Here is a 57,140-nt window from a genome sequence, read left to right on the forward strand (position 1 = left end):
GCGGCTCGGGGCCGCGAGGGCCGCCCACCTCGGCCGGGCGGCCCGTGGCCGAACCGGAGCACGCCGCGAGCGTCGTGGCCAGTACGCCGGCGGAGGCCGCGACCACGATGCGACGAATCCGCGAATGCATGCCGCCCCCTGAGTCCGGATCGGGATCGCCACGACCAGACGAGCTGTCGGCGTGCTCCGATTATTGACCCGGGCGGGCGGAAATTTCGGCGGGTTCGGCAAACTATGGGGGGTTCCCTCAACCGTGCCACGACGACTGGAGCACGCGTGACGAGCTATGGCATCACGGGGCATATCAACATCTCGGCCGAGACCGTACCGCTGATCGACAAGGCGCTCCGTGGTCTGCTGGCGGATATCGCCCCGCACGAACTCACCGGCTACAGCTGCCTCGCGGCCGGCGCCGACGCGATCTTCGCGCGCGCCGTACTCGACCTCGGGGGCCGACTCGTGGTGCTGCTGCCGTCGGCCGACTACGGCGTGGCGAAGGTCGGGCCCGAGTACCGCGAGAGCTTCGACCACCTGATCGCGCACGCGGCGGAGGTCCGGGTGATGCCGTTTCGGGTGGCCTCGGAGGACGCGTACGCGGCGGCCAACGACGCCTTGATCGCGGCGGCCGACGTCGTGTTCGCGGTCTGGGACGGGATTGCGACCCCCTCCCGCGGCGGCACGGCCCAGGTGGTCGCCAAGGCCCGTGCGGTGGGCACACCTGTGCGCGTGATTTGGCCGCAGGGGGCGGAGCGGGGCTGACGCGGCCGGGCTGCGGTTGCGGCTTGATCGGGAGGTGTGCCCAACCGCTCCGCCCGTTGCGTGGGTGCTGATGGCTGCGGTTTTACGGGCGACCGGTGGGCTCGGTCGGGCCCGGCTGCCTGGTGCGGGGCGCGCCCGGCACTCGCCGTGTCGGTGGCGGGTGCCGGGCGGGCGTATGGCTACCGCGCCGAGTCCGCCGAGGTTGGGAGCTGCTCGGGGGCGCGGCCCGCGTCGAACGGGCTCGGCGGAGGCGCGTTGTCGGTGCTGCCGCGCGCGGCGAGTACGGCGAGCGCGAGCGCGGCCAGGCCGGCCAGGCCGAACACCACCGAGATGCCCGGCAGTACGACGCCCATGACGGTGTTTTGCGCGTCGCGCCAAGCCGAGTCGGTGAGCCGGAACAGGCCGAGCCCGGCGGCGGTCAGCCCGAGCAGCGCTATCACGGCGTACCAGACGACCGGGTTGGCCTCCCGCGGCTCGTGCGTCGTCGGTAGCGAGCCGGCGGCGGCGGGCGGGGCACCCAGCGGGAAGGCCGCGGCCGGGGCGGCCTCGGGGCGCAGGAACTCGGTCGGGGCACCACCCGGGCCGGCCGCCGGCGCACCGGCTTCGAACGGCGCGGGCCGGGGCGGCACGACCTCGGTCGGCGTGTCGGCGTCACGGGCCACCTTCACCGTCTCGGCGTCGGTGCCACGCCGGATGGCGGGTACGACGACGGGGGCGCCGCCGTCGTAGGGATCCTTGGCGGCCGGCTTGTCGGCCTTGGGGGTGGCGGGGGCGGGAGCGGGGGAGGCGGGAACAGGGGAGGCCACGGCGGTGGCGTCCTCGTCCGCGTCCTCCTCCTCGTCCTTCTCCTTGGGCTTGGCCTTGCCCTTGGTCACGCGCGCGGCAGGGGTGGCCACGGGCGTCGAGTCGTCGTCGGGTGCGGCCTCGGCCGACTCGTCGGACTCGGCCTCGTCGGGCTCCGCCTTGGCGGCCTTTGTCTTGGCCTTTGCCTTGGCCTTCGGCTTCGCCTTTGCCTTGGTCGTGTCGACGGCAGGTGCCGGGACCGGGGTCGTGGCGTCGGCGTCCGGCTCGGCCTCGTCGGGCGCCTCGTCCGCTTCGGCGTCGTCCTTGGCCTTGGCTTTGGTCTTGCCCTTGCCCTTGCCCTTGGTCACCTGCACGGCCGGCGTGGCCACGGGCGTCGCGTTGTCGTCGGCCTCGTCGGCCTCGTCGGCCTCGTCGGCCTTGGCATCGGCGTCGCCATCGCCCTTGTCATCCGCGCCCTGCTTGGCCACGAGCCCGGCCAACGCCGGCACCTCGGTGGTCTCCGGCTCCTCGTCGTCATCCGACTCCGACTCCGCCGCCGCGACCTCCGGGGCCGCCGCCGTTCCGTCCGCGTCCTCGTCTGCGTCCGCGTCGGCCTCGGCCGCGGGCTCGTCATGCTCCGCGACCAGCACCGCGAGTTCGGCCGGCAGCCAGTCGTCGGCCGCGTCCGCCGCCGCGAAGCGCGCCACCAGTTCGGCCGCCGTGGGCCGGGCGGTCGGGCGCTTCTTCAGGCAGTCGGTGACGATCTCGCGAAGCCAGTCCGGGAGTTCGGCCAGGTCCGGCATCTCGCGCACGACCTTCTGCGCGATCTCGGCGACCGAGCCCTCGCCGAACGGCGCGACGCCGGCCGCGTGGCACAGCACCCCGCCGAGCGCGAACACGTCGATCGCCGAGCCTATCGACCCACCCGTCACCTGCTCCGGCGCGGGCAACCCCGGTACGTCCACGACGCCGGTACGGGTCATCCCCGCCGAGCCGAGCGCGCGGGCGAGCGCGTAGTCCGCGATCCGCGGGCCGTCCGCCGCGAGCAGTACGTTCGCCGGCTTCAGGTCACGGTGCGTCAGACCGGCTTCGTGTACGGCCGCCAAGCCCTCGGCCAGCCCCGCGCCGAGTGCCCGCAGCGTGTGCTCGGGGAGTGGTCCGTGGGTCGCGACCGCCGCTTCCAGGGACGGGCCCGCGATGTGCTCGACGACCATCCACGGTGGGGTGCCGTCGGCGTCGGCGTCCAGGACGTGCGCCACGTGCGTACCGCCGACCTCGCGCGCTGTCGCGACATCCTTGCGGAAGCGTTCCAGGAACGTCTTGTCGGACGCGAGGTCGGGCCGAACGAGCTTGACCGTGACGCGGTCACCCCCGGGCGCGCGGCCGAGGAACACTGTTCCCATGCCGCCCTGACCCAGTCGCGCCGACAGCCGGTACCGGCCGACAACTCCGGGATCGCCCGGCTTCAGCGGATCCATGACTGCCGCCCCCTCTACCTATGTGCTGCGCCAAGGCAGGGAGTGGCGCCAGGGCATCCGACCACCCCTGTCTGCCTCGCCTCCCCGCGGACATTGCCGCAGCCTACCGTCCGGGTCGAGACCCCACCGAGGGCCCGGACACCCTCGTCAACCTCTCGTTACGGACCCCGCACGGACGGTGGATCGCCGGGACATGTCCGGATTCGAGTCTTTGACCACACTCCGTGTGCGCCGCTAGCTTCGCGGCAACATCACCCCGCACGGCGAGGGAGCTGAACCGATGGCGATCGTTCTGGGGCCGAATCGATACGGCAAGGCCGAGGTCCGGCTCGTCCGGGTCACGCGGACCACGGCGTCCGAGCACGAACTGTGCGATCTGAACGTGTCCGTGTCACTGTCCGGCGACCTCGCGCGGACCCACCTGGTCGGGGACAACGCGAACGTCGTTCCCACGGACACGATGCGCTCCGTGGTGTTCGCGTTCGCGCAGGACGAACCACTGCCCGCGATCGAGGAGTTCGGCCTGCGGCTGGCCCGGCACTTCGTCGGCGCCTACCGGTCGATCGACACCGCACGGGTGCGGATCCTCGAGTATCCGTGGGTCCGGATCCCCGCGACGAACGGTCCCCATCCGCACGCGTGGACCCGTGCGTCGGGCGCGCGTTACGCGGGCGTGGTGCACGGTCCGACGGGCACCGAGGTCTGTGCGGGCCTCGAGGACGTCACCGTGCTCAAGTCCACGGGGTCGGAATTCCACGGCTTCATGACGGACCGTTATACGACGCTGCGGCCGACCGACGATCGGATCCTGGCGACGAGCGTGTGGGCGCGGTGGCGGCACAGGGGCGTCGCGGCGGACTGGGACGAGTCGTTCGCGGCGGCGCGGGACACGATGCTGCGAACCTTCGCCGAGACGCACAGCCTCGCCCTCCAACAAACCCTGTACGCGATGGGGGAGGCGGTGTTGGCCGAGCAGGAGGGGCTCGTGGAGGTACGGATGGTGCTGCCCAACAAGCACCACTTCCTCGTCGACCTGAGCCCGTTCGGCCAGGAGAACGAGGGGGAGGTCTACCACGCCGCGGATCGGCCGTACGGGGTGATCGAGGGAACCGTGCTCCGGGATTCCGCGCCCGCGGCCTCGGCGGAGTTGCCCTGGGGCTAGTGCCGCACCAGGTCCGCGACGAACGCCGTAGAGGCGGCGCGCCCCCCGGCGCACCGCCCCCACCCTTCTGTCCCCCCGGGATGGAAGTTCGTCAGCCGAGGTTCTCGATGCCGGCCATGCCCTTCTCGACGTCGAGGACCTCGACGGAGGACACCTTCACCTTGGTGTTGGACTCGGCCCACTGCTTGGCCTCGGCGGCGAGCTTGCCCCCCTTGTCCATGCGGGCGTTCGCGGCGGTGACGTTCTCGCTGTCGGCGGGCAGCGTCGTGTTGATCGCGACTTCGTAGCCGGAGTACGTCTTCGCCAGCCGGACCTTGGTGACCAGGTTGCCGTAGGTGGTCGTCTTGAGCTTCGCGAGCATGTCGGCGGCGTACTTGTCGGATCCGGCCTTGTCGCCGTCCTTCTCCGGGCCGTTCTCGATGCCCGCCGTGCCCTTCTCCTTGTCGAGCACCGAGATCGAGCTGATCGCGAGGCTCGACTTGTCCTGCGTCCACTGCATGGCCTCGGTGGCGAGCTTGCTGCCCTGGTCCATCCGGGCGGTCTCGGCCTTGAGGTTCTCGGTGAGCGAGCCCTCGGCGGGCAGCGAGGAGTTGATCGTGACCTCGTACTTGTCGTACTGCTTCGCGATCCGGACCTCGGTCACCACGCCGCCGTGCTTGGTGGTCTTGAGGTAGGCCAGCAGGTCCTGGGCGACCTTGTCGGTGCTGCCGCCCTTGGCGTCGCCCTTCTCGTCGGCCTTGGGGGCGTCGCCCTTGGGCGCCGCGCTCTTGTCGGCCGCGTCGGTCGACACCGACTCGGCCTTGGCGCTGGACGCCTTGCCCTCGTCCTTGGAGGAGTCACAGGCGGCGAGCGAGCCCATCAGGGCGATCGTGGCGGCGACACCCACGGTGGTGATCAGGCCCCTGCGGCGTCCCCGCGGGGCGGCGGTCGGAGCGGACTGCTGCTGAACGGTCGGCCGGGGAGCGAGCGGGGACATGAGGTTTCCCTTCGGAGGCACTTCGGTTGGCGCGATGACGGGGTGTGCGCGGTGTGCTGGGTCTGCTGGGTGTGCGGGTGTTTCCGGGGTTCGTGCCAAGCTTTCTGTGCTGCTGGGGTCAATAGAAGCAGTAGCTGTGAACGCTGTCAACACGGGTTTTGCGTGCTCGTTAAGCCTTTCCTGTGTGGTTAACTCCGAGAGGTTCACAACCCCTGCACGAGGAGGAGACGGTGTCCACCAGCCCCCAGGTCACCGCTGCCGAGATCGCCCGCATCGCGGGCGTCGGGCGCGCCGCCGTCAGCAACTGGCGTCGACGCTTCGGCGACTTCCCGCAGCCCGTGGGCGGGAGCGACGCGAGCCCCACGTTCGCCCTGTCCGACGTGGAGAGGTGGCTGCGGGCGCAGGGCAAGATCGCCGAGGTCGCGCCCGAGGAACACCTGTGGCGCCTGGTGGTCTCCGCCGCCGACACCGCCGAGCGGCTGGCCGACATCGGGGAGCACCTGCTCGCCGGCTCGCCCGCGCCGACCGGCCCGCACACCGAGCTCTTGCGTGCCGCGAGCGAACTCGCCGCGACGCGCGGGTCCGGCGCCGTCTTCGCCGACCTGTACACGCGCTTCGCCGAATCGGCGGCCAGTCCGGGCGGCGTGACACCTGCGGCCACCATCGCGCTGATTGCCGAACTCGCGGGCGTGGGACGGGAATCCGGGGGTACCGTGCTCAATCCCGCGACCACGCACGGCGACCTGCTCATGGGCTTCGTGGGCACTGCGGCCACGTTGCGGGGGCAGATCGAGGCGCCCGCGCTCGCGCGCCTGGTCCGGGTCCGACTCGCGTTGCAGGTGGGTGCGGGGGCAGACACCGACATCGCGATCGCCGAGGGGGACGCGCTGCGCGCCGACGCGTGGCCGGGCGAGCTGTTCGACACGGTGGTGGGCAACCCGCCGTTCAACGACCGCAATTGGGGTCATGACGAGCTGGCCTACGACCAGCGCTGGGAGTACGGGCTGCCGCCGCGCACCGAGTCCGAACTCGCGTGGGTCCAGCACGCGCTCGCGCACACCGCGCCGGGCGGGCGGGTGGTCCTGCTGATGCCGCCGGCCGTCGCCGCGCGCGGGTCGGGGCGGCGGATCCGGGCCGAACTGCTGCGACGCGGGGCGCTGCGCGCGGTGATCGGGCTGCCGGCGGGGCGGCGCCGCCGTACGGGGTGGCGCTGCACGCGTGGGTGCTCGAACGGCCCGGCGGCGCCGTGATGCCCTCGCACGTGCTGTTCGCCGCGATCGACGACCTCGGGGCACCCGGGACGGCCGGTGCGGCGTGGCGCGACTTCCGGGCGGATCCGGCGGGGCTGGCCGAGGCGCCGGGGCGGCACCGGGCCGTACCGCTGATCGAACTCCTCGACGACAGCGTGGACTTGACGCCGTCGCACAACCTGCCGGCGCAGACCGATCTGAACGTGGCCGAACGCGTGGACGAGACGCGCGAGCGGCTCCTGGGGCTGCTGGCTCGGCTCCCGCACCTGATGCCGGCGGTTCGGGCCGCGGACGAGGCGACCGGGACGTGGCGGTCGGTCGCGCTGGCCGATCTGGCGCGGACCGGGGCGGTCGCGCTGTACCGCAGTGCCTCGCGGTCGACGCGCGGGGGCGCCGAGACGCCGGTGGGGCCGACGGTGGCCATGCTCACCACCGCCGACCTGGCCGCGGTGGCTGCGCCGAGTGGGCGGTTGGCGGCGGCGGAGGTGGACGAGGCGCAGCATCCGCGGATCCGGGTGGGGGACGTGATCGTGCCCACGCTGTTGGGCGGCGGCGGCGGGGAGGGAGGGGGGTGGGCCGGGGCGGTGCGGGTGGCCGGGCACGCGGAGCGGGATGCGGTGTTGGGGCCGAATCTGCATTTGTTGCGGCCGGATGTGGGGACGCTTGATCCGTGGTTTCTGGCCGGGTTCCTGACGGATCCCGCGCATGTGAAGCAGGCGAGTTATGGGTCGAGCATCGTGCGGGTGGATGTGCGGCGGATCGAGATTCCGTTGTTGCCGTTGGAGCGGCAGCGGGCGTATGGGGAGACGTTTCGGGCGTTGCGCATGTTCGTCACCGATCTTCGGGGGGCTGCGGCGTTGGGGGAGTCGCTTGGGCGTGGCATCGTCGCGGGGCTGACGGCCGGGCTCCTGGCGCCATCCTCAGGCGCCGGGGGGGCTTGACGGGTCCTCAAGCGCCGGACGGGCTTCGTTGGGCCATTGGGCGGGCCGGCGCCGGGCTGCGCCGGCCTGCGGCCTGCCTGGCCTCAAGCGCCGGCGGGCTGGTTTTGGTTGCCTTGTGCGTCCGTCGGGCGTGTTGGGTCTCGCGTACCCCGTCGGGCTGGGTGTCCCCATGGCGGGCAGCCGGCCTGCGGCCCGCCGGCCTCAAGCGCCGGCCGGGCTGGTTTTGGTTGCCTTGCGCGTCCGTCGGACGTGTTGGGTCTCGCGTACCCGTCGGGCTGGGTGTCCCCATGGCGGGCAGCCGGCCTGCGGCCCGCCGGCCTCAAGCGCCGGCCGGGCTGGTTTTGGTTGCCTGATGCGTTCGTCGGGCCGGGTGTCCCCTTGGCAGCCCGCCGGCCCGCCGGCCTGCGGCCCCCGCTTGCCTCAGTGCCGGCCCGGGCCGGTTTGGCTTGCCTCGAGTGTGTGGCCGACCTTGGGTGTCGGTTGGGCTTGAGAGGCCTCGAGCGCGGTTTGGGTTGGTTATGGGTTTGTCTCGCGCGTGCATCGGGTCGGGGCGCGGGTCGGCCGTCTCGAGATTTGGTCGGGTCGATCGAGTGGGCGGGTCTCGTGTGGTCGTTGGGCTGCCTCGGTTGTTCTCCCGTTTGCGGGGCGGTTGCCCTTGGTGGTGGGGGCGTTAGAGGTGTTTCAAGGTGTGGAGGATTGATTCCGAGCGGGTTGTGGGGGAGGTGGGGTGGGTGGGGGGTGTCAGGTGGGGGGCTGTGGTGGGCCAGGTGGTTGGGGTGTAGTGGTGGATCAGGGCTTGGGCTGCCGTGTGGTGTAGGTCGGTCATGGAGTAGAGCTCTTCGCCGGGGATGATTCGGTGGCGTTTGTCCTGGGTGGTTTCCGGCCATTCGCGGTGGATGACCAGGCGGGGTTCGTGGTCGGGTTCCGGGGCGGTCAGGGTCGAGAAGGACAGCGTGTACGGGAGGAGTGGGCCGATCAGGTCGCACAGGCCCCACAGCACCGCCTCCGGATCCGCGACCCCGTCCGCCGCGGAGAGGGCGAAGGTCTCGTCCGGCCGGGTGAGCATCGCCGTGAGCACGTCGACGAGCACGTCCGGGTACTGCTGCGCGCGCCGCCGCAGGGCCGCTTCGCGGCGGGCCAACTCGGCGTCCAGGACGGCCGTGTCGAGCTGGGGCAGGTGCCGGCCGGTCGGGTGCTCGAGGCCGGGCACGTCCTCGGTCGCCGCGCCCAGCGCGAGCGTGTGCCGAGGCCCGGCGAGGGACACCGGCCCGGAGCCCGGGGTGCGCCGGCCGGGGGCGATCAGCACGAGCGCGTGTGCCGCCGTGCGGCGGATCAACGTCGGCCGGCCGCCCAGCATCCCGAACCGCACGGCGCAGGACCGCGCCCGGTCGTACGCGGGCCCGAGCGCGGGCCCCACCACCGGCTCCAGGATCGCGTGCCAGCGTTGCAGGCCCGGCTCCGCCAGCGAGGACGCCAGCACGGTCGCCGGACCACGCCCGCTCGCCGCGTAGACGATCCGGTCCAGCCCGGACGCCTGCGGCCGCTGCGGCATCCGCGACACCCGCGGCGCCTCCGAATGGCGCTTGGTCGGCCCCGGCACGGCCCGCACCGGCCCCGGCACGGGCCTGGGCACCGACGTGGGCGCCGCGGGCCCCACTGCGGGCCGGATCCGCCGCTCGTGCTCGTACAGCAGTTCCAGGACGGGCCGCGGCAGCCACGCCGCCGCCTCGTGCGGGCGCCGCCGGCCGGTGAGCACGTCGGCGAAGTCCGCGACGACCCGGTCCGGAGCGGGGCGCTGCTCCGCCCTGCGCCGCAGGCACGACTCGACCAGCGGGAGCAGTTCGGCCGGCAGCCCGGTCAGATCCGGATCCCGGCCGCGGATCGCGTTCATGATCCGCATCGCATTGCCCTCGTACGGAGCGTGACCGGTCCCGGCGAACAGCAGCGTCGCGCCCAGCGCGTACATGTCCGACTCGCGCGTGCCGTAGTCGCCCGCGACCTGCTCCGGCGCCATGTAGGCCACCGTGCCCACCAGGTTGACCGTGTGCTGGCCCTCGGCGAGCGCGAGGCCGAAGTCGATCACCTTCGGGCCGTCCAGGGTGACCAGGATGTTGCCCGGCGACAGGTCGCGGTGGACCAGCCCGGCGCCGTGGATGGCGGCCAGCGCCTCGGCGACCCCCGCGCCCAGCCAACGCACCGCGTCGGCGGGCAGCGGACCGCACTCGTCGACCACCTCGCGCAGCGACGGCGCGGGCACGTACGCGGTGGCCAGCCACGGCCGCGCGGCGTGCGGGTCCGCCGCCACCACGGCGGCCGTGAACACGCCGCTGACCAGGCGCGCCGCGTACACCTCGCGAGCGAACCTGCGCCGGAAGTCCTCGTCGTGGTCCAGCTCCGCGAGGATCGTCTTGACCGCGACCAACCGACCCGCGGGGGACAGACCCAGGAACACCCGGGCCATGCCGCCCTGGCCGAGCCGCGAGAGCACGCGGTAGGGCCCGATCCGGCGCGGATCGTACGCTTCCAGGGGCGCCGGGCCCCGTCGCCTGCCACCGGTCACGCAACGTCCCCCCGAGCCACCCGATCGTGTGCCCCATCATGACGCCGCATGGGTGACACTCGGAACGGGAAGCCGAAACACGTGCGCCGTTGCGCCGTAAGGCAGTGATGACTCTGGGCATCTCGACCCGCCACCCTGGGTCAGGTGACGCGGCTCACGGTTTGTCGCTCAGGTGGGAGGTGGCTGCGAGGCCGGCTCGCGCGCCTGCTATTCGTACTGATGCACACATGTCACAAAGACCGGAACCGCACGGACACGATCCGGGTGGCTGCCGGAGCCTGAGCCGAGAAGTAGGGGACCCCCATGAGCGAGGACTCGGTAGTACTGCGCCACCAAGGAAACGAGCACACCTTCCCGCTGGTCGAGGGGACGATCGGCGACACCGCCGTGGACATCTCGACACTGCGCGCCAAGACGGGGCTGGTGACCTACGACGGAGGGTTCGTCAACACCGCCGCGTGTAAATCGGCGATCACCTTCATCGACGGCGAGGAGGGCATCCTCCGCTACCGCGGCTATCCGATCGAGCAGATCGCCGAGCAGGGCACCTTCCTCGAGACCGCCTACCTGCTGATCTACGGCGAGCTGCCGTCCGCGAGCTCGCTGGACAACTTCCGCGACGAGATCACCCAGCACACGCTGCTGCACGAGGACGTCAAGCGGTTCTACGACGGCTTCCCGCGCGACGCGCACCCGATGGCGATGCTCTCGTCCGTGGTGTCCGCGCTGTCGACGTTCTACCAGGACAGCCACAACCCGTTCGATGAGGAGCAGGTCCGGCTCTCGGCCATAAGGCTGCTCGCGAAGCTGCCGACGATCGCGGCCTACGCGTACAAGAAGTCGGTCGGCCAGCCGCTGCTCTACCCGGACAACTCGCTCGGTTACGTCGAGAACTTCCTGCGGATGACCTTCGCGGTCCCGGCGGAGTCGTACAAGGCCGACCCGGTCGTCGTCGACGCGCTCGACAAGCTGCTGATCCTGCACGGCGACCACGAGCAGAACTGCTCGACCTCCACGGTCCGCCTCGTCGGCTCCAGCCAGGCGAACATGTTCGCCTCCATCTCGGCCGGCATCAACGCGCTGTGGGGCCCGCTGCACGGCGGCGCCAACCAGCAGGTGCTCGAGATGCTCGAGGAGATCAAGAAGGACGGCGGCGACATCGACGCCTTCGTCAACAAGGTCAAGAACAAGGAAGACGGCGTCCGCCTGATGGGCTTCGGCCACCGGGTGTACAAGAGCCGCGACCCGCGCGCGACGATCATCAAGAAGGCCGCCGACGACGTCCTGTCGCGGATGGGCAAGAAGGACGAACTGCTCGACCTCGCGATGCAGCTCGAAGAGCGGGCTCTCGCGGACGACTACTTCGTCGAGCGCAAGCTCTACCCCAACGTGGACTTCTACACGGGCCTGATCTACCGCGCGATGGGCTTCCCCACCGAGATGTTCACGGTGCTGTTCGCGATCGGCCGGCTCCCGGGCTGGATCGCGCACTGGCAGGAGATGATCGCCGACCCGAAGGCGAAGATCGGCCGCCCGCGCCAGGTGTACACGGGCATCGCGGAGCGCGACTACACGCCGCTCGGCGCGCGCTGACCACAGGCGAACGCAAACGCGAACGCGACACGAACGCGAACGCGAACGCGAGCACGAACACGCAGAAACGATCTTGGAGTCAGGTGCCCCGAATCGGTTCGGATCGAAGGAATCGCATCGATCCGAACCGAGGTTCGAGGTTCTTGTCTCCGAGATCGTTTCTGTTTTCGTGCGGGTGCTCGTGCGGGTGGTGCTCGCGAGGGTGCTCGCGCGGGTGCCTCGTGCGGATGCCTACTTCTTCGGCTCCAGGCGGGTCGCCACCAGGACCGAGGTCGGGCCGGTCGGCGAGCCGATCGTGTACGGGTTCTCGGCGGACGGCCAGCCGGTCACCCGCTTGGTGCTGTACTCCGCCCAGGCGACGAAGTTGAACAGCGGTATCGCCGGGGCCTGTTCGACCATGATCTGTTGCAGGCCCTCCAGGGCCGCCTTGCGCTGTGCCGGGTCCTTGGTGGAGGCGTACTGCATGAGCAGCCGGTCCGTGGTCCCGTCGTCCTTCCAGCGCTGTGTGTTGCCGAACGCGAGTTGGCCGACCGGCTTGGTCAGGTAGCCGGCGAGCAGGTTCTGGTAGTAGTCGAACGGGCTCGTGTTGGTCCCCGACAGGCGCGCGCACATGCTCATGTCGTACTTGCCGGTGAAGCCGTCGGCGATCCACTGCTGGGTCGTCATGCCCTGCACCTTGGCCGCGATGCCGACCGCCTTGAGCTGCTCGGTGACCACCTGCCACATGGTCATGATGTCGGTGAACCCGGACGGCGCGGTCAGCGTGACCTCGAACCTCTTTCCGTCGGGGCCGACCAGGATGCCGTCGCCACCGGGCTTCCAGCCCGCCTCCGCCAGGAGTTGCCTGGCCTTCGGGATGTCCTGCTTCAGACCCAGGCTCTTGTACCTGTCGGCGATGTGCTGCTCGTGCTGCGGCAGGATCGCGGTCGGCGACTTCGCGGCCGGCTGCTCGTTCTGCTCGGCGATCGCGACCAGCTTGTCGCGGTCGAGCGCGGCGCTGATGCCCAGTCGGGTCTTGGGGTTCTGATACTTGGGGTCGCTCAGCTGCCCGCACATGAAGACCGGTGTGACGGGCGGGAACCAGTACTTGTTGTTCGCCTTGTCGGCGTTGACGTACTCCTTCTCGATGTCGTTGACGAAGTTGCCCGCCCAGTCCAACTCGCCCTTCTTCAGGGCCAGATTGGCGCTCGTGTTGGAGTTGTACGAGATGTAGCGGATGCCGTCGATCTTCGGCTTGTCCGGCTGCCAGTACTTGGGGTTCTTGCGCAGCAGGTAGCCCTGCGGCGTGAAGGTCTTGCCGTCGAGCACGAACGGGCCGGTGCCGACCGGATTGTCGAACGTGAAGGTGGCCGGGTCCTTACCCTCCCAAAGATGCTTGGGGACGATGTAGACGTGACCGATCGTCGCCTCCTGGGCGAAACCGGGTGCGGGAAAATCGATCTGCACCTTGTCCGGCGCGATCGCCTTGGCCTCCTTGAGCTGGAGGCCGGTCGTGTTGATCCCGGGGTTGTCCCGGATCAGGTTGAACGTGAACGCGACGTCGTCCGCCGTGAAGGGGCGACCGTCGGTCCAGCTCACCCCGGTCTGCAGGGTCATCGTCATGGACAGGCCGTCGGGGCCGAACTCCCAGCTCTTGGCGAGCCACGGCGTGACGTCGTTCTCCTTGACCGGGTTGGTGATGAACAGCGGCTCGTTGATCATCGACCAGCCGCCGAGCAGCGCGAGCGGACCCTGCGTGTTGAACGGGTTGAAGTTGCGGGTGATCTGCCCCGCGGGGGATGCCTCGGCCCGCAGGATGATCTCGCCCGACTTCCCCCCGCTGTTGCCGCTGTCGCTGCACGCCGTGGCCACCAGGGCCAGGCTCGTCAGGCCGATCGCGGTCTTCAGCAGGCGGGTGCCGAATCTCTTACTCTGCACGTGCGTTCACCACCGTCTGGTCGGAGGAATCGGGCCGTTCGCCGGCGGCGGGCCGGTCCGCGGAGGGTGTCTCGGGTGTGGTCCGGTGCAGCCAGCAGGCCGCCCACCGGCCGTCCCCCGTGGGGAACGCGGGTGGTACGTCCGTCCTGCAGATGTCCATCACGTGCGGGCAGCGCGGGTTGAACCGGCAACCCGGCGGCGGGTCCGCGAGGTTGGGCGGTTCGCCGAGCCGTTCCCGGTCCCGGGTCAGCGCGCCGCGCCGGTCCGGGTCGGGCGCCGAGTCGATCAACAGCCGTGTGTAGGGGTGCGCGGGTTCCTGGGTGACCTCCTCGGCCGGCCCGCCCTCGACGATCCGGCCCGCGTACATCACCTGGATCGTGTCGGCGAAGTAGCGCGCGGAAGCGATGTCGTGGGTGATGTACAGCAGGGCCAAGTCGTCGTCGTGGCCCAGCTTCCGCAGCAGGTTCAGCACGCCGAGTCGGATCGACACGTCCAGCATCGACACCGGTTCGTCCGCGAGCAGCACCTCCGGCTCGACCGCGAGCGCCCGGGCGATCGACACGCGTTGGCGCTGTCCGCCGGAGAGTTCGTGCGGGCGCTTGCGGGCGAACTGCTCGGCGGGGGTCAGACTGACCCGCTCCAGCAGGCGCAGCACCTCGGCCCGGGTCTGCGCCCGGGTCCGGCTCGGCCCGTGCAGCTTGAGCGGTCGGACGAGGTGGTGCTCGACCGTGTGGATCGGATTGAGCGAGGCGAACGGATCCTGGAAGATCATCTGCACCCGGGTCAGGTACGACCGCGCCACCTGGTGCCTGCGCAGCGGTACGTCCTCGCCGGCCAGGGTCAGCGTGCCCGCGGTCGCCGGCTCCAGGCGGGCGAGCAGGCGCGCGATGGTCGACTTGCCCGAGCCGGACTCGCCCACGACGGCGGTGATCCGGCCGCGGAACAGCTCCACGGTGACATCGTCGACCGCGTGTACGACCCGGCGCGGCCCGCCGAGGTCGCGCGCGCCGCGGCGGCGGACCGGGAAGTGCTTGGTCAGGCCGCGGGCCGCGAGGATCGGCTCCGGGGCCGCCTCGTCCGGCACCGGCTCGGCGACCTTCGTGGGCTCGGTGTCACCCGCCATCACGCCTCCCCGTTCATGGAAGTCCCGCTCGGATAGCGGAAGTCGTGCAGATGGCACGCCGTCTGCCGGCTGCCGTCGGTGTCGCCGCGCGGGGTGCGCAGCCGCGGGTCCACGCTCGGGCACGGCGCGAACGCCTCGGCGCAGCGCGGTGCGAACGAACACCCCGGCGGCAGCGCCCGCAGGTCCGGCGGCGAACCCGGGATGCCCACCAACTCCCGGCGCGGCCCGCGCAGCGGCGGGAAGGAGCCGACCAGGCCCCGTGTGTAGGGGTGGGTCGGATCGTGGTAGATCCGGTCGGCGGGCGCCGACTCGACCACGCGACCCGCGTACATGATCGCGACCCGGTCGGCGATCTCCAGGAGCAGCGACAGGTCGTGCGTGATGAACACCACCGAGAAGCCGAACTCCTCCCGCAGACGCACCAGTTCGGCCAGCACCTCGCGCTGCACGACCACGTCGAGCGCGGTCGTGGGCTCGTCCAGGACGAGGATCTCCGGGTCCAGCGCGAGCGCCATCGCGATCATCACGCGCTGACGCATGCCGCCGGACAACTCGTGCGCGAAGCTGCGCATCCGGTCGGCGGGCACGCCGACCGTGGTGAGCAGGTGCGCGGCCCGCTCGCGACACTCCTTGCGGGTGATCCCGGCCCGGTGCGCGCGCAACGTGTCCGCGATCTGCGACTCGACGTCGCGGACCGGGTTGAGCGCGTTCATCGCGCTCTGGAAGACGATCGCGATCTCCTCCCAGCGGAACGCGCGCAGCTCCTCGCGGTTCATCGCGAGCACGTCGACGGGCCCGTCGGTGTCGCGAATCGCCTTGGCCCGCTTGCCGGTCGCCGAGGTGTCGGTGCGCTCGCGCGAGCGCGGGTGGTAGAGCACCTCGCCCTTGGTGATGTGGCCCGGCGCGCGCAACAGGCGGGTGACCGCGTGCGCGAGCGTGGACTTGCCGGAGCCGGACTCGCCGGCCAGGCCCAGGGTCTCCGAGCGGTGCAGCACGAGGTCGACGTCGTCGACCGCGTGCACCGCGCCGGGGCCGTCGCCGTAGTCCACGGTCAGGCCGCGGATCTCCAGCAGCTTCTCGCGCTCGGTCACGACGCCTCCTTGCGGCGCGGGCCGCGCCCGGCCTCGTTCCGTCGCTTCTTCTTGGGCGTGGAGCCCGCCAGTCGCGGGTTCATCAGCTCGTCGGCGCCGAAGTTGATCAGGGACAGGCTCGCTCCCACGAGCGCGACGCACAGCCCCGGCGGGATGTACCACCACCACGAACCGGTGGTGAACGCGGCCGAGTTCTGCGCCCAGTACAAGGTGGTGCCCCAGGTCCAGGTCTCCAGCGAGCCCAGGCCGAGGAAGGAGAGACTGGCTTCGGTGAGGATCGCGAACACGAACGTGAGCAGGAAGCCGGCGGTGATGATCGCGCCGAGGTTGGGCACGATCTCCACCGACACGATCCGCCACGGCTTCTCGCCGATCGCCCGTGCGGCCTTGACGTAGTCGCGGGCCCGGAGCGAGAGCGTCTGCGCGCGCAGGATCCGCGCGCCGAACGCCCAGCCGGTGAAGCTGATCACCGCCGCGATCGGGAACCAGCCGCCGCCCTCCAGGTATCCGGTCAGCACGATCGTCAGCGGCAGCGCCGGGATGACGATGAAGATGTTGGTGAACATCGACAGGAAGTCGTCGACGACCCCGCCGACGAAGCCCGCGGTGACGCCGATCAGCACCGCGAGGCCGGTCGCGAACGTGGCCGCGAACAGGCCCACGAGCATCGAGGACCGGGCTCCGGTGAGCACCTGCGAGAAGACGTCCTGGCCGCTTTGCGTGGTGCCGAACCAGTGCGCGCCGGAGGGGCTTCGCAGGATGGCTTCGGCGTCGGTCGCGGACGGGTCGTGCGGGGCGATCCACGGGCCGATCACGGCGATCAGCGCGAAGAACCCCAGGATGAGCAGGCCGGTGACGGCCTTGCCCGAGCGCAGCAGCGGAAGGCCGCGGCGCGTCCTGACGGGTGTCTCGTCCCCGGTGGCCGCGGCCGCGGCGAGGGTGGTGGTGGCTGCCATCGGTCAGCCCTCCTGCCGGATGCGCGGGTCCAGGAGCACGTAGCACATGTCCACGACGAAGTTGGCGAGCAGCACGATCAGCGTGATGATCAGGAAGATCCCCTGCATCAACGGGTAGTCGTTCGCGAGTACGGCCCGGAACAGGAGTTGGCCGATGCCGGGGTAGGAGAAGACGGTCTCGGTGACGATCGAGCCGCTGATCACGAAGCCGAGCGACATCGCGAAGCCGGAGATGTTCGGCAGGATCGCGTTGCGCGCGGCGTAGGCGAGCATGACCCGGCGCTCGCGCAGGCCCTTGGCCTCGGCCACGAGCACGTAGTCCTCGGAGATCGTGGTCATCATCATGTTGCGCATGCCGAGCAGCCAGCCCGCGAGCGAGCTGACGATGATGGTGACCGCGGGCAGCACCGAGTGGCTGAGCGCGCTGGAGATGAACTCGCCGGACAGGCCGGGCACCAACTCGGTCCGGTAGCCGCCGCTTTCGGGGAACATCCCCAGTTCGGTGCCGAACACGGTGAGCGCGACGAGCGCGATGAAGAAGTAGGGCACGGCCGAGAAGAACGTGGTGACGGGCAGCAGCGCGTCCAGCCGCGACCCGCGCCGCCACGCGATGAGGATGCCGAGCCCGGTGCCGAGCAGGAAGCTGATCAGCGTCGCGACGCCGACCAGGATCACCGTCCACCAGATGCCCTGCCCGATCACCTCGCTCACGGGTGCCGGGAACCGGTCGATGGAGATGCCCAGGTCGCCCTTGAAGAGGTTCTTCCAGTAGGTGCCGTATTGGGAGATCAGACTCGCGTCGCTCAGGCCGAACTGCGCCTTCACGGCCTCGATCTGAGCGGGTGTCACCTGGCCCTGGAACTTCTGCAGGACCGCGTTCTCCGGGCTGCCCGGCATCAGTCTCGGGATCAGGAAGTTCATGGTGATCGCGGCCCACGCGGTCACCAGGTAGAAGGCGATACGCCTGAGGATGAAGCGCACCTGGGTCACCACCGACCTTCGTCGAGGTACGGCTCCGGACCCGGCGGCGCCCGATGGGCGACACGCGGGGCGGAGGGACGGGAAGAACCGGCTCGGCGGTCCACGGGTACGGGCCCGGGCCGTGCGGGATCACCGCGCGGCGGACGGGTTCGCCGTGCCGATGCGAACCGTGCGGTCACGTGTCGAGCTGTGGGATGTGTGCCAGATCGGGGAACTACGGCGATGTGGAGCGCGAGGTACGGGTGTTGCCACGTACGGGCAGAGCGAGGCAGAGCAGGCCGTCGCGAAGGCCCCGAGGAGCGGGTCGCCGGACGGTGTCGTGCGGTCGTGCCGATGTCGCGCCGGGGTCGCGCGGGCCGTGGAACGCGCCCGATCGAGCCCAGTGCCGGGAACTGTACGGCGACTCCCGATTGATCGGTAGTTTTGTGACCTGAACGTGATCTATGGCTCGGACCCGTTCCAGGGGTCAAGAGTTGAACGAAGTCAGGCCACGATCAGCCGGCGGGGGTCGCGACCGAAGGGCCCTTTCCGGTGGCCGCGTCGAGCACGTACAGGCTCCGGTCCGCGCTACCCACGAAAAGCAGTCCGTCGGCCACGATCGGCGAGGTCACCCGGCCTCCGGTGGTGAAGCGCCAGCGGGGTTCGCCCCCCATGCCGACCGCTATCACCGCCCCGTTGCTGCTGCCCGCGTAGACGGTGTCGCCCGCCACCACCGGCGAGGTCACCCAGCCTTCGGCCCCGAAGCGCCAGACGCAGCGGGTGGTGTTCACGTCGACCGCGTACAGGCCGCCGTCGCCGCTGCCGAAGAAGGACAGATTGCCGGACGCGGCCGGCTGCGCGACCGGACCGCCCGCGCCGAACCACCCGCGCATCGCGCCGTCGGTGGCGTTGAGCAGGTAGAGGTATTGGTCGGTGCTGCCGACGTGCACGATGCCGTTGGCGACGGTCGGCGAGGACACCCAGCCGCCGGTCGCGAACCGCCACCGGCACCAGCCGGTCGCGGCGTCCAGGGCGTACACGCAGCGGTCGCTGGAGCCGAAGTAGACCGTGCCGTCCACCACGGTCGGCGAGGTGGCCCAGCCGCCCGTGGGGAAGCGCCAGCGACATCGCCCGGTCGCCGCGTCCACCGCGTACAGCGCGTTGTCGCTGGACCCGAAGTAGACCGTGCCGTCGGCGACCACGGGGGCGGCCACGACCTCGCCGCCGGTGGGGAAGCTCCACCGCCACTGACGCGAGGTCAGTTCCAGCGCGTAGACGTGGTTGTCCTGGCTGCTGAGGTACATCAGCTCGCCGTCCACGGCCGGCGGGTGCGACCAACCGGACGAGTCGAACCGCCACTCGCGCGTCGCGAGGTGGAGGGTGTGCAGACCGTTGTCGTTGCTGTGCACGTGCACCCGGGCGGTCCGGCCGGAGCCCGCGCGCACCGGCGGCGTGAGGATCTCGCCGGTCGCGGTGAACCGCCAGACCGGCGAGGTCTCCAGGCCGCCCGTGGGTGTGCGCGGCGGCGTGGGGTGCTGACGCGGCACGTCGGGCCCGGTCTCCGGCCAGGTGACCGGAGAGTTGGGTATGGGCGCCGGCGGCCGGGCCACCCGCTCGGTCGGCAGCGCCGGCGACGGGTGCGACGTGGAGACCTGGCGACCCGCGACCGGGCGCGACTCGCCCGGCCGTCCGGTCGGCGGCGTGTTCGTCGGCGGCACCGGCGGCCGGGGCGGCGGCTTGCGGGTCGGGTTCGACGGCGGGCGCGGCGGCTGCGGCGGAGCGGACCGGTGCGGATCGGCCTGGTGCGGCTCCGGGCGCGGGAGGGGGCGCGGCTCCTCGCGCACCTGGTTGGGGAGCTTGCCCATGTTGTTCGGGTCGGGCCGCTCGTTGCTCGGCGCGTCGACCGGCTCGGGTTCGACCAGTTCGCGCACCGGGGGCGTACGCGGACCCATCGTGGGCCGGTACTGGCTCTCGAAGCGCTGCACCATCGCCGACGCGTTGTCGGGCAGCTGACTGTCCGCGTCGCTGTCGTCGAGCAGTGGCGCGAGCTGGTTGAGCAACTGGGTCGGGCTCGGCCGGTGTTCGGCCGCGCGCTGCATGCACAGGTTGACCAGGCCGTTGAGCTCGGGCGGCAGGCCGTTGAGGTCGGGCGAGCCGGTGACCAGGCGCAGCAGTGCCTCGGCCGGCTTGCGGTCGGGGTAGGGCGAGTGCCCGGTCGCCGCGTACACGAGGGTCGCGCCGAGCGAGAACATGTCGCTGGCCGGGGTGATGTCCCGCACGCCCTGTGCCTGTTCGGGCGACATGTAGGCGGGGGTGCCAACCGCGACGCCGGTCATCGTGAGCGAGCCGAAGTCGGCCGCGCGCGAGATGCCGAAGTCGATCACCTTGGGGCCGTCGCTGGCCACGAGCACGTTGGACGGCTTCAGGTCGCGGTGCACCAGCCCCGCGGCGTGCACGGATTCGAGCGCCTCGGCGATGCCGGCGGCCATCCAGCGCACCGCGCGCGGCGGCAGCGGCCCGCACGCGCGGACCAGCGATTCGAGCGAGGGCGCGGGCACGTAGGCGGTCGCCAGCCACGGCACCGCGGCGTCGGGATCGGCGTTGACCACGGCGGCGGTGAACACGCCGCTGACCCTGCGGGCCGCGGCCACCTCCTGCGCGAAGCGCGCGCGGAAGCCGGGATCGCCGCCCAGCTCGGAACGGATCGTCTTGATGGCGACGAGCCGCCCGAAAGGCGAACGCCCCAGATAGATCCGGCCCATGCCGCCGGCGCCGAGTCGGCCGAGCACGACATAGGGGCCGATCCGTTCCGGATCCCCCTTGGCCGGTGGCTCACCCGGCCATCCGTGTTCCGTCACAATCCCCCCGAAGTCGCCCCACCGCCCATCATCCCCGCCGAGCGGCTGTTTCGACAGGAACAGGCGGGAGGAGTGCCACGGCGCCGGTCGGCCCGGCGTCGCGATCTAGGTGCCCCGGGGTGGAGCACCCGCTGCCTGTCGCAGGGTACCCGCCTGCTCGCTCTGCCGCCCACGCCGCGTCCCGCTTCGATCGAAACACAGGGGATTCCCCCAGGTGTTGATCACGAAGAGTGGTCATGGAAGTGGATAATCATGCCTTGATCAGTCCGAATCGGACGCAATCCGGTTCGGCGCCAAAAGCACCCGGGCTCGGTTCGAAGTGAACCGGGCCCGGGTGTCGGGTTGCCGACCGAGGGTCGGCGCGTCTGCCCGGTGCCGCCTAGTGCAGGCCGCCGGGAGCATCCGTGGGTAGGTCCGACTTGCCGACCCGGAGCACCGCCACCGCGATGATCGCGGCCACGCCGAGCAGGATCGTGGCGACCACGAAGCCGGCCGTGTAGCCCTCGGTGAGCGCGAGCTTGACCGACTCCACGTCGAACCGGGCCTTCTCGCCCAGCTTGGCGATCTGGTCGTCCATCTTGGAGTCGCGCGAGGTGGAGTAGACCGTGGTCAGCACCGCGATCGCGACCGCGCCGCCGACCTGCTGCGTCACGTTGAGCATCGCGGAACCGATACCCGCGTCCTCCGGCGCGATGCCGGCCACCGCGGTGGCCATGATCGCGACGAAGATCAGGCCCATGCCCAGACCGAACACCACCATCGCGGGCAGCAGGCCCACGACGTAGGTGGAGTCGACCTCGAGCAGGGACAGGTAGAAGAGCCCCGCGGCGGCCAGGACCGGGCCCACGGTCAGCAGTACGCGCGGACCGATCTTCGGCAGCATCACGCTGGTGAACTGGGCCGAGATCATCACGCCCGCGCACAGCGGGAGATAGGCCAGGCCCGCCTTGATCGGCGAGTAGCCCGCGACGATCTGCATGTAGAGCGTGATGAAGAAGAACGCGCCCATCATGCCGCCGGCCGCGAGGGCCATGACGACGTAGCTCGCGGAGCGGTTGCGGTTGCGGAACAGCCGCATCGGCATGAGCGGCCGCTGCACCTTGAGCTCGATCGCGATGAAGCCGGCGATCAGAACCGCCGACAGGACGAGCGAACCGATGGTCAGCCCGTCGGTCCAGCTCTTGTCGGCCGCCCGGATCACGCCGTAGACCAACGCGGTCACACCGAGCGTGGAGGTCACCGCGCCGGGGATGTCCAACCGGCCGCGCCAGATCGCCTTCTCGCCGGTCTTGGCATCGTCGGGAATCGCGAGCGGGAGGGCCGCCACGAGTGCGATGCCGATCGGCACGTTGACGAACATGACCCAGCGCCAGGACAGGTACTCGACGAGGACGCCGCCGAGGAGCAGGCCGACCGCCGAGCCCATACCCGAGACCGCCGCGTAGACGCCGAACGCCTTGTTGCGTTCCGGGCCTTCCGCGAAGGTCGTCGTCACCAACGACAGGACCGCCGGGGCCACCATCGCCCCGCCGACGCCCTGGAGGGCACGCGCGGCCAGCAGGAGCCCCTCGGAGGTCGCGAACCCGCCCAACAGGCTCGCGACGGTGAACACGATCAGGCCGAGCGCCAGGAGGCGGCGTCGGCCGAAGAGGTCACCGAGCCGACCGCCCAGCAGCAACAGGCCGCCGAAGGTCAGCATGTAGGCGTTCATCACCCACGAGAGTGATGTTTCGCTTATGTCGAGTGCCTTGCCCATGTCGGGCAAGGCGATGTTCACGATGGTCGCGTCGAGCACGATCATCAACTGGGCGCCTGCGAGCAGGGCCAAGGCCAATCCGCGACGCGCGTGGGGCGCGTCGTCGGCTGGGGATCCGGTCGAGCCGGCGACCTCGGAAGGTGCCGTCGTCATGGATTGCCTCGCATTGCTAGTGGACGTGAGCGTTCTCTCTGCGTGAATCTAGAGGTTATCCCTTAGAGAACGCAAACGTTTTCTGTACCATGGTTGGCGGAGGCGACAGTGAGCACAGGAGCACGCGCGGGTCACGTCGAGACGGCCCTGTTGGTCACCGACTACAGGCAGCGTCCGCGCAAGCGCGGGGTCACGTTGGAGCGGGCGATCAGCGAAGCGGTGATCGCCGAGCTCGGCGAGCGCGGATACGGCGCGCTGACCTTCGAGGGCGTCGCGGCTCGGGCCGGGACCGGCAAGTCGGCGCTGTATCGACGCTGGCCCGACAAGATGAGCATGACCGCCGACGCACTCTCGGCCACCCTGCCGAACGCGGAAACGGTTCCTCTCGTCGGGGAGTTGCGCGCCGACCTGATCACCTATCTGGAAACCATCTCACACGCCATGTCGGGCACCCTGGGCCTGGGGATCCGGTTGCTGTGCGGGGAGATCAGCCGGCACGTCGAGTTCGCCGACATGTGGCAGAAGCGGGTGATCGATCCGTGGCAGGAGCTCCTCACGGAGGTCCTGACGGACGCGGTCGCGCGCGGCGAGGCGCGCCCGGGCGCGGTGGCCCCCGAATGCGTGTCCGCAGGCCCCTCGGTGCTGTGCCACCGCTTCTCGCTGACCAGTGTGCCGATGTCGCGCGAAGAGATCGAGTCGCTGGTGGACAACGCGCTCATTCCGATGATGGCGGTCCGTAACTGAAGTCCCGGGCCGGGGCGGCCGATCGGCCGCCCCGGCGTCGGGCTCAGTGGTGCGCGGGCGCGGGCGCGGCCGTCGCGGCGCCGCCCTTGCCGGCGAGCAGCGCCTTCATCCGGGTGACCTCGTCGGCCTGCGAGGTGACGATCGCCTGGGCGAGCCGGCGGGCCTCGGGGTCGGTGCCCTTGGCGAGTTCGTCCTTCGCCATCGTGATCGCGCCCTCGTGGTGGACGATCATCAGCTCCAGGAAGCGCCGGTCGAACTCGGTGCCGGAGGACTGCCCGAAGGCGGTCATCTCGGCGGCCGACATCATGCCGCTCATGTCGTGACCCGCGGGCGCCGCGAGCGGCTTGCCCCACGCGGTCAACCAACCCCTCAGCAACGCGATCTCGGGCGCCTGGGCCGCCTCGATCGCCGCGGCGAGCCGCTTGACCTCGGGGTCGGCCGACTTGGCCGGGGCCTGCTCGGCCATCTCCACGGCCTGTTCGTGGTGCGGGATCATCATCTGCGCGAACATCACGTCGGCGTCGCCGAACGCCGCCGAGGCGGCGCCGCCGGCGGGTGTGTTCGTGGCGGGCGCGCTCGCGGTGGGGCGCGCGGACGGTGCGCCGGCGCCCTTGGCGTTCCCGTCCTTCGTGTCGTCCCCGCACGCGGCGAGGACGAGGGTGCCCGCGAGGGCGAACGAGGCCGGTACCAGGGCGCGCCGAAGGCGCGAGTGGGTCTGCATGGGTGTCTCTCCCGATCGTGACTGCGGTTCGGCGACCCGTGGGGCCGCCGAGAGGTGACGTGACGTCACGGGCCGTGGCCCGTGTCGGGCGTCGGCCTATATGCGCAGCACCGAGAGGTGCGTCGGATCGGGTGGGCGCGCCGGTGGCAGCGCGGCGGTGAGCCGGCGCCCGAGGCCGCGCGCGACCGCGAGGTGCCGGCCGCGGACGAGCCGACCGCGCCGCCACGCGAGCGCGACCAGGCCCACGGCGAGGCCGCCGAGCAGGACCGCGACGCACATTGACGCGGGGTCGGTGCCGGAGTGGCCGGAGCCGCCGCCGTGGTCGTCGACCGGCACGGGTGCCGGCGCCGTCGACGGGTGCTCCCGGTATTCCTGGTGTCCCTGGTGCCCCGACATCGCCGCCGGCGCGGCCTCCTGCGGATGGCCGAGGGTGTGCATGCCGGCCGTGCCGAGCAGGAGCAGCACCAGGAACAGCAGGCGCGCGAGCGAGGACGTGCCGGGTGTCGTGCCGAGCACTCCCGCCGCACCCCCCCGCCGATCCCGTCGCTTCCGTGGGCTTCGCCGATTCCGCCGATTCCGCCGCCGTACCGATTCGACATGCTACCCGTACGGGGTATCCGCATCACGCACGAACCGCTCGGCGCGCGGAAACTGAACACGTGTCAGATCACACCGCCGAGCACTTGAATGACTCGATCAAGGAGTTCTAGGGTCCGGGCCATGGCCACCACCAGTTCCTCCGAGCCCGACAAGGCGCCCGACGCGGCACCCGTCGACGCGCTCGTCGCCCTGACCGCTCCCGGCGGGCCGTTCGCCCTCGTCGAGGAGGACGTGCTCGGCGTGCCGCTGCGCGTCCTGGCCGATCGCCCCCGGTCGCTCACCGCGTTCGTCGAGCGCGCGCGCCGCTTCGGCGACCGCGAGTACCTCGTGTACGAGGGCCGCCGGGTCGGCTTCGCCGAGCACGCGCGGGCCGTCGCGTCGACCGCGATCGCGCTGCGCGAGAGGTACGGGATCGGCCCCGGCGACCGGGTCGCGATCCTGGCCGCGAACCGGCCCGAGTGGCTGACGGCCTTTCAGGCCACCGCCGCGCTCGGCGCGATCGCGGTCGGCATGAACGGCTGGTGGGCCGCCGACGAGATCCGCTACGGCATCGCCGACTGCGAACCCAAGCTGCTCGTCGCCGACCGACGCCGCCTGGAGCGCCTGGGCGGGGCCGTAGCGGCCGCGGCGAGCCTGGGTGTGCCCGTGGTCGAGATCGAGACCGACTTCGCCGCCCTGGAGGCGTACGCGCCCGACACGGAGCTGCCCCCGGGCGCCGCCGACGAGGACGACCCCGCGCTGATCCTGTACACGTCCGGCACCACCGGCCGGCCCAAGGGCGCCGTCCTCACCCATCGCAACATCGTCGCGATGCAGAACCTCCAGGCCCTGCTCGCCGCCCGGGCCTCCGCGCACGTGCCCGCCGAGGTCCTCGCCGCGGCACCCGCCGGGCGCTGGCTGGTCAACAGCCCGTTCTTCCACGTCTCCGGCCTGCTCGCGGGCGCCGTGGCCGCGCTCGCCGGCGGGCAGACGATGGTGCTGTACAGCGGCCGGTTCGAGGTGACCCGCGCGCTCGAACTGATCGAGCGCGAGCGCTGCACGACGTGGGCGCTGGTCCCCACGCTCGCGTGGCGGGTGGTCGACCACCCCGACACACCCTCGTACGACCTGTCCTCGATCGCCCGCCTCGGCGGCGGCAGCGCGGCGTTCGCCCCCGAACTGGTGCGCCGGCTGCAGGAGGTGTTCCCGAACGCGAAGGGCGCGGTGGGCGTCGGATACGGGCTGACCGAGTCCGGGGGAGTGGCCACCACCGCGGGTGCCGCGCAGCTCGAAGGCGAGCCCGGCGCGATCGGCACGGCCGTGCCCACGGTGGAGGTGACGGTCCATCACGAGGACGGCACCGAGCTGCCCGAGGGGGCCGAGGGCGAGCTGTGGATCCGCAGCCCGCTGGTCATGCGCGGCTACTGGCGCAACGAGGAGGCCACCGCGAAGGCGCTCACGCCGGATCGCCGGCTGCGCACCGGCGACCTCGGCTACACCCGCGGCGGCCGGTTCTTCCTGGCCACCCGGCGCAGCGACCTGATCCTGCGCGGCGGCGAGAACGTGTACCCCGCCGAGATCGAGCACTGCCTGGACGCGCACCCGGCCGTCGCGGAGTCGGTCGTGGTCGGCGTGCCGCACAAGGAGTGGGGCGAGGAGGTCAAGGCGATCGTGGTGCCGGCCGCGGGCGGCGCGATCACCGCCGAGGAGCTGGCCGGTTACGTGGCCGAGCGCCTGGCGCACTTCAAGGTCCCGGCGCTGTGGGAGCTGCGCGCCGAGCCACTGCCGCGCACGCCCACCGGCAAGGTCATCCGGGCGGTGGCGACCGGGGCCAAGGCCGCCGACCTGGTCGAGGAGTAGCGCACCGAAGCCAGTGCCGCGACCGGCAACGTTTGCCCCGTCGCGGCACTGGACCGGACGCGGAGCGGGGCCGGAGGTGTTGCGCCGGCCCCGCCCCGCGTCGTCGTGTCCGGGTGACGCGTCAGTCGTTCTTGTGCAGGTCCTCGTTCAGCGCGCCCCACGACTTGGTGCGGGCGATCGCCTCGATCGCGCCGGACACCGAGTTGCGGCGGAAGAGCAGGCCGTCGCGGCCGGAGAGCTCGGCCGCCTTGACCACGTTGCCGTCCGGGGTGGTCACGCGGGTGCCGGCCGTGACGTAGCAGCCCGCCTCGACGACGCAGTCGTCGCCCAGCGAGATGCCGATGCCCGAGTTCGCGCCGAGCAGGCAGCGCTCGCCGACCGAGATGGTCTCCTTGCCACCGCCGGACAGGGTGCCCATGATCGACGAGCCGCCGCCGACGTCGCTGTGGTCGCCGACCACGACGCCCGCGCTGATCCGGCCCTCGACCATCGACGCGCCGAGCGTGCCGGCGTTGAAGTTGCAGAAGCCCTCGTGCATCACGGTCGTACCGGACGCGAGGTGCGCGCCCAGGCGCACGCGCGTGGTGTCGGCGATCCGCACCCCGCTCGGCACGACGAACTCGGTCATCCGCGGGAACTTGTCGACGCCGGCGACCTCGAACGGCACCCGCGCGGCGCGGGCCCGCAGCCGGGCGGCATTCACCTCGTCGACCGGGACCGCGCCCAGGTTGGTCCACGCGACGTTGGCGAGCAGGCCGAACAGCCCGTCCAGGTTCGCGCCGTGCGGGCGGACCAGGCGGTGGCTCAGCAGGTGCAGGCGCAGGTAGGCGTCGTGCGCGTCCACCGGGGCGGCGGCGAGCGACGCGATCACCGTGCGCACGGCGACGACCTCGACCCCGCGCACCGCGTCGGCGCCGAGGCCGGCGGCCGCGTCGCCACCGAGGGCCGCGATCGCTTCGTCGGCGCCCAGGCGCACGGTCTCGGCCTTGCCGTCGGGGTCACCCGACGTCAGCTCGGGCGCGGGGTACCAGGTGTCCAGGACGGTGCCGTCTGCGGCGATCGTCGCGAGACCGGCGGCGACGGCACCAACGGGGGAAGAGATAGCAGTGTCGATCACGTCCCTACCGTACCCGGGGCCGGCCCACTCCCATCGCGCCGGCCGGCCCGTGCCGCCGTCCCGCTCACTCCATGTCGGGCCGCCGCGCGGGCACCTCGCGGAACGGCCACGTCTCGGCCCGGTCGGACTCCGCGTCGTGCCGCGGCTCGTCGCGGTGCGGGATGCCGAACGGGCTGTAGCCTCCGCTGTACTCGTCGACCCAGGCGTCGGACTCGGCGTGCCCGTGGTCCAGCGGGGCCGCCGCGGTGATCCCCATCAGGGCGTCGACCATCTCGGCGGCGCGAGTCTGCAGCGGGATCGCGCCGCACGCCATCGCGGTGTCCCGGGCCCGCTCCAACTCGCCGATCGCGTCCGGCTTGTGGCCGTCCTTGCGCAGTCGGTCGCCGTAGGCGAGCAGCGCCTTCGCGTACTCGTAGTTGGCGCCGACCCCCTCCAACGCCACGGCCGCGTCCCACAGCGCCTGTTGCGCGTTGACGTTGTCCTCGACCTCACCGGCCACGCGCTTGGCCTGTCCGGCGGCGACCGGGGCGTAGAACGTGTCCGCGCGGGCGACCGCGGCCTTGGCCACCTTCCGGGCCTGCTCCTTGTCGTGCTGCGGCCCCTCCGCGTTCAACGCCTCGGCGAGCAGCAGCCCCCACGGACACCACGCCGGGTTGTCCATGCCGCGCGCCCGCAACCGCTCGCCGAGCTCGGTCAGCGGGGTGATCACCTCGGCGTGCCGGCCCTGGGCGATCCGCAGTTCGGCGAGCACGATCTCGGGCACCGGGAGCACGCGCGCGCCGCCCCTCGGGCGCTCCGGATCGTCGAAGCCGATCCGCTGCGCCTGGAGCTCGGCCTCCTCGAGGTCGCCCTGGGCGATCAGGGTCTGGATCAGCACGCCCGCCGCGTACCACTGCGACGGCGTCTCGGGCCCGAGTTCGAGCGCCATCTCCAGGCCGATCTCGGCCTGCTCGCGGGCCTCCTTGAGCCGCCCCATGCGATACAGCAGCATGGCCCGGAAGGCGTGGCCGTAGGACAGGTGCGCGCGTTGGCGGCCGTTCGCCTTGAGTTCGGCCATCCCGCGTTCCAGGAGTTCGCGGGCCTCCTTGAACAGGTCGCAGTAGATGAAGGTGAGGGTCAGCACCATCGGGATCTCGAAGCCCCAGCCGTCCTCGACCCAGCTGAACCCGGGACGCTCCTTGTTGGGTCCCTCGGGCCCGAGCGCGGCGCGGGCGAACTTGGTCGTGGTCTGCAGGCGCCGACCGGTGAGCACGCCGTACCAGGCGACCAGCGCGAAGAGCGAGTAGTTCGTCCGGCTGGTGATGCCCTCGGTGTTCAGCCGCACGGTCAGCCGTTGCAGGTCGTGGGCGCGCGACGCGAAGCTGGTGTCGTCCTCCCAGAAGGCGGCCCACATGAACAGGTCGGCGTACAGCCGCTGGCGGATCGGCCCGGGCGGGGTGAGTCGGATCTCCGTGTCCAGGAGTTCGATGCCCGCGTGCAGGCGGCCGCTGAAACACAGCGAACGGGCCAGCTCGACGACGATGTTGGTGCGCAGGTCGCGGTCCGGTTCGCAGTCCTCCAGCGCCTTGGTCAGCGGTTCGATGCTCTTCGGCGGGTTGTTCACGAAGTAGGCGCGGCCGATGTTGTATTGGATCCGCGCGCGCATGTCGGGCGGCGCGAGCTCGGCGAAGGCGTGCCGGAGATAGGTGACGCCCGCCTCCGGGACGCCGGACGCCAGACACTCGCGGGCCGCGTCCACCGCGACGTCCACGGCCCAGCGGTCGGTGATCCCGACCATGTGCACCACATGGGTGGCGGCGGTCTGCGCGGAGTAGCCGTCTTCGCGCAGCAGCCGGGCCGCCTTGGCGTGCAGCTTGCAGCGCGCGTTCGGCTCGATGCAGTGTTGGTACACCGCGTTGCGCACCAGGGGGTGGGTGAAGCCCAGGTTCGAGGGCTCCTCGGTGAGGATCTCCTGCTTCCACAGGTATTCGGCGGCGTCGACGGTCGCCCGGCGGCTCAACCGGGCCAGGCTCGCGGCGCGTTCGATGGTGACGTGCGGCGTCAGGATCGCGACGGCGAGGGCGAGCTTGCGCGCATCGGGCTTGAGCCGGGCGAAGCGCTCCTTGAAGTGCCCTTCGTGGTACGCCCGGGTCGCGTTCCGCTCCATCGCGTCGCCGTGCTCGGGCAGCGCCGCCGCGGTCGGCTCGATACCGCTCTGCTCGACGAAGCGCAGGAGTTCGCGCAGCGTCTGCGGTTGACCGCCGCTGTAGCGGTGACAACGCTCGACGAACTCGGCATCGACGCGTTCGTCGGGGAACCGGCGCCGGATCACCGTCCCGGTGCCCTCGACGCTCAGCCCCGACAGGGACGCGAACCTCGACTCGGCGACGGTGTCGAGGGCTCGGAGCGGTGCGACGAGCTCCTCGTCGTACTCCCCGGGGCGATACGAGACCACGATGAGGATCGGGAACTCACGCACCTCCAGCGCGAATTGCGCGAGCCAGTGCATCGAGGACGGATCGGCCCAGTGCGCGTCGTCGACGATCACCACGAGCGGCCCGCGCTCCAGCAGGTATCCGTGCACGACGGCGTCGAGGGCGTGCAGCACGTCATCGGTGTCCGGAGACTCCTCGGGTTGCCGCCGGCTCATGCCGAAGATCGGCCCGAGGATCCCGTACCACTCGCCGAGTCGTTCCTTCCGGCCCTCGTCGTCCAGGTGGTAGAGATCCCTGAACAGCCGCTTCACCAGGCCGTAGACGCGGACCTTGTCCAGCTCGTAGCCGACCACCTGCAACGCCGAGAAGCCCTCGTCCTCGGCTGTTCGACGAACCCATTCGAGCACCGCCGACTTGCCCATGCCCGCCCCGCCGGACACGACCGCGACCCGGCCCTCGCCGGTGTCACGGACGGCCTCGATCTGGTCGCGCAGGCCACGCTGCAGGAACTCGCGTTCGACGAGCGGCATGGGCTCCGTTCCGGAAACGTCGGATGTGGCCCCGCGCCCCAAGTCACGCGGGCGCGGTGCCATGCGTGGTGCCGTCATCGCGCAACCTCTCTGCCGTGCGTCCCCACCCCGAGCCCGCGCGGATCGATTACGCGCCGTGGCGGATCACTTGCGCTACCTATCCTGCGCCAAGTACGCAAGCCCTGTCTGTGACTTGGCCGAGAAGTCCTGTCGGTGTCCTCTCCCGGCCGAACTCGCGATCGACCGGAGCGGATGTGCGACATTTTTCGTGGGCGGGTCCGATTCCGGATGCCCCCGTACGGGTGTGCGGCGGCGGGCTGGTTCCCTCCGGGTGTTTCGGCAACCATACGTGTGGTGCGCGAGCATGCGCACAGCTTCACTCGGCAGTGAACGTCGCAGAGCACGTTCGAAACGGAAAGGCCGTGACACCCGTGTTGGGACCGCAGATCGGTGTACCCGTCACTCCTACCGCGTCGGTGCGGGTCCCCGCGGAACCGGGGGAACTGCGCTACCAGCGCTGCGGAGCGTGCGATGCGGCGAACTTCACCCCCACCGAGACGTGCCGCGGCTGCTCGTCGCGGGCGCTGCACTGGGCGGCGAGCGCCGGGCGCGGGAGCGTGTACAGCTGGACCGTGGTGCGTCGGCCCGCCGCACGCGAGTTCGGCGGCGCCTACGCGGTGGCGATCGTGGACCTCGACGAGGGCTACCGCATGCTCACCAATCTCGTCGAGGTCGAGCCGGCCGACATCCATTCCGGGATGCGGGTGCGGGTCGACCTGCGACCGACCGGCGGGGAACCGGTGTTGCCGCTCTTCACGCCCGATCGGGACTGAGCGCCGGATCGGGACCGGGTGCCGGGTCCGGATCGGGCGCGGGATTGCCGCCGAGCGTCGCCAGCGGTGCGCGCGGGCGCGGCGAGCGGGCCCGCGCGGTGAACCGGTCGGGGCGGAAGTCGGTGCCGGGGATGTCGGGCCGGCCGCTCGCGCCGTCGCACAGCAGGTCGGCCACCAGCATCCCGACCGCGGGCACGATCCCGAGCCCGTGCTCGCCGCATCCGGCCGCGACGAACAGCCCGTCGGGGCCCACCGATCCGATCACCGGGAGGCGGTCGGAGCCGGCGTCGCCGCGGATGCCGAACGACGCGATCGGCGCGACGTCGCGAAAGCCGGGGAAACGGGCCGCGAAGTACGCCGTGGCCCGCGCGGCGAGTTCGTCGTCGAACGCGTCCGCGGCCGGGTCGAGCGCGCCGAGCAGCAACCGCCCGGCGCCGTCGGGACGCAGGTGGCGCCGGCTCACCAGGTCGACCAGGACCGGCCGTTCCTCCACCGTGCGGCCCACGTCCACGCGGACCGCGAACTCGCGTGTGCCGCGGACCGGCAGGTCGACGCCGAGCGGCGCGACCAACGCGGGCGAGTCGGCGCCCGCCGCCACCACGACCGTGCCGCCGGCCACCTCGCGGCCGTCGCTCAGCCGGACGCCGGTGACCCGGTCCCGGCCGGCCGAGATCGCCGCGACCGGCGCGCAGGGCAGGATCGCCGCGCCGCCGCGCCGCGCGGCCCGGGCGAACGCGCGCGCGGTGCGCCGGGTGTCGGCGTACCCGCCGCGCGGCTCGTACGCGAAGCCGGCGAAGTCCCGCGTGACGGCCTCCGGCCACACCGCGGCCACCGCGCACGCGTCGACCCGCTCGACGTCGACGCCGAGCGCGCGGCGCATCGCGATGCCGGCGTCGAGCGCCGCGGCGTCGGGCCCGTCCACGCCCACCAGCCGACCGCATCGGCGATATCCGACGTCCTCGCCGAGCACGTCGAACGCGTTCTCGAACAACTGTGTGCCCGCCCACGCCATCGCCGCCAGCGCGGGCACGTCGGGGTCGCAGTGCACGCCGCCGCCGGCCGGGCCGGGGTCGCCGGGCGGGCCGGACCCGTCGGTGTCGCACACGATCACGTCCCGGACCCCGCGCTGGGTGAACGCGTACGCGATCGCCATGCCCTCCGGCCCGGCCCCGACGATCACCACGTCGGCCACGAGCGTGTCCGGCGTCACCGGGGCAGCCCCGGGGTCGCGCGCCGGCCGGTGTACCCGGGCGCCGTCGTGCGGGCCGCCCGTCGGTCCTGTGTCGTCATGTCCTGCCGTCACCCGAGTCCCATTGCCGCCGGCCGCTGCCGGAACCGATGTCGCCCCGGAGTGAACTCCTCGACGGTTTCGGGATTTCGACGCGAACGTAACGAGAGTGTTACGCAGCGTGGCGAGCGCAGGCGCGGCGGCAGCGCTCGATCACGAGCGTCACCCGGATGGTCGCGGAATCCAGGCGTCGGATCAGTCGAAGGTGCGCGGCCCCGCCGCATGGAGGCGTGAGAGGTGTCATGTCGAAACGTTATACCCCCATGGGGTAATCGCCGGTTAGGATTCGATTCCGGTGGCCTCGGCGCATCATCGCGATCGCCTCGGGTAGCAGGCCGGACAGGGCCCGGTCGGGCCGCGGGATCGGGCCGCGGGCAGGGATGACGAGGACGAGGACGAGGAGGCGCGATGACCACCACCGCCATCGCCGCATTGGTCACGTTGGGCGTCGGCCTGGTCGGCTGTCTGTGGCTGCTCACCCGCGGGCGCCGCGCCGAGCGGATGACCGCGATCGTGCTGCTGTGCGTGTTCGGGTGCCTCGCGCTGGTCTTCTACTCGATCGGCCAGGGCGGCATGGGGGCGCTCGACGCGGCGCTCCTGGTCGGGGTCACGGCCCCGATGGGCACGCTGGTGGTCGCGGCACGTGGGCGCGGCCTGAGCCGGGCGACGGGCAGCCGCAACCATCGGGCGCGTTGACGTCGAGCCCGCCGATCGGGGAGCCCGCGGCGTCGAGCCCGCCGGTCGATCCGGTGGTCAGGTCTTGTCGTCGCCGCTTCGGCGGAGCAGGAACGTGACGCACAGCCACACCAGCGCCGTCGTGCACCCCATGATGATCAACGCGAACGCGATCACCACCAGGTAGACCCCGGACGTGGTGACCAGCGCCGCGAACACCGCAGCGAACAGCACGACCAGCAACAACACGTGCCAGGTCCCGGTGAGTGTCGGCCGGGAGAACCTGCGACGGGCGCGCTTCGAGGCCGGCATCGAGCCCGCGCCCGGGACGACACGACCACGGGCGCCGGAGCGTCGCTGAGTGCGGGAGGGCCGCATCGTACGCAGCGCGAGGTCCAATTCCTCGTCCTTGCGCAGCTCGTACTCGATCTCCTCCAGCATCCGCCGCTCGCTAGGCGTCAGACGCACTTCCTCCATCATGTCGATCGCCCCCTGTTGCATCCCCGGCATCTTTGACGCACTGCCGCACGGTCGCACGACGCGGCAGGGACAGCCGACGGCGCGGACCGTACTCAGAGGGTCCCCCGCAGGTGGCCATGTGACACCTGGCAGAACGAGAGATGACAGGTAGTGATATTTCCCCTGATGGCTCCTCATGGCAAGGGCTGCGGGCCCGGTTCACCGCATCGCGTGGTGCCCCCCGACGCCATGGGCTCACCCGTGCGACGCGGCCGGGTAGGGTCACCCGTTATGGCCAACGGAACCACTGACGACAGGTCGGGCGAGGCGCCCGACAAGCCCGCCGAACTGCTCGACCTGCGGGACAGCATCGACAACATCGACGCCGCCCTGATCCACCTGCTGGCCGAGCGGTTCAAGTGCACCAAGCGGGTGGGCGTACTCAAGGCCGAGCACAGGCTGCCGCCGGCCGATCCCGCCCGCGAGGCGGTACAGATCCGCCGGCTGCGCGCCCTCGCCGAGAGCGCCAAGCTCGACCCCGACTTCGCCGAGAAGTTCCTCAACTTCCTCGTCGCCGAAGTGATTCATCATCACGAGGCCATCGCCCGCGCGTGATCATTCGCCGCCCGGCTCGCTGAACAAACTGCCCAAAAGTCGCCGATTCCCCCGTATGTGGCACCGCCTGACGTCGCGTCACCTGGCTGGTTGCTACTAACGGGGGAAGTTGGCGCGCACCCCGTCACCGGATCACCCCTCGTGCGTTGGACGTCCCGGAACCCCCGGTTCCACCGTCTATCCGATCGATGGGAAGAACTAACCAGTGAACAAGCTCACCAAGGGTGCGGTCGTCACCGCCGCCATTCTCGGCGGTTCGGTTGCGATGGGTGGCCAGGCCTTCGCGTCGGCTGAGGCGGACGGCGCCGCCGTGGACTCGCCCGGCGTGCTCTCCGGCAACAACGTCCAGGTTCCGGTTCACATCCCGGTCAACATCTGCGGCAACACCGTCAACATCATCGCCGCGCTCAACCCCACGTTCGGCAACACCTGCGTGAACGCCGAAGGCTCGGAGCACCACGGCACCCCGCCCGGCCACCCCGGCGGTCACGAGGAGCACCCCGGCAAGCCGGACGAGCACCCCGGCAAGCCGGACGACTGTCCCCCGCCGGCCCCGCCGGTCGAGGAATGCCCGCCGGAGGTCCCCGCGCCGCCGCCGCACAACCACCCGAGCGACGACTGCTAGGACCCGGCCGAGTTCACCTCCATGGCGAGCGACCCGGCCGGTTCGCTGAAGGGCTGAACGCCCATCCCCATGCGGTAACCACGCTCGAAGCGTGCTGCGGCCCCGGAACACGGCCCACCTGTTCCGGGGCCGCAGCCGTGCCGCGGGTGGGCGTTCCCGAACCGCTCAGGACGCGTTCACGAACGCTCAGGACGCCTTCACACGATCGCGCAGTCGACGCGGTGCGGGCTTCTCCTTCTTCGGGTCCCCGCCGAGCGCCTCGAAGCCGCCCACCACGGACACGACCAACGAGATCGCCGTGATCGCCCCCAGCGTCGCGTAGAAGCCGCTCAGCGCCTTCGTGCGGTCCGCGTCGCCGGTGATCAGGATCAGCCCCGCGAGCAGGCCGCCCGCGATCGCCATCGCGCCCACCGTGCGGGCGAACTCGGCCGCCTCGTACCGGACTCGGTCCATCCCGCGAGCCGGCGGCCGCCACGGCAGCGGGCCGTCGAGGAAGTGGTAGGTCACCCGCTGGTCCACCCAACGGATCGCGCGGTGGCCGAACATCACGGTCAGGCCGATGTACAGCGCGGCGATCCCGTGTCGGGCCCCGGCCGTCGCGCCCCCGCGCAGATCGATCACGGCGACCACGAGCAGGATCACCTCGAGCAGCGGCGTGGCGTACAGGAACAGGTTGCTCAAGCGGCGACGGTGCAGCACGTAGCGGCTGAGCAGGCCCAGGGCGATCAGCACCCAGAAGCCGACCTCGCAGGCCACGATCATGGCGACGACCATGACGATCTCCTCCTCCGGGCGATGAGGCGCGGTGTGGCGGTGTGTGGGTGTGGGTGTGGTGTGCGGTGTGCGATCGGCGCGGTGCGATCCGCGCCGATCGCGATCGGACGTGACCACCCTCTCGCGCGTGCGGCGTCCGCGGATCGTCGACAGGACGGACCCCGGGCTACAGACAACGATGTACGGGGCGTCGTCGCGGTATCGGCTGTGCGTGACTCCCGCGGCGGATACTGTGCCAGGACAGGCCGGAGAGCAGGGAGAGCACATGGCGCAGGAGCAGCCGGACGGTCGGGTCATGGTCGAACTGGTGGACCCGCAAGGGAACACGATCGGCCTCGCGGAGAAGCTGGAGGCGCACCAGCCGCCGGGTTTGCTGCACCGCGCGTTCTCGGTCTTCCTCCTGGACGACGAGGGCAGAGTGCTGATGCAGCGCCGAGCGTTGACGAAATACCACTCACCGGGCCGCTGGTCCAACACGTGTTGCAGCCACCCGTTCCCGGGTGAGGACCCGCGCGACGCGGTGCTGCGCCGGTTGCACGAGGAGTTGGGCGTCAAGCCCACCACGCTCGAACCGGCGGGGCTGGTCACCTACGACGTCACCGACGTGGTCTCGGGGCTGGTCGAGAAGGAGTTCAACCACCTCTTCGTCGGCGTGGTCGGCAGCGAACTCGGGCTCAACGCCGAGGAGGTCGACGAGGTCGCGTTCGTGCCGCTGGCCGAACTCGACGCGTGGCTGGGCGAACACGAGCACACGGCGTGGCTGAGCGCGGTGCTCGGCCCGGTGCGGGAACCACTCGCGGCACTCGCCGCACGCTGAGCGAAACGCCGACGGGCGGGTCCGGTGCCTCGGCATCGGACCCGCCCGTCGCGCGTCACCTCACACCGGTCACGCCTGGGGTGGCTTGGTCCCCTGCTCCGGCCAGGTCGGCGCGGGCGGCGGGACCAGTTGGGTGCGGTCCGCCTTCGGGGCCGGGCCGCCGAAGATGTACTCGGTGCGCAACAGCCGTACCGCGCCGGTGGGTACGCCCTTGTCCACCACGGTCGTGCTCAGTTCCGAGTACGCGGGCAGGTGGGTCGTGGGGTCGAGCCAGAACACCGCCCGCACCGGCGACGCGCTCTGCTTCGAGAGGTTCTCCACCAGGTAGGGCGACTTGGTGTAGTCCGGGTTCGCGGTGCGGATCGCGTGCACCAGGTATCCGGTGTTCTCCGCCGAACCACCCTGGCTCTGCTGGGCCTTGAGGTCCACGGTCAGCCGCAGATAGGACTTGCCGCCCTGTTGCGCGGGTTCGACCGCCGCCGGCGTGATCCAGCCGGGCACGGCGGCGATCGCGTCCGCGAACCGCTTCGCCTGCTCCGGGCTCAGCCCGGGCGGCAGCAGGCCGTCGCCGACGAACATGCCCTCGCGGGCCATGTCCACGACGCAAGGCCGTTGCGTGTCGGACCACTTCGCGAGTTGGTTGTTGTAGCTCCACTCCTTGCCGGCGTCGCAGGAGATCCGCCGCGGCTTCGCGGTCGCGGTGGGCTGGGCCGAGTGCTCGGTGAACGCGGCCTTGCCGGCCGCGTCGTACCAGGACCACAGCTCGTCCTTGACCGACGGCTCCTTCGACGTCTCACCGGTCGCCGTGCGGACCCCGTGGTACTCGACCACCTTCTGCGTGGTCGCCGCCGTGACCAGCGCCGCCCACACCGCCTGCGGGTCCTTGTCGCCCTTCCCGCCCGGCGCACCGCTGTTGCCCCCGGTCGAGCCCGCGGTGCTCGCCGCCGGATCCTTCTTGCCCTTGTCGTCCTTGTCGTCGGAGTCGGACGAGCACCCCGTCAGCAGGACGGCGGCGGTCAGGCCCGCCGCCGTCCACCTGCTCCACCGTCGTCCCATGCCCCCGTGTCGCATGCACAGCTCCTCGAATCGTCGGACGCTCCGTCAGCAGCCATACCGTACGCGTGACCGAAACGATCACGCCCGGCGCCCGGGAGGGGCGGTGCGGGCGCGCGCGACTACGCGAGCGAGAGCGCGGCCAGCGCCGCGTTGACGATCGAGCCGGGCAGTAGGTCGTGCAGTTCGTAGAGGTCCTCGATGCGGCCGGTCTGGCCGAATTGGTCGACGCCCAGGGGTACGCACGGCACGCCGAGCGCCGAGCCGACCCAGGCGAGGGTGTGTGAGGACGAGTCGTGCACGGTGACCACCGGGAACCGGTCCGGGAACGCGGTCCGCAGCGCGCCCGGGGCGGACGGCGTGGTCGCGGTGCGGACGCCCTGGCGCAGGGTGCGTTGCCACGCGCCGTACAGCCGGTCGGCCGAGGTGATGTCCACGACGTGCGCGGCGATGCCCTCCTCGCGCAGCTCGTGCGCGGCGGTGAGGACCTCCGGCAGTACCGCGCCGGACGCCGCGAGGTACACACTCGGCGCGCCCGGGAGGTCGGGTGCCTCCAGGAGGCGGTACGCGCCGGCGAGGACCTGGCGGCGCAGCACCGCGTCGCCGAGCCGGATCCGGGCGGCCTCGAACGGCGCCTGGTCGATCGGACGGGTCGTCAGGCGGAAGTAGTAGGCGCCGTTGTCGGGGTCGACGCCGTTGTCCGGGCCGGTCGCGATCCGGCCCACCGCGTCGCACAAGAGCCAGTCGAGGGCGGTCCCGTAGGCGGGCTCGATCAGGGTGGTGCCGGGGAGTTCCAGGCCGATGGAGGCGGTGATGGTGGACTGGTGTGCGCCGCCTTCGGGGGCGAGGGTGACGCCGGAGGGGGTGCCGGCGACGATGAACCGCGAGCCGGAGTAGACGGCGTGGATGAACGCGTCGAGGCCGCGGCACACGAACGGGTCGTACACCGTGCCGATGGGGATGAGTGGTTGGCCGGACAGGTCGCCCGCCAGGCCGAGTTGTTCGAGCAGCAGGAACAGGTTCATCTCGGAGATGCCCAGCTCGATGTGCTGCCCGCTCGGCCCCTCGACCCACTTGACGGCGCTTCCGCCGGACCATGCGCGGCGGTCGGTGGGCGTGAACACGCCGGTGCGGTTGATGAAGCCCGCGAGGTTGGTGGAGGTGGCCACGTCGGGGGCGGTGGTGACCAGGTACGGCGCGAGTGCGGGGTCGCGGGAGAGGTCGACCAGGACCCGGCCGAAGGTCTCCTGGGTGGAGACCGGCTTGGTCATCCGCTGTCCGGTGGCGGGGGTGACGGGGACGCCGAGGGGGCCGGGCTTGGGGTGGCGGGCGAGGTGTTCGCGGCGCTGCCCGGCGAGGATGCCCTCGGGGGTCGCGGCGTCGAAGCGGTCCCACTCGGTGCGCTCGGTCAGGCCGCTCGCGGTGCGCAGGTCGGCGACCTGGTCGGTGGTCAGGAGCGCGGAGTGGTTGCGTGGGTTGCCTGCGAGGGGCAGGCCCCAGCCTTTGACGGTGTAGGCGAAGACGACGCTGGGGCGGTCGGTGACCGCGTCGCAGCGTTGGTAGGCGTCGAGGAGGGCGGCCATGTCGTGGCCGCCGAGGTCGGTGACGAGCGTGTGCAGTTCGGCGTCGGGCACGTCCGCGACGGTGTCGGCGACCTCGGCCGGGGCGCCGTCCAGGAAGTGCGCGCGCACGTCGGTGTCGGCGAGGCCGAAGAGGGCCTGGTACTGCTCGTTGGGCATCGCGTCGATCCACGCCTTGAGCGACTCGCCGCCGGGCCGGTCGAACGCGGCCTGCAACCGGCGCCCGTACTTGACCTCGACCACGTGCCACCCTGCGGCCTCGAACTGGCCGCGCCACTGGTTGATCCGGATGCCCGGGACGACCCGGTCGAGGGACTGCCGGTTGAAGTCGACCAGCCACATCACATTGCCCAGGCCCTGGGTGGCCGGGTCGGCGATGGCCTCCCAGATGTTGCCCTCGTCCAGTTCGGCGTCGCCGAGCAGCGCGACGAACCGCGACGCGGGGCGCGGCCCGAAGTGCGCGTCCACGTAGCGGCGGGTGGCGGCGCCGAACAGCGGGGCGGCGGCGCCCAGTCCGACGGAGCCGGTGGAGAAGTCGACCCATTCGCGGTCGGGGTCCTTGGTCCGGGACGGGTACGACTGGAGCCCGCCCTTGGCCCGGAGGGTGGTCAGGTAGGCGCGGTCCAGGTTGCCGAGCAGGTACTGGATCGCGTGGAAGACGGGGGAGGCGTGCGGTTTGACGCTGATCCGGTCCGGGCCGTCGAGATGGGCGAACCACAGCGCGGTCATCGCGGACACCAGCGACGCCGACGACGCCTGGTGGCCGCCGACCTTGAGCCCGTCGGCGTTCGGCCGGTCGTGGTTGGCCGAGTCGACGATGCGCGTCGCGAGCCAGAGGATCCGGCGTTGGACGGCTTCCAGGACGGGCAGGTCGATGCCGAGCGCGGAGGCGGCGTGGTCCGTGTCGCTGCGATGCATGCTTCACCTCAAGATCGATGCAAGTGGCCGAAGCATACGGCGATCGTCTCACCATTCGATACGCGCGAGAATCGCCCGCATTGCCGTCCGCGCCAGGGTGCCGGGCCCCGGGGCGCGGCGGGGTGCGGACCCGCCCCGGGGCGCCCGGCGTCGTACGGGCTACGCGAAGCGCTCCTGGAGGGCGGTCAGGCCCGCGCCGTAGGTGCCTTCGGCGAAGACCGCCTCGACCGTCTCCACGACGCTGTCGTCGCTCTCGTAGGTGGCCGACCACACGACCTCGCTGCCGTCCGGGTGCGGGTTCACCGCGAGCGTCCCGACGTAGTCGGTGACCGGCAACGGCACCTGGAGCAGGCTGTACGTCATGCGATGCCCGGCCGCGTCGTGGCTGAGCAGCTCCTCGCGCGAGAGCACGTCGCCGTCGATCGCGAACGCCCGGATCGCGCCGGGGGTGTTGGCGTCGCCGCCGCCCTCGATGCTGCTCGGCGGCACGACCGGGTGCCAATCGGCGAGGCCGCCGAAGTCGCCGACGACCGCCCAGACCTTCTCGGGTGTGGCGGCGATCACAGCGGAACGGGAAAACTCGTGCATGACGGAACTCCTGTGGGTTCGAAAATACCGGCGCGGAGATGGGACGATGCAATTCGATTCGGTTTCGACGCCGATTCGATCCGGGTCCGACTGGGGACCGCAATACCAACGGGTGGTTGGTATCCGCCGAATAAATCACCCGTCCGATGTGGGCTGTCTCCTGGACGCGGAAACCACCGGGAGCCTAGAACCGTTGCAGGGCCGAGGGTCGCATGGCGGCGAGCGCCGAGCAGAGCAGAGCAGAAGGGGGCGGCGAGGACGTGTTGTACGGACTTGTGCTGACGGCTTTCGCGGCGGCCATTCTCGTGACCGCCCCCCGAGTCCTGCGCCGCGCCGAACACAGCGGCTTCAGTCCGCGCCATGTCCAACGCGCGTGGCGGGCGGCCGCCGGCGGTGTGCTCGCGTCGTGCGCCCTCGCGATTCCCGTGTACACCCCCGACCTGTGGATCGCCCCGGTGCGGGCGGCCGGCTTCGACCCGCACATCGGGATGCCGCACGTGCCGGTCGCCGCGCAGGTCACGGTCGCCGTGCTCGCGCTGGTCCTGGTCGTGCTCGGGTGGCGCCGGGGCGCGCCGGCCACCCGCGACTACCGGCGGGCGCTGCGGGTCCAGCTCGACCGCCTGGAGAACTCGGCCCCGCTGCTCGACGAGGAGGACGCGGGGCACCCGCGCCTGGTGATCGTCGAGGACGAGGCGCCGCGCCTGGTCCTGCTGCCGTCCCGGCCGCCCCGGGTCGAGGCCACCACGCGCGCGCTCGACCTGCTGCGCCCCGCGGAGCTGAACGCGGTCCTGACGCACATGGCGGGGCACCTGCGCCGGCGGGACGCGCAGTGGATGGTGGTGGCGGACACGCTGGCCGACGCGTACCCGGCGGTGCGGTTCTTCGGCGACTGGGCCGACCACGCGGCCGAGCTGTCGGAGAAGGCCGCGGACGCCGACGTCCAGGGGTCGATCGCGCGGGTCAACCTGCGCCGCGCGATCGTCAAGCTGTCCGGCCCCGGGCAGGCCGGCGGGCCGTTCTGCCCGTGCTTCGCGTGGCCGCAGCAGCGCCAGGAGGAGCTGACGGTGCACCAGGCACACGCCACCGCGCACCCCGAGGTGGCGGTCGCGGGGGTCAAGGTGGGCGCGCCGGTCGCCTCGGCCGGACTGCGGGTGCTGACGGCGGCGGCGCTCCTGGTGCCCTCGGTGATCGTGTTGTCACCGCACTTCCTGTACATCTGAGCGGTCCCGCGCGCCGCCGCGGCCGACGGGCGTGCCCTGTTCGGTCGCGAACGTTCCTGATAGGTATTCGGGACGACCCGGCGAGGAGGGCACGACTGTGACACACACGAGCCTGTGGGCGGCCATCGAGTCGCGGGCGGCCGCGTCGCCCGACGGAGAGCTGATGGTCGACGAGCGCGGTCGGCGGATGACCTACGCGCGGTTCCGGGACGCGGCGGAGGCCACCGCGGCCTTCCTGTACACGCACGGGCTCGGCGAGGGCGACACCGTCACGTGGCAGCTGCCGACCTGGATCGAGTCCGTCGTGCTGGTCGGCGCGCTCGCCCGGCTCGGCGTCGTACAGAACCCGGTGATGCCGATCTACCGCGAACGCGAACTCGCCTTCGTGACCAAGCAGACCGGCGCCTCGCTGCTGGTGGTCCCACCGCAGTGGCGCGGATTCGACTATCCGGAGCTGGCCCGACGCGTGCGCGATCGTGTGCACGGCCTCGAAGTCCTGGTCGTCGACGGTCGGCTGCCCACGGGCGATCCCGCCGTGCTCCCGCCCCCGCCGGCCGTTCCCGCGACGCCCGCCGACGCCCCCGTGCGCTGGTACTTCTACACCTCCGGCACCACCGCCGACCCCAAGGGCGCCCGGCACACCGACGCGAGCATCATGGCCGCCGGGGTCGGCATGGCGGACCGGATCGGCGCCGTCGCCGGGGACCGGGTCGCGCTGGTCTTCCCGTTCGCGCACATCGGCGGCTGCACGACCTGGCTGACCGCGGCACTCACGCACGGCGTCACGCTGATCCTGACCGAGGCGTTCCACCCCGAGGAGACGCCCGCACTGCTGCGCCGCGAACGGGTCACGCTGGCCGGCGCGGGCACGGTCTTCCACCAGACCTGGCTGGCCGCGCAGCGCCGCAGACCGGCCGGCGACCCGCTGTTCCCGGAGCTGCGCAGCTGCCCCGGCGGCGGCGCGCCCAAGCCGCCCGGGCTGCACCACGACGTCAAGAAGGAGCTGGGCGGCGCCGGGATCCTGGCCGGTTGGGGCCTGACCGAGGCGCCGATCCTGACCATGGCCGGCCCGGGGGACTCCGACGACGCGCTCGCGCACGCGGAGGGGCGGCCCACGCACGGCGTCGAGCTGTCCGTGGTCGGGCCGGACGACGCGGTCCTGCCGCTCGGCGCGGAAGGCGAACTTCGGGCCACCGGTCCACAGTTGATGCGCGGCTATGTGGACGCCGCGCTCGACGCCGACGCCTTCGACGCGGCCGGGCGGTTGCGGACCGGCGATCTGGGCCGGGTCGACGCGGCCGGCAACGTGTACATCACCGGCCGGCTCAAGGACGTCATCCTGCGCAAGGGCGAGACGATCAGCGCCAAGGAGGTCGAGGACCTGCTCAGCGCGCACCCCGCGATCGCCGAGGTCACGGTGATCGGATTGCCCGACCCCGAACGCGGTGAAATGGTGTGCGCGGTGATCGTGCCGGCGGATCCCTCGATTCCGCCGAATCTGCGTGATATCGGGGATTACCTGTCCGGACGGGAACTCATGCGGCAGAAGTTCCCGGAACGCGTCGAGATCGTTCCGGTGCTGCCTCGGAATCCGGCCGGAAAGGTCCTCAAGAACAAGCTCAAGGAACGCTACGCGTAATCTGCCGAGCATGATCGACGGCGAAGTGTGGTTGCGTTCCGAAGGCGCCGAGGCGCTGATCCTGCCGGCGGCCGGCTGCCGGCTGGGCTCCCTGCGCGCGCACGGGCTCGAACTGTTGCGGACGGGGGGCGAGCACCCGGCCGAGTGGGGCAGCTATCCGATGGCGCCGTGGGTGGGTCGGATGGGCGGGGCGCGGTTCGAATTCGACGGCTCCGTGCACGAGTTCCCCGCCGACGCGCCGCCGCACGCGCTGCATGGCCTGGGCTATCGGGCCGGTTGGAAGCACATGGGCGGCGACGCGGAATCGGCCGTCTTCGAGCTGGTGCTGGACCACCCGTGGCCGTTCGCGGGCCGGATCGAGCAGACCTTCACGGTGCTGCCGGACGGGCTGGTGACGACGCTCCGGATCGAGTCCGACGAGGCGACGTTCCCCGCGCAGGCCGGCTGGCATCCGTGGTTCCGCCGGGACCTGGGCGTCGGCGGGCCGCTGCGGCTGTCCTTCGAGCCGGCCTGGCAGGAGGAGCGGGGCGCCGACTACCTGCCCACCGGACGGCGGATCCCGCCGGTCCCCGGGCCCCGGGACGACTGCTACGGAACGCCCGGCGGGCTGGACGCGACGCTGGAATGGCCGGGTGCGCTGCGGCTGCGGATGACGTCGGACTGCGACTACACCGTGGTGTACGACCTGCCCGCCGACCACGTGTGCGTGGAGCCGGAGACCGGCCCGCCGAACGGCCTGGTCGGCCCCACGGCCCACCTGGTCCGCCCCGGCGACCCGCTGACGGCGACGACGACTTGGACGTGGAAGGACACTCGCTAGGGCGTGCCCCCGTGCCGTGCCGTGCCCGCGCGGCGCCCCGGGCTTCAGAGGCCCGCTCGGGACAGGGCGTGGAGTTGTTCGGTGGTCGGGCACCAGTTGGAGCGCAGTTCTTCGGTGGGCCAGCCGGCCGAGGTCGCGCTCGCGGCGAAGTTGGACTGGAGGTAGCCCAGGAGGGTGCGGCGCGGGTCGTCGGCGGTGCGGACCACGTCGTAGGCCAGCGTCGAGCGGGAGCCGTCCGGGAGCCAGGCCGCCTCGGGCGGGGACAGCGGCTGCTTCTCGACCCCGTCGGGCTTGGGCGCGGCGTACGAGTAGTAGGCCGGGTAGGGGAGGCTCGGATCGCCGGCCCAGAAGCCGAACGAGATCACCTCGTGCGAGTACGCCTCGGCGGTGACCGGGTCCACCCCGCTCATCGGCGGCTCGATCCGCTTGCCGGAGAAGCGGGTCAGCGCGAGGTCGAACGAGTGCCAGAACAGCTGCACGGGCGTGGTCTTGCCGTCGAACCAGCCCATGAACTCCTCGAACACGTCCGCCGACCAGTTCAGGATCCGCCAGAACCGCTGCGCGTACTCGGCCCGATAGCTCGCGTGCTCGGTGTCCTCGCGGAACGGCGTGGTCAGATGCGCGATGCCGAACGGCCGCTCCAGGAGCGGTACGTCGATCCCCAGCTCCTCCAGCACCCCGTGCACGTCGATGTCGAACTCGGTCACGCTCAGCCCGTCCACGAGCGCGATCTCGCGCACGTCGCCGCGGTCGGTGCGAAAGACCACGCGGTGGTCGACGAAGTCGAACGCGATGTCGAACGTGACCCCGTCCACGCTCATCCGCCGAGTCGTGAAGCCGCGCGCGTCCACCGTGAAGGTGACGTTCCACCAGTGGTTCTGCGGGTGGGTGGCGGCGAGCTTGACCTTGCCGACGATCTGCGCGAACAGGTGCAGCGTGTCGAGGGTGTCGACCCACGCCTCGTAGGGAAGCTCCGGGAGGTCCACGCGGTTGCTGGAAGGGGTGCCCATGAGCCGATTCTGGCCGCCGGCCGCCCGTCCGTCCCGTTATGCTCCGCCGTCCGAGCCGATCGGGTCGATTCCGAGCCACCCCCCGAACGGGTGACCTCGGCCGGCGCGTAGCCTGCGTGCGACAACATCCCAACCACCCATACAGGGGCACTCGTGCGCGTTGTCGTCGCCGGAGCCGGCATAGGCGGGCTGACCACAGCCCTGAGTCTGCACGCGGCGGGTATCACCGACGTGACCGTGTACGAGGCGGTGGAGGAGATCCGCCCGCTCGGGGTCGGGATCAACCTGCTTCCGCCCGCGGTTCGCGCGTTGACCGAACTGGGCCTGTACGACGACCTCGCCGAGATCTCGGTGGCCACCGCCGAACTGGTCCGCTTCGATCGCCGCGGCAGCCGCGTCCGGAGCGAGCCGTGCGGGCTCGACGCCGGCTACGACTGGCCGCAGTTCGCGGTCCACCGGGGCGAGTTGCAGATGCTGCTGTTGCGCGCGCAACTCGCCTGGCTCGGCGCCGAGTCGCTGCGCACGGGCTTGCGGCTGACCGGGTACGCGCAGACCGCCGACGGCGTCACCGTCGAGTTCACCGACCCCGCGGGCGACACGGTCACCGACGAGGCCGACGTGCTGATCGCGGCCGACGGGATCAACTCGGCCGGCCGCGCGCTGATGTACCCGAACGAGGGCCCCGCGGGCCGGAACGGCCTGGTCCTGTGGCGTGGGACGTCGCCCGCGCCGGCGTTCCTGACCGGGTCTTCGATGATCATGGCGGGCGACGGCGAGCAGAGGTTCGTCGCCTACCCGATCCGCGCGGCCGAGGGCGAGCGGCCGGCGCTGCTGACCTGGATCGCCGAACGCCCGCTGGAGGGCGAACCGCCCGAGCGTGGCGACTGGGACCGGCCGGTCGAACTGGACACGATCACGCGGCACTTCGAGGAGTGGGACTTCGACTGGCTCGACGTCCCGTCGGTGATCGCGAACGCGGACATCGCCTACGAGTACCCGATGCTCGACCGCGAGCCGCTGCCGAGCTGGTCCGACGGGCGCGTGACGCTGCTCGGCGACGCCGCGCACGCGACCTTCCCGATCGGCTCCGACGGCGCGTCGCAGGCGATCCTGGACGCGCGCGTCGTCGCCCGCGAACTCGCCGCGCGCACCGATCCGGTCGAGGCGCTCGAGGCCTACGAGGACCTGCGCCGGTCGGCCTGACGGGGCCGCGCTCGCCCGGCCCCGTCCCGGCCCGCTACGGCGTCAGGACGACCTTGCCCACGGTCTTGCGGGCGAGCAGGGCGGTGTGTGCGTCCGCCGCGTCGGCGAGCGCGAACGTGGTCACCGACGGGGTGAGTTCGCCGGCCGCAGCGGCCGCGAGGGCGGCCTCGGCGAGGGCCTTGATGCCGCCCGGGCGGTTCGTCATCCGCGGGCCCAGCGGGTTCTCCGCGGCCACTCCGACGGCCGCCGCGGCCTCGTCCAGGCCCGGGACCGGCGCGCCCGAGGACCAGCCGTACGTCACGATCCGGCCGCCGCGCGCGAGCAGGTCGAAGGCGTCCCGGCCGATCGCGCCGCCGACGCTCTCCAGGACCACCGTCACCGGCCGCCCGGCCAGCTCGCGGCGGACCGTCCCGGCCCAGTCGTCGGCGGTGTAGTCCACCGCGACGTCGGCCCCGAGCGCGGCCACCGCGGCCACCTTCGCCGCCCCGCCCGCGACCCCCACCACGACCGCGCCGACGTTGCGCGCGGCCTGGACGAGCAGGGTGCCCAACCCGCCGGCGGCGGCCGTGACCAGGACCACGTCGTCGGCCTTGATCGCCGCGACCTCCAGGATGCCCAGCGCGGTCCGCCCGGTGCCGACCATCGCCACCGCGATCTCGGCCGGTACGTGCTCGGGCAGCGCCAGCAGCGCCTGGTCGTCGGTGATCGCGAACTCCGCGTAGCCGCCGTTCGCGTTGCCCAGGTGGGCCACCACGCGAGTGCCGACCAGGGCCGGGTCCACCCCGGGGCCGATCGCGTCCACGGTGCCCGCCACCTCGCGGCCGAGCGTGACCGGCAGCGTGGGCAGCGGGAAGGGGCCCTGGGCCTCGCCCGTGCGCAGCATCGTGTCGACGAGGTGGACGCCCGCCGCGGCGACCGCGATGCGGACCTGGCCCGGCCCCGGCTCGGGCGTCGCGACCTCTTCGTACCGCAGGTTCTCGGCGGGGCCGAACTCGTTCAGACGGATCGCGCGCATCGGGGGCTCCCGGGACTCGACGGACAATGTGCGATCAGTCTCGAACCTCAAGTCCCCTTGATGTCAAGGAACTCGTCCGGCGACCCGCCGAACAGGCACGGGATGGACCCCGGATCCGCCGTCCGTGCCCCGGCCGAGGGTCGGCGGGTCGGCGGTGCTCTCGCGGCGCGGCAGGACCCGCGCGCCCGTCCCGGACGGTTCTGGTCCGAAACATCCCCCGATCGGCCCCGCGCCGGGTCAGCCGGCCAACAGGTCGATCACCCCGGTACCGCCTTCGTCGCCGTGTCCGTCGGCGAGCCGGCGCCGCAGCAGCGCCAGGTAGGGGGTCAACAACTCGGTGCCGACGCCCTGTTCCTCGGCCGTGCGCAGCAGCGTCGCGCCGCCCGCGACCTGCATCGCCAGGGTGGACACCACGCCCGTGGTGTAGTCGCCGCTGTGCAGCTGCTCGGCGACCCCGTGCGCGGAGCGGGCCATCGCGGTGAGCCACCGCCGCGCGCGCCGAGCCGCTCGCCGCCCAGGGCGCGACGGTCGCCCGCACGGCCGCCGAGGCGGCCTCGGCTTCGGCATAGGTTTCGGCTTCACAGTTTCGGCTTCCTGGCACCGCCCCGCACCGCACCGGGCGCCCGGCGGGGCCGCGTCACTGTTCGGTCGTCATCGAACAGGCTGAAGCCGGTGCGTTCCGCGACGTCGCCCGGCGAGAGGTAGTCGGCCATGACCGGGATCCTCACATCCCGGGGGTGCTCCGGCTCAACGGGGGTGGGCCGTGGCCCGGTTCAAAACCGTGCCCGCGCCCGTTTGCGCAGCCCGCGCCTGCGGCCCTCGCGGACCAGCGCGAAGGCAAGTACGACGGCCACCACGACCACCGAGGAGAGCAACTGCGGGCGAGCGTCCGCGTCGAACAGCATCAGGATCGAGACCGCGGCGAGCGCGATCATCACGAACCAGGTCAGGTACGGGAACGCCCACATCCGCACGATCAGCCGGTCCGGGTCCTCACGCTCGATTCGCCGGCGCAGGACGAGCTGCGACGCGGCGATGGCGAACCACACGAACAGCAGCATCGCGCCGACCGAGTTCAACAGGTGCTTGAACACCTGCTCGGGCCACCACACGTTGAGCAGCGCGGCGATGAAGCCGAACGCCGAGGACGCCAGCACGGCGACTCGCGGGACGCCGTTGCCGGCCACCCGGGACAGCCGGCGCGGGCCCTCGCCGCGCTTGGACAGGGAGAAGGCCATCCGCGACGCGCCGTACAGCATCGAGTTCAGCGCGGAGAGCAGCGCCGTGAAGACGACGATGTCCATCACGTTCGCGGCACCCGGGATGCCGATGTCCTCCAGGACCGACACGTACGGGCTGCCGAGCCGGTCGGAGTCCCACGGCAGCAGCGTCGCGATGATCGCGACCGAGCCGATGTAGAAGAGCAGGATGCGCCACACGGCCGCGCGCACCGCGCGGGCCACGTTGCGCGCGGGGTTGTCCGACTCGGCGGCGGCGATCGTGACGATCTCCAGGCCGCCGAACGAGAACGCGACCGCCAGCAGCCCGGCGATCACGCCGTCCCAGCCGTTCGGCAGGAAGCCGCCCTTGCCGGTGAGGTTGTCCAGACCGGGTGCGTCGGCGTCGGGCAGCCAACCCATGATCGCGAGCGCGCCGAGGATCAGGAACCCGACGATCGCCAGGATCTTGATCGTCGCGAACCAGAACTCGGACTCGCCGAACGACCGCACCGCGAGCAGGTTCGCGCCGGTGAAGACCAGCATGATCACCAGCGAGAACACCCAGATCGGTACGCCCGGAAGCCATCCGTGCGCGATCGCGGCCGCCCCCGAGGCCTCGACCGCGAGCACGATCGTGACCATCCACCAGTACAGCCAGCCCACCGTGAAGCCGGCCCATCGGCCGAACGCGGCGCCCGCGTACTCGGAGAACGAGCCGCTGCGCGGTACGGCCGCCGCCATCTCGCCGAGCATCCGCATCACGAGCAGCACGAGCACGGACGCGAGCGCGTACGAGATCAGGATGCCGGGCCCGGCGGTGTGGATGCCGGCGCCGGTACTGACGAACAGCCCGGCCCCGATCGCGCCGCCGAGGGCGAGCATCGTCATGTGCCGGGGCTTGAGCGTGTGGCCGAGGTGGTGCGCTTCCTCGGTGTGGGCGACGGGCGGGTGGGCTACAGCCGTGCTGCCGGCCGTACCGCCGACCGGGTCGGGGGTATCCGAACTGCTCATGGGTGGCGCTGATCCTGAGGAAGGGAACGGAGGTGCGAGCAGTCAGTATCCTGTAAGCCTCGGCAAACCATGACAAGCCGTCGCTGTTCGCCCGCTACCGCCCCGGATCACCCCCTGACGCACGGCTCCCGCCGCCTCGCGCCGCCTCGTCCCGCGCCGCGCCGGGTTTCAGCCGCCGAGCGCGTCGATCGCCGCGAAGTCGGGCTCGCGGCGCTCGGCGAAGGCGGTCAGCGCCTCGATGTTGGCCGGCTTGCCGAGCAGGCGGCCGAACGCCGCGTCCTCGCGCCGGCGGGCCAGGACCGCCTGGTCGCCCAGCGCGTCCAGGACGGCCCGCTTGCTCTCGATCAGCGACGGGATCGATTTGGCGGCCAGTACGCGGGCGTGCCGCATCGTCACGTCGAGCAGCTCGTCGGCCGGACACACCTTGAACACCAAACCCATGTCGAGGCACTCCTCGGCGCTGAGCCACTCGCTGCTCAGCAGCGCCCACATCGCGTTCTGCCGGCCGATCAGCTGCGGGAAGGTCACGCTGCTGGCCGCCTCCGGCGCGACCGCGAGCGAGGTGAACGGGCACTTCAACCGCGCGGTGTCGGCCATGAACGCGAGGTCGGCGAAGCCGAGGATGGTCGCCCCGATCCCGAGGCCGAGCCCGTTCACCGCCACGAGCAGCGGCTTGGGGAAGGCCTGGACCCGGTCGATCATGCCGCCGAAGCCGTGCTTGCCCTTGATCTTGGTCCCGCTGTTGTGCTGGGCCATCTCGATCAGGTCGGTGCCGGCGGAGAACGCCCGCCCGGCGCCGGTCAGCACCACCACGGCCACGGTGGGATCGGCGGCGGCGTCGATCAGCGCCTCGGTGGTCGCGTCGTACAGCGCCTCGTTGAACGCGTTGAGCGCTTCGGGGCGGTCGAGCGTGATGGTCCTGACGCGGTCGGCGTCCTCGATCCGGATCACGGCTGCTCCTGGTGGGTCTGGGGGGAGTGCTGAGGCGTGCGGCTGGGCCGATGGACAGGAAACCTTACTTAGTTGACCGAGTCAAGAGTCGACGCGTTCGGGTGATGGCGAGGAATTGGTCGCTCGGTTGTCCCGTGCTTCACGTGCGTAACGGCACGGCGGCGTGGGAAGGTCCACGACGGTACGTCAGGAATGCGGAATGCCGCGTATATCGGGTCTTGATCCATAGGCCGTTAAGGAGCCGTCGTGGAGTTCGACGTCGTCGTGGAAATTCCCGCGGGCAGTCGGAACAAGTACGAGATGGACCGCCGCACGGGACGCATCAGGCTCGACCGCATGTTGTTCACATCCACCGCCTATCCCGCCGACTACGGCTTCGTGAACCGCACCCTGGGCGGCGACGGCGGACCGCTCGACGTCCTGGTCCTGCTGGACGAGCCGACGTTCCCGGGGTGTCTGATCCGCTGTCGCACCGTCGGCATGTTCGTGATGAGCGACGAGAAGGGCCCCGACGAGAAGGTCCTGTGCGTCCCGGCCCGCGACCCGAGGCGCGGTCCGATGCAGGACATCGCCGACGTTCCGGCGTTCCAGCTGAACGAGATCGCGCACTTCTTCGAGGTCTACAAGGACCTGGAGCGCGGCAAGTCCGTCGAGGGCTCGCACTGGGAAGGGCGCGACGCGGCCGAGAAGGAGATCGTGGCCGCCTACGAACGGCGCGAACTCGACCCGGGGCATTGGCCGTTCGAGGGTCGCTGAGGTTCCGGACCGGACCGGGCTCGCGGATTCTCATCGGGCGGTCGGATCACCCGCGGCACGGGTGATCCGACCGCCCAGCGCGCGGAGGTGGTCCCTCAGCTCGGGCGGGCCGTGCACCTCGAACTCGCAGCCGAGCATCGACAGCCGGAACGCGAGCCATTCGAGCGTGTCGACGTAGTCGCTCAGCCGGCAGCTGTTCGCGTCGATCGCCTCCAGCCGCGCGGCGGAGTCGCCGGTGCCGAGGGCGTCGCCGAGGCGGACGGCGACCTGCTCGGCGGGCGCGTGGAGCGTGACGTCGGCCCGGTGGATCGGCGCGGCGGCGAGCGTGGTGCGCTCGATGTAGGCCGCGGCGTCCGCGTCGGGCAGCTCGCGCTCGGGGCTGCGGGCGCCGGTGGCGTTCAGGTCGCGCATCCGGTCCACCCGGAACGTCCGCCAGTCGGCGCGGTCGCCGTCGTACGCCACGAAGTACCAGCGGCGTCCGGCCGACACCAGCCGGTTCGGCTCGACGAAGCGCCTGCTCTCGGTGCCGGCGGCGGTGCGGTAGACGAAGCGCAGCTTCTCGTGGTTGGCGATCACACCGGCCAGGACCGCGAGGGACTCCGGGTCGACGGTCGGCCCGGACCCCACCAGCGGGAGAGTGGCGCCGCCGATCGCGCGCACCCGGGCGCGCAGCCGCGACGGCAGTACCTGTTCGAGCTTGGCGAGCGCGCGGACGGACGCCTCCTCGATGCCCGCCACGGCGTTCCCGGCCGCCGCGCGCAGGCCGACCGCGATCGCCACGGTCTCCTCGTCGTCGAGCAGCAGCGGCGGCATCGCCGTGCCCGCGACCAGGCGGTAGCCGCCGTCCGCGCCGCGCGTGGCCTCGACCGGGTAGCCGAGCTCGCGCAGCCGCTCGATGTCGCGGCGGATGGTGCGCGGGCTCACCTCGAGGCGGGCGGACAGCTCGCTGCCCGGCCATTCGCGCGGGGTCTGGAGCAGGGACAGCAGGTTCAGCAGCCGTGCGGGAGTCGCGGTCATGGATTCGAGGATGCCGGCCCTTCAGGACAGGATCCGACCTATATGGCGAATAGCGTGAGGTCACGAGGTCGACGGCGGATCGGCCTCCCGGTTTCGCGCTTTGGAGGCAGCTGCATGAACGCCATGAACGACAAGAAGGACACGAGCGTCAAGGCCACCCCCGACGGCTACACCACCGTGACGCCGTGGATCCTGTCGCACGACACGGCCGGGCTGATCGAGTACCTGACGGCCACGTTCGGCGCCGTGGAGGTGCCGGGCTCCCGGTTCGTCGGCGAGAACGGGCTGATCGGGCACGCCGAGGTGCGGATCGGCGACGCGATCGTGATGATGTTCGACATCGGCCCGGACGCCCCCGCGTCGCCCGCGTACCTGCGCCTGTACGTCGAGGACGCCGACGAGGCGCACCGGCGCGCGGTCGCGGCCGGCGGTACCTCGGTCACGGAGGTGACGCACCTCTTCTTCGGTGACCGGGTCGGCCGGGTCCGGGACCCGTTCGGGAACCTGTGGTGGATCCAGACGCACGTGGAGGACGTCGCCCCGGAGGAACTCGAACGCCGGCTGGGCGACCCGGAGTTCATCGCGGCGATGGAGTACGTCCAGGGCGCCGAGTTCTTCCCGAAGGGGGCGCCGGCGCGGGGGTGAGCGGGCCGTCGGCGGTTGCCCGCGCCGTGCGATGGCCTCAATCGCCGGCCGGGCTATCGAAGCCGGCCTCCGGCCAGGCGGCCTCAAACGCCGGCCGGGCTGGGTTGGCGGCCTCGTTCCGTTGTCCTCAAGCGCCGGACGGGCTGGGTGGGCCTCGTTCCGTTGTCCTCAAGCGCCGGACGGGCTGGGTTGGCCTCGTCGCGTTGTCCTCAAGCGCCGGCCGGGCTGGAGTTTGGCGTTATTTGGGTGGTGGGTCAGGGCGTCCGGTGTTTGGGGATGGCCTGGTTGGGGGGTTGGGGTGGGGCGTTGACAGGGGTGTATTGAATGGCGTTCAATGCCGATTGAACGCCATTCAATACGGAGGTGCGCATGCGGCTGACGCCCACAGAGCGGGACCGGCTGCTGATCTTCACGGCTGCGGAGTTGGCTCGCGCGCGCCGTTCGCGGGGTTTGCTGTTGAACGTTCCCGAGGCGGCCGCGCTGATCGCGGACACCGTGTGCGAGGCGGCGCGGGACGGGGCGAGGTTGGCCGACGCGATCGAGGCGGGGCGGTCCGTGCTCGGCGTCGCCGATGTGCTGCCGGGGGTCGTGGACGTGGTGGCCGACGTCAAGGTCGAGGCGGTGTTCGAGGACGCGACCCGGCTGGCGGTCGTGACCGACCCGTTCCGGTCCGCCGAGCGGGCGCCGGTGGGCGCGACCGAGGTGCACTGCCACGGGCACGGTTCCCGCACCGGCGCGGCGGCAGCGCCGACGGGCGGCGTCGGCTCGCTGGGCGACGACGCGCCGGGCGCGGTCATCCCGGGCGGCCCGGCGATCGACCCGTACACGGACGCCGACATCGCGTTGGTCCCGGTGACCAACATGTCGGAGGTGCCGATCAGCGTCACGTCGCACTTCCACTTCTTCGAGACCAACCCGCGCCTGCGCTTCGACCGGGCGAGGGGCTACGGGCGCCGGCTCGCCATCCCGGCCGGCTCCACCGTGCGGTTCGACCCGGGGGCCACGGTCGAGGTCCGGCTCGTCCCGATCGGCGGCGCGCGCGTCGCGATCGGCTTCGCGGGCCTGGTGGACGGGCCGTTGGACGCGCCGGGCGCTCGGGAAGAGGCGCTGCGCAAGGCACACGCGTGCGGGTATCTGGGTGCGGAGCCGGTCGACGGGTCGCCGGCCTCCGATGGCTCGTCAGGTTCCGACGGGCCGTCGGGTTCCGTGTATCGCAAGGAAGGTGACGCCTCGTGAGCGGCGGCAGTGGTGATGTGATGGACCCCCGCGACTACGCGTCCACGTACGGCCCGCGGGCCGGCGACCTGATGCGGCTGGGCGACTCGGGCCTGGTGATCGAGATCGAGCACGACTCGGCGCTGCCGGGTGACGAGTTCCTCGCGGGCTTCGGCAAGACCGCCCGCGACGGGCTGCACCTCAAGGCGATCCCGGTCCGCGACACGTGCGACGTGGTGATCTCCAACGTCGTGGTGATCGACGCGATCCAGGGCATCCGCAAGGTCTCGATCGGCATCCGCGAGGGCCGGATCGCGTCGATCGGCCGCGCGGGCAACCCGGACACGCAGGACGGCGTCGAGGTCGTGGTCGGGACCGGCACCACGATCGTCAGCGGCGAGGGGCTGATCGCCACCGCCGGCGCCATCGACACGCACGTGCACCTGCTGTCGCCGCGGATCATGGAGGCGTCGCTCGCCTCCGGCGTGACGACCATCGTGGGCCAGGAGTTCGGCCCGGTGTGGGGCGTCGGCGTGAACTCGCCGTGGGCGCTGCGGCACGCGTTCTCCGCGTTCGACGCGTGGCCGGTCAACATCGCGTTCCTGGCCCGGGGTTCGTCCTCCGGTCGGGGTCCGTTGGACGAGGCGCTGATCGAGGGCGGCGCGTCGGGCTTCAAGGTGCACGAGGACATGGGTGCGCACGCGCGGGCCCTGGACACCGCGCTGCGGGTCGCCGAAGACCACGACGTGCAGGTCGCGTTGCACACCGACGGGCTCAACGAGTGCCTGTCGGTGGAGGACACCCTGTCGGTGCTCGACGGCCGGACCATCCACGCGTACCACATCGAGGGCTGCGGCGGCGGCCACGTGCCGAACGTGATGCGGATGGCCGGGGTGGCCAACGTGATCGGCTCCTCCACCAACCCCACGCTGCCGTTCGGGCGCGACGCGCTCGGCGAGCACTTCGGCATGATCGTGTCCGCGCACGGGCTCAAGACCGACCTGCCGGGCGACGCCGCGATGGCCCGCGACCGGATCCGGGCCGGGACGATGGGCGCCGAGGACGTGCTGCACGACCTCGGGGTCATTCCGATCACCTCCTCCGACGCGCAGGGCATGGGTCGCGCGGGGGAGACCGTGCGGCGCACGTTCGCGATGGCCGGGAAGATGAAGTTCGAGCGCGGCGCCGAGCACGAACGGCACGACAACGAGCGGGTCAAGCGGTACATCGCGAAGCTCACCATCAACGCCGCGATCGCGCACGGCCTCGCGCACGAGGTCGGTTCGATCGAGGTCGGCAAGATGGCCGACATCGTGCTGTGGCATCCACAGTGGTTCGGCGCCAAGCCACAACTCGTGCTCAAGAGCGGCTTCCCGGCGTACGGCGTCGTCGGCGATCCGAACGCGTCCACCGACAACTGCGAACCGCTGGTCCTGGGCCCGCAGTTCGGCGCGCACGGAGCGGCGCCGGCCGAGTTGTCGGTGGCGTTCACCTCACAGGCGGCGGCCGAGACCGGCGGCGACCTGATGCCGACCCGGCGTCGCCGCGTGGGCGTGCGCGGGACCCGGGGCATCGGTCCCGCGCAGATGGTGCACAACAACCGCCTGGCCGAGATCCGGGTCGCCGCCGACACGGGGGCGGTGACGATGGACGGGGAGCTCGTCACCTCGGAGGCCGCCGAGTCGGTGTCGTTGAACCGCTTGTACTTCCTGTAGATCCGAGTTCGAAGGATTGCTGACATGACGAACACCCCGGCAGCAGACGGCTTCTCGATGCCGGCGGAGTGGGTTCCGCACGAGCGCACGTGGATGGCGTGGCCCAGCCGCAACGAGACCTTCGGCGAGGAGGACCTGCACACCGCGCGGGCCGCGTGGGGCAAGGTCGCCGAGACGATCGCGCGCTACGAGCCGGTCACCCTCGTCACCGACCTGGGTGAGTCGGACACGGTGCGGGACTACGTCGGGCGCCCGCTCACGATCATCGAGAAGCCGCTCGACGACGCGTGGATGCGCGACATCGGCCCGACCTTCCTGACCGACGGGAAGGGCGGACTCGCGGCCGCCGACTGGGTCTTCAACGGCTGGGGCGCGCAGGAGTGGGCCTCCTGGGAGCACGACCAACACATCGCCGAGCACGTGATCGAGGCCGCCGGCGTGCGTCGCTACGCGTCGCGGATGGTCAACGAGGGTGGCGGCATCCACGTCGACGGCGAGGGCACGGTGCTCGTGACCGAGACCGTCCAGCTCGACGAGGGCCGCAACCCCGGGTGGACCAAGGAGCAGGTGGAGGCCGAGCTCAAGGCGTTCCTCGGGGTGGACAAGGTGATCTGGCTGCCGCGCGGGCTGACCCGCGACTACGGCCTGTACGGCACGCGCGGCCACATCGACATCGTCGCGTCCTTCGCGCGTCCGGGCCTGGTCCTGGCGCACGTGCAGCCCGATCCGGCGCACCCGGACCACGAGGTCGGCAAGGAGAATGTGGCGCTGCTGCGCGCGTCCACCGACGCCCGGGGCCGTCCGTTGGAGGTCGTCGAGATCCCGGCGCCGACCGTGCTCGAAGCGCACGACGACTGGGTCGACTTCAGCTACATCAATCACTACGTCGCCAACGACGCGGTGATCCTTTGCGGCTTCGACGACCCGCGCGACGAGGAGAACGCGGCGACGTTCGGCAAGCTCTTCCCGGGCCGCACGATCGAACTCGTGGACGCGCGCGAGATCTTCGCGAACGGCGGCGGCATCCACTGCATCACGCAGCAGCAGCCGAAGGTGTGACGGTCGGCGGGGCGGGGTTGGCTCCCGCCCCGCCGTGCTTCGCCGCGCTTCGTCCTGCCCCGGCTCACCTTGCCGTGCTTCGCTTCGGCTCACCCCGCCGTGCTCCGGCCAGGCGCTTCGCGCCGCGTTGCCGTCCTG

Annotated in this window: 48 protein-coding genes and 1 pseudogene (1 of these 49 cut by a window edge); 21 read left to right on the forward strand and 28 right to left on the reverse strand. The window is 71.6% G+C overall.

Annotated features, from left to right (window positions below):
* Nucleotides 1-130 carry the 5' portion of a glutamate ABC transporter substrate-binding protein gene (locus tag OG928_RS26230; protein WP_406288003.1) on the reverse strand. 881 nt of this gene lie to the left of the window's left edge, so the window shows 130 of its 1,011 coding nt (coding positions 1-130); its start codon is at nucleotides 128-130; its stop codon lies off the left edge, out of view.
* A 146-nt stretch (nucleotides 131-276) separates the two neighbouring features.
* Between OG928_RS26230 and OG928_RS26235 the strand changes: the two genes are divergently transcribed.
* A complete protein-coding gene (locus tag OG928_RS26235) occupies nucleotides 277-759 on the forward strand; it encodes a hypothetical protein (protein ID WP_406288005.1) in 483 nt (160 codons plus the stop codon).
* 179 nt (nucleotides 760-938) lie between these two features.
* Here OG928_RS26235 and OG928_RS26240 read toward each other — a convergent pair whose 3' ends face one another.
* The gene (locus OG928_RS26240; RefSeq protein WP_406288007.1) at nucleotides 939-3,020 is read right to left on the reverse strand and encodes a serine/threonine-protein kinase; all 2,082 of its coding nucleotides are present in this window, start codon (nucleotides 3,018-3,020) and stop codon (nucleotides 939-941) included.
* Nucleotides 3,021-3,300: 280 nt separating this feature from the next.
* Here OG928_RS26240 and pucL point away from each other — a divergent pair, with 280 nt between their 5' ends.
* Entirely contained in the window at nucleotides 3,301-4,182 is an 882-nt protein-coding gene (pucL, locus tag OG928_RS26245) for a factor-independent urate hydroxylase (protein ID WP_406288009.1), read from the forward strand.
* Nucleotides 4,183-4,273: 91 nt separating this feature from the next.
* Here the strand turns inward: pucL and OG928_RS26250 are convergent, their stop codons facing one another.
* Nucleotides 4,274-5,158 (reverse strand): hypothetical protein, encoded by an 885-nt coding sequence (locus tag OG928_RS26250; RefSeq protein WP_406288011.1) that lies wholly within the window; start codon nucleotides 5,156-5,158, stop codon nucleotides 4,274-4,276.
* A 230-nt stretch (nucleotides 5,159-5,388) separates the two neighbouring features.
* On the opposite strand from OG928_RS26250, the gene OG928_RS26255 reads away from it, so the two are divergent.
* On the forward strand, nucleotides 5,389-6,408 hold the full coding sequence (locus OG928_RS26255) for an N-6 DNA methylase (protein ID WP_406288013.1): 1,020 nt from the start codon (nucleotides 5,389-5,391) through the stop codon (nucleotides 6,406-6,408).
* Nucleotides 6,363-7,349, forward strand: a complete 987-nt coding sequence (locus OG928_RS26260; protein ID WP_406288015.1) for a hypothetical protein — start codon at nucleotides 6,363-6,365, stop codon at nucleotides 7,347-7,349. The genes OG928_RS26255 and OG928_RS26260 overlap by 46 nt, the downstream gene beginning before the upstream one ends.
* 670 nt (nucleotides 7,350-8,019) lie before the next feature.
* On the opposite strand, the gene OG928_RS26265 is transcribed toward OG928_RS26260, so the two are convergent.
* Nucleotides 8,020-9,909 carry a protein kinase domain-containing protein gene (locus OG928_RS26265; RefSeq protein ID WP_406288017.1) on the reverse strand — a complete coding sequence of 630 codons (1,890 nt, stop codon included), beginning with the start codon at nucleotides 9,907-9,909 and terminating at the stop codon, nucleotides 8,020-8,022.
* A 303-nt stretch (nucleotides 9,910-10,212) separates the two neighbouring features.
* Between OG928_RS26265 and OG928_RS26270 the strand changes: the two genes are divergently transcribed.
* On the forward strand, nucleotides 10,213-11,502 hold the full coding sequence (locus tag OG928_RS26270) for a citrate synthase (protein ID WP_406288019.1): 1,290 nt from the start codon (nucleotides 10,213-10,215) through the stop codon (nucleotides 11,500-11,502).
* A gap of 231 nt (nucleotides 11,503-11,733) precedes the next feature.
* Here OG928_RS26270 and OG928_RS26275 read toward each other — a convergent pair whose 3' ends face one another.
* From OG928_RS26275 to OG928_RS26305, 7 genes are all read right to left on the reverse strand, one after another.
* A complete protein-coding gene (locus OG928_RS26275; RefSeq protein ID WP_406288021.1) occupies nucleotides 11,734-13,419 on the reverse strand; it encodes an ABC transporter substrate-binding protein in 1,686 nt (561 codons plus the stop codon).
* Nucleotides 13,409-14,542, reverse strand: a complete 1,134-nt coding sequence (locus OG928_RS26280; protein WP_406288023.1) for an ABC transporter ATP-binding protein — start codon at nucleotides 14,540-14,542, stop codon at nucleotides 13,409-13,411. The genes OG928_RS26275 and OG928_RS26280 overlap by 11 nt, the downstream gene beginning before the upstream one ends.
* Entirely contained in the window at nucleotides 14,542-15,633 is a 1,092-nt protein-coding gene (locus OG928_RS26285) for an ABC transporter ATP-binding protein (protein WP_406288025.1), read from the reverse strand. The genes OG928_RS26280 and OG928_RS26285 overlap by 1 nt, the downstream gene beginning before the upstream one ends.
* Nucleotides 15,630-16,589: an ABC transporter permease gene (locus tag OG928_RS26290; RefSeq protein WP_406288027.1), complete on the reverse strand. Its 960-nt coding sequence runs from the start codon at nucleotides 16,587-16,589 to the stop codon at nucleotides 15,630-15,632. Before OG928_RS26290 ends, OG928_RS26285 begins: the two co-directional genes overlap by 4 nt.
* Nucleotides 16,590-16,592: 3 nt before the next feature.
* A complete protein-coding gene (locus OG928_RS26295) occupies nucleotides 16,593-17,570 on the reverse strand; it encodes an ABC transporter permease (RefSeq protein WP_406291218.1) in 978 nt (325 codons plus the stop codon).
* Between the two features lie 494 nt (nucleotides 17,571-18,064).
* Nucleotides 18,065-20,407: a PQQ-binding-like beta-propeller repeat protein gene (locus tag OG928_RS26300; RefSeq protein ID WP_406288029.1), complete on the reverse strand. Its 2,343-nt coding sequence runs from the start codon at nucleotides 20,405-20,407 to the stop codon at nucleotides 18,065-18,067.
* A gap of 379 nt (nucleotides 20,408-20,786) precedes the next feature.
* A complete protein-coding gene (locus OG928_RS26305) occupies nucleotides 20,787-22,316 on the reverse strand; it encodes an MFS transporter (RefSeq protein ID WP_406288031.1) in 1,530 nt (509 codons plus the stop codon).
* Nucleotides 22,317-22,424: 108 nt separating this feature from the next.
* On the opposite strand from OG928_RS26305, the gene OG928_RS26310 reads away from it, so the two are divergent.
* Complete coding sequence (locus OG928_RS26310) at nucleotides 22,425-23,060, forward strand: TetR/AcrR family transcriptional regulator (RefSeq protein WP_406288033.1); 636 nt, start codon at nucleotides 22,425-22,427, stop codon at nucleotides 23,058-23,060.
* A 43-nt stretch (nucleotides 23,061-23,103) separates the two neighbouring features.
* On the opposite strand, the gene OG928_RS26315 is transcribed toward OG928_RS26310, so the two are convergent.
* Nucleotides 23,104-23,781, reverse strand: coding sequence for a DUF305 domain-containing protein (locus tag OG928_RS26315; protein ID WP_406288035.1), 678 nt, complete (start codon nucleotides 23,779-23,781; stop codon nucleotides 23,104-23,106).
* Between the two features lie 96 nt (nucleotides 23,782-23,877).
* On the reverse strand, nucleotides 23,878-24,297 hold the full coding sequence (locus OG928_RS26320) for a DUF6153 family protein (protein ID WP_406288037.1): 420 nt from the start codon (nucleotides 24,295-24,297) through the stop codon (nucleotides 23,878-23,880).
* 204 nt (nucleotides 24,298-24,501) lie between these two features.
* On the opposite strand from OG928_RS26320, the gene OG928_RS26325 reads away from it, so the two are divergent.
* Nucleotides 24,502-26,220 (forward strand): class I adenylate-forming enzyme family protein, encoded by a 1,719-nt coding sequence (locus tag OG928_RS26325; protein ID WP_406288039.1) that lies wholly within the window; start codon nucleotides 24,502-24,504, stop codon nucleotides 26,218-26,220.
* A 121-nt stretch (nucleotides 26,221-26,341) separates the two neighbouring features.
* Here OG928_RS26325 and dapD read toward each other — a convergent pair whose 3' ends face one another.
* Both dapD and OG928_RS26335 read right to left on the reverse strand, forming a co-directional pair.
* Nucleotides 26,342-27,337: a 2,3,4,5-tetrahydropyridine-2,6-dicarboxylate N-succinyltransferase gene (gene dapD, locus OG928_RS26330; RefSeq protein ID WP_406288041.1), complete on the reverse strand. Its 996-nt coding sequence runs from the start codon at nucleotides 27,335-27,337 to the stop codon at nucleotides 26,342-26,344.
* Between the two features lie 64 nt (nucleotides 27,338-27,401).
* On the reverse strand, nucleotides 27,402-30,281 hold the full coding sequence (locus OG928_RS26335) for an ATP-binding protein (protein WP_406288043.1): 2,880 nt from the start codon (nucleotides 30,279-30,281) through the stop codon (nucleotides 27,402-27,404).
* A 422-nt stretch (nucleotides 30,282-30,703) separates the two neighbouring features.
* On the opposite strand from OG928_RS26335, the gene OG928_RS26340 reads away from it, so the two are divergent.
* A complete protein-coding gene (locus tag OG928_RS26340; protein ID WP_406288045.1) occupies nucleotides 30,704-31,114 on the forward strand; it encodes a Zn-ribbon domain-containing OB-fold protein in 411 nt (136 codons plus the stop codon).
* Here the strand turns inward: OG928_RS26340 and OG928_RS26345 are convergent.
* Nucleotides 31,095-32,324 carry an NAD(P)/FAD-dependent oxidoreductase gene (locus tag OG928_RS26345; RefSeq protein WP_406288047.1) on the reverse strand — a complete coding sequence of 410 codons (1,230 nt, stop codon included), beginning with the start codon at nucleotides 32,322-32,324 and terminating at the stop codon, nucleotides 31,095-31,097. The genes OG928_RS26340 and OG928_RS26345 overlap by 20 nt on opposite strands.
* A gap of 486 nt (nucleotides 32,325-32,810) precedes the next feature.
* Between OG928_RS26345 and OG928_RS26350 the strand changes: the two genes are divergently transcribed.
* Nucleotides 32,811-33,098 carry a hypothetical protein gene (locus tag OG928_RS26350; RefSeq protein ID WP_406288048.1) on the forward strand — a complete coding sequence of 96 codons (288 nt, stop codon included), beginning with the start codon at nucleotides 32,811-32,813 and terminating at the stop codon, nucleotides 33,096-33,098.
* Between the two features lie 57 nt (nucleotides 33,099-33,155).
* Here OG928_RS26350 and OG928_RS26355 read toward each other — a convergent pair whose 3' ends face one another.
* Nucleotides 33,156-33,545, reverse strand: coding sequence for a hypothetical protein (locus tag OG928_RS26355; protein ID WP_406288050.1), 390 nt, complete (start codon nucleotides 33,543-33,545; stop codon nucleotides 33,156-33,158).
* Between the two features lie 282 nt (nucleotides 33,546-33,827).
* On the opposite strand from OG928_RS26355, the gene OG928_RS26360 reads away from it, so the two are divergent.
* On the forward strand, nucleotides 33,828-34,151 hold the full coding sequence (locus OG928_RS26360) for a chorismate mutase (protein WP_406288052.1): 324 nt from the start codon (nucleotides 33,828-33,830) through the stop codon (nucleotides 34,149-34,151).
* Between the two features lie 205 nt (nucleotides 34,152-34,356).
* Entirely contained in the window at nucleotides 34,357-34,776 is a 420-nt protein-coding gene (locus OG928_RS26365) for a chaplin (protein ID WP_406288054.1), read from the forward strand.
* 186 nt (nucleotides 34,777-34,962) lie between these two features.
* Here the strand turns inward: OG928_RS26365 and OG928_RS26370 are convergent, their stop codons facing one another.
* The gene (locus tag OG928_RS26370) at nucleotides 34,963-35,550 is read right to left on the reverse strand and encodes a hypothetical protein (protein WP_406288056.1); all 588 of its coding nucleotides are present in this window, start codon (nucleotides 35,548-35,550) and stop codon (nucleotides 34,963-34,965) included.
* 265 nt (nucleotides 35,551-35,815) lie between these two features.
* Here OG928_RS26370 and idi point away from each other — a divergent pair, with 265 nt between their 5' ends.
* The gene (gene idi / locus OG928_RS26375; protein WP_406288059.1) at nucleotides 35,816-36,367 is read left to right on the forward strand and encodes an isopentenyl-diphosphate Delta-isomerase; all 552 of its coding nucleotides are present in this window, start codon (nucleotides 35,816-35,818) and stop codon (nucleotides 36,365-36,367) included.
* A 69-nt stretch (nucleotides 36,368-36,436) separates the two neighbouring features.
* Here idi and OG928_RS26380 read toward each other — a convergent pair whose 3' ends face one another.
* The 3 genes from OG928_RS26380 to OG928_RS26390 all read right to left on the reverse strand — a co-directional run bounded on the left by OG928_RS26380 (nucleotide 36,437) and on the right by OG928_RS26390 (nucleotide 40,506).
* Nucleotides 36,437-37,438, reverse strand: a complete 1,002-nt coding sequence (locus OG928_RS26380; protein WP_406288062.1) for a hypothetical protein — start codon at nucleotides 37,436-37,438, stop codon at nucleotides 36,437-36,439.
* A gap of 104 nt (nucleotides 37,439-37,542) precedes the next feature.
* Nucleotides 37,543-39,918, reverse strand: a complete 2,376-nt coding sequence (locus tag OG928_RS26385) for a transketolase-like TK C-terminal-containing protein (protein ID WP_406288063.1) — start codon at nucleotides 39,916-39,918, stop codon at nucleotides 37,543-37,545.
* Nucleotides 39,919-40,077: 159 nt separating this feature from the next.
* Complete coding sequence (locus OG928_RS26390; protein ID WP_406288065.1) at nucleotides 40,078-40,506, reverse strand: SRPBCC family protein; 429 nt, start codon at nucleotides 40,504-40,506, stop codon at nucleotides 40,078-40,080.
* A 212-nt stretch (nucleotides 40,507-40,718) separates the two neighbouring features.
* Between OG928_RS26390 and OG928_RS26395 the strand changes: the two genes are divergently transcribed.
* The 3 genes from OG928_RS26395 (at nucleotide 40,719) to OG928_RS26405 (ending at nucleotide 44,185) form a co-directional block, all read left to right on the forward strand.
* Complete coding sequence (locus OG928_RS26395) at nucleotides 40,719-41,726, forward strand: hypothetical protein (RefSeq protein ID WP_406288068.1); 1,008 nt, start codon at nucleotides 40,719-40,721, stop codon at nucleotides 41,724-41,726.
* Between the two features lie 97 nt (nucleotides 41,727-41,823).
* Nucleotides 41,824-43,365 (forward strand): class I adenylate-forming enzyme family protein, encoded by a 1,542-nt coding sequence (locus OG928_RS26400; protein ID WP_406288070.1) that lies wholly within the window; start codon nucleotides 41,824-41,826, stop codon nucleotides 43,363-43,365.
* A gap of 10 nt (nucleotides 43,366-43,375) precedes the next feature.
* Nucleotides 43,376-44,185 carry an aldose 1-epimerase gene (locus tag OG928_RS26405; protein WP_406288073.1) on the forward strand — a complete coding sequence of 270 codons (810 nt, stop codon included), beginning with the start codon at nucleotides 43,376-43,378 and terminating at the stop codon, nucleotides 44,183-44,185.
* Between the two features lie 44 nt (nucleotides 44,186-44,229).
* Here OG928_RS26405 and OG928_RS26410 read toward each other — a convergent pair whose 3' ends face one another.
* Entirely contained in the window at nucleotides 44,230-45,195 is a 966-nt protein-coding gene (locus tag OG928_RS26410; protein WP_406288075.1) for a DUF5996 family protein, read from the reverse strand.
* 153 nt (nucleotides 45,196-45,348) lie between these two features.
* On the opposite strand from OG928_RS26410, the gene OG928_RS26415 reads away from it, so the two are divergent.
* A complete protein-coding gene (locus tag OG928_RS26415; RefSeq protein WP_406288077.1) occupies nucleotides 45,349-46,398 on the forward strand; it encodes an FAD-dependent monooxygenase in 1,050 nt (349 codons plus the stop codon).
* Nucleotides 46,399-46,432: 34 nt separating this feature from the next.
* Here the strand turns inward: OG928_RS26415 and OG928_RS26420 are convergent, their stop codons facing one another.
* The 5 genes and pseudogenes from OG928_RS26420 to OG928_RS26440 form a co-directional block, all read right to left on the reverse strand.
* Nucleotides 46,433-47,413 (reverse strand): zinc-binding dehydrogenase, encoded by a 981-nt coding sequence (locus tag OG928_RS26420; RefSeq protein ID WP_406288080.1) that lies wholly within the window; start codon nucleotides 47,411-47,413, stop codon nucleotides 46,433-46,435.
* A 237-nt stretch (nucleotides 47,414-47,650) separates the two neighbouring features.
* Nucleotides 47,651-47,932, reverse strand: a pseudogene (locus OG928_RS26425) (NAD(P)-dependent oxidoreductase); the annotation flags it as partial.
* 59 nt (nucleotides 47,933-47,991) lie between these two features.
* Nucleotides 47,992-48,126, reverse strand: a complete 135-nt coding sequence (locus tag OG928_RS26430) for a hypothetical protein (protein WP_406288082.1) — start codon at nucleotides 48,124-48,126, stop codon at nucleotides 47,992-47,994.
* A gap of 60 nt (nucleotides 48,127-48,186) precedes the next feature.
* A complete protein-coding gene (locus OG928_RS26435; RefSeq protein WP_406288084.1) occupies nucleotides 48,187-49,644 on the reverse strand; it encodes an amino acid permease in 1,458 nt (485 codons plus the stop codon).
* Nucleotides 49,645-49,812: 168 nt separating this feature from the next.
* Nucleotides 49,813-50,595: an enoyl-CoA hydratase/isomerase family protein gene (locus OG928_RS26440; RefSeq protein WP_406288087.1), complete on the reverse strand. Its 783-nt coding sequence runs from the start codon at nucleotides 50,593-50,595 to the stop codon at nucleotides 49,813-49,815.
* A 246-nt stretch (nucleotides 50,596-50,841) separates the two neighbouring features.
* Here OG928_RS26440 and OG928_RS26445 point away from each other — a divergent pair, with 246 nt between their 5' ends.
* Nucleotides 50,842-51,351: an inorganic diphosphatase gene (locus tag OG928_RS26445; protein ID WP_406288089.1), complete on the forward strand. Its 510-nt coding sequence runs from the start codon at nucleotides 50,842-50,844 to the stop codon at nucleotides 51,349-51,351.
* 30 nt (nucleotides 51,352-51,381) lie between these two features.
* Here OG928_RS26445 and OG928_RS26450 read toward each other — a convergent pair whose 3' ends face one another.
* Entirely contained in the window at nucleotides 51,382-52,368 is a 987-nt protein-coding gene (locus OG928_RS26450; protein ID WP_406288091.1) for a helix-turn-helix transcriptional regulator, read from the reverse strand.
* A gap of 114 nt (nucleotides 52,369-52,482) precedes the next feature.
* On the opposite strand from OG928_RS26450, the gene OG928_RS26455 reads away from it, so the two are divergent.
* From OG928_RS26455 to OG928_RS26470, 4 genes are all read left to right on the forward strand, one after another.
* Complete coding sequence (locus OG928_RS26455; RefSeq protein ID WP_406288092.1) at nucleotides 52,483-53,013, forward strand: VOC family protein; 531 nt, start codon at nucleotides 52,483-52,485, stop codon at nucleotides 53,011-53,013.
* A 369-nt stretch (nucleotides 53,014-53,382) separates the two neighbouring features.
* A complete protein-coding gene (gene ureA / locus OG928_RS26460) occupies nucleotides 53,383-54,249 on the forward strand; it encodes an urease subunit gamma (protein ID WP_406288094.1) in 867 nt (288 codons plus the stop codon).
* A gap of 20 nt (nucleotides 54,250-54,269) precedes the next feature.
* On the forward strand, nucleotides 54,270-55,943 hold the full coding sequence (locus tag OG928_RS26465; protein WP_406291220.1) for an urease subunit alpha: 1,674 nt from the start codon (nucleotides 54,270-54,272) through the stop codon (nucleotides 55,941-55,943).
* A 24-nt stretch (nucleotides 55,944-55,967) separates the two neighbouring features.
* Nucleotides 55,968-57,002: an agmatine/peptidylarginine deiminase gene (locus OG928_RS26470; RefSeq protein WP_406288096.1), complete on the forward strand. Its 1,035-nt coding sequence runs from the start codon at nucleotides 55,968-55,970 to the stop codon at nucleotides 57,000-57,002.
* Nucleotides 57,003-57,140 lie beyond the last annotated feature (138 nt).

It is taken from the genome of Embleya sp. NBC_00896, assembly GCF_045207785.1.
Taxonomy (GTDB): Bacteria; Actinomycetota; Actinomycetes; order Streptomycetales; family Streptomycetaceae; genus Embleya.

Excerpts from the sequence above, each read along its gene's own strand:
- OG928_RS26240 (WP_406288007.1), bottom strand. The coding sequence starts at position 3,020 with ATGGATCCGCTGAAGCCGGGCGATCCCGGAGTTGTCGGCCGGTACCGG.
- pucL (WP_406288009.1), top strand. The coding sequence starts at position 3,301 with ATGGCGATCGTTCTGGGGCCGAATCGATACGGCAAGGCCGAGGTCCGG.
- OG928_RS26250 (WP_406288011.1), bottom strand. The coding sequence starts at position 5,158 with ATGTCCCCGCTCGCTCCCCGGCCGACCGTTCAGCAGCAGTCCGCTCCG.
- OG928_RS26270 (WP_406288019.1), top strand. The coding sequence starts at position 10,213 with ATGAGCGAGGACTCGGTAGTACTGCGCCACCAAGGAAACGAGCACACC.
- OG928_RS26280 (WP_406288023.1), bottom strand. The coding sequence starts at position 14,542 with ATGGCGGGTGACACCGAGCCCACGAAGGTCGCCGAGCCGGTGCCGGAC.
- OG928_RS26290 (WP_406288027.1), bottom strand. The coding sequence starts at position 16,589 with ATGGCAGCCACCACCACCCTCGCCGCGGCCGCGGCCACCGGGGACGAG.
- OG928_RS26305 (WP_406288031.1), bottom strand. The coding sequence starts at position 22,316 with ATGACGACGGCACCTTCCGAGGTCGCCGGCTCGACCGGATCCCCAGCC.
- OG928_RS26315 (WP_406288035.1), bottom strand. The coding sequence starts at position 23,781 with ATGCAGACCCACTCGCGCCTTCGGCGCGCCCTGGTACCGGCCTCGTTC.
- OG928_RS26325 (WP_406288039.1), top strand. The coding sequence starts at position 24,502 with ATGGCCACCACCAGTTCCTCCGAGCCCGACAAGGCGCCCGACGCGGCA.
- OG928_RS26335 (WP_406288043.1), bottom strand. The coding sequence starts at position 30,281 with ATGCCGCTCGTCGAACGCGAGTTCCTGCAGCGTGGCCTGCGCGACCAG.
- OG928_RS26350 (WP_406288048.1), top strand. The coding sequence starts at position 32,811 with ATGACCACCACCGCCATCGCCGCATTGGTCACGTTGGGCGTCGGCCTG.
- OG928_RS26360 (WP_406288052.1), top strand. The coding sequence starts at position 33,828 with ATGGCCAACGGAACCACTGACGACAGGTCGGGCGAGGCGCCCGACAAG.
- OG928_RS26370 (WP_406288056.1), bottom strand. The coding sequence starts at position 35,550 with ATGGTCGTCGCCATGATCGTGGCCTGCGAGGTCGGCTTCTGGGTGCTG.
- idi (WP_406288059.1), top strand. The coding sequence starts at position 35,816 with ATGGCGCAGGAGCAGCCGGACGGTCGGGTCATGGTCGAACTGGTGGAC.
- OG928_RS26380 (WP_406288062.1), bottom strand. The coding sequence starts at position 37,438 with ATGCGACACGGGGGCATGGGACGACGGTGGAGCAGGTGGACGGCGGCG.
- OG928_RS26385 (WP_406288063.1), bottom strand. The coding sequence starts at position 39,918 with ATGCATCGCAGCGACACGGACCACGCCGCCTCCGCGCTCGGCATCGAC.
- OG928_RS26390 (WP_406288065.1), bottom strand. The coding sequence starts at position 40,506 with ATGCACGAGTTTTCCCGTTCCGCTGTGATCGCCGCCACACCCGAGAAG.
- OG928_RS26395 (WP_406288068.1), top strand. The coding sequence starts at position 40,719 with ATGGCGGCGAGCGCCGAGCAGAGCAGAGCAGAAGGGGGCGGCGAGGAC.
- OG928_RS26405 (WP_406288073.1), top strand. The coding sequence starts at position 43,376 with ATGATCGACGGCGAAGTGTGGTTGCGTTCCGAAGGCGCCGAGGCGCTG.
- OG928_RS26410 (WP_406288075.1), bottom strand. The coding sequence starts at position 45,195 with ATGGGCACCCCTTCCAGCAACCGCGTGGACCTCCCGGAGCTTCCCTAC.
- OG928_RS26420 (WP_406288080.1), bottom strand. The coding sequence starts at position 47,413 with ATGCGCGCGATCCGTCTGAACGAGTTCGGCCCCGCCGAGAACCTGCGG.
- OG928_RS26430 (WP_406288082.1), bottom strand. The coding sequence starts at position 48,126 with ATGGCCGACTACCTCTCGCCGGGCGACGTCGCGGAACGCACCGGCTTC.
- OG928_RS26435 (WP_406288084.1), bottom strand. The coding sequence starts at position 49,644 with ATGAGCAGTTCGGATACCCCCGACCCGGTCGGCGGTACGGCCGGCAGC.
- OG928_RS26450 (WP_406288091.1), bottom strand. The coding sequence starts at position 52,368 with ATGACCGCGACTCCCGCACGGCTGCTGAACCTGCTGTCCCTGCTCCAG.
- OG928_RS26455 (WP_406288092.1), top strand. The coding sequence starts at position 52,483 with ATGAACGCCATGAACGACAAGAAGGACACGAGCGTCAAGGCCACCCCC.
- ureA (WP_406288094.1), top strand. The coding sequence starts at position 53,383 with ATGCGGCTGACGCCCACAGAGCGGGACCGGCTGCTGATCTTCACGGCT.
- OG928_RS26465 (WP_406291220.1), top strand. The coding sequence starts at position 54,270 with ATGGACCCCCGCGACTACGCGTCCACGTACGGCCCGCGGGCCGGCGAC.
- OG928_RS26470 (WP_406288096.1), top strand. The coding sequence starts at position 55,968 with ATGACGAACACCCCGGCAGCAGACGGCTTCTCGATGCCGGCGGAGTGG.